Here is a 53481-nt window from a genome sequence, read left to right on the forward strand (position 1 = left end):
GGCCCGGCTCCCCGCGCGGGGAGCCGGGCCGCCGGCGTTCCGGCTGGAGGGCACGGGTCAGAGCGGGATGACCCGGGTCAGGCGGACGAGGTGGCTGTCGGTGTCGATGACGTACTCGACCAGGCCGCGGCCGTACGGGATCGGAAGCCGGCGCCAGTCACCGGCGGTGTCCCGCGCGGTGCTCTCCGGGAGCCAGGGGTTTTCGGCGATCGCGACGGTGAGCGCGACGATCGCGGAGAACAGCTCGGCGGAGAGCTTCGGGTCGGCCAAGGCGTCCTGAACGGCCTCGGACGGTTCGACCGGCCACAGGTCCTCCGGATCGACGTCACTCACCCGGCAGCTCTCCGCCCCGCTCCCGGCGCAACCGGACGATGTCGGCCATGGTGACGGTAGGCAGGGTGCCGGCGCGGGCGGCGGCGATGATGCGGTCCTGCTCGGGGTCGGCGTCCATCTCCGCCTCGCACCACCAGCGGTTCAGGACCTGCTCGACCCGATCGATCGGGGCCTGGCCGAGTTCGCGGTAGAAGGCCATGCGGCGGGCGCCGGTGAGAGCTTCGGCGATGCCGTCCGGAGTACGTGGGACGCGCGGCTGCGGCTCCGGGTGGTGTGCGGGTTGGACGCTCATCCGATCCTCCTGCTGCTCGACACCACCGTATCGGCTGTCGCCACCACCCTGCGCTCGTCCCGGATGGCCCGGCTCCCCGAGCGGGGAGCCGGGCCGTTGCGGGGTTCAGATGGGCAGGTTCCAGCCCGGGCCGGGGACCGGGCTGGACTCGGGGTACGGGCCCATGCGGGTGGTGCCCCACGGTGCGGTCGTCATCTGTACTGCGCCTCCTCATTGTCGAGTTGCACTGTCTCGCCCGGAAGGGAAGGGCAATGGTGGGCCCGTGCGCGCCGCCGGGCCGACGGCGCGCACGGGAGTTCAGCGGGATCGGTTGATCAGGATGACGGCCGCGACGACGACGTGCAGCCCGGCCGCGGCGGACACGCCGTAGGCGGCCCAGACCCGGGTGCGGTCGGCGAGTGTTGGCGATCCGGCGGGCTGAAACGGGGCCTGGGAGCTGCCGGTGGGGTGCTGGAACGTGGGTGAGGGTATCGAGGACTTGTGGCTGAAGGGGCGGGACGTGTGGACGGTCCCGGCAGTGGAGGTGGTGGATCGTGCCCAGGCGTGACTACGTGGATGACCCCGACGCTCCCGAGGCGAACTCGCTGGTCCCGGCCGCGTCTGTGGTCGTGGTCGACGATGTGGGCCGCGTGCTGCTCCAACGGCGCACCGACAACGGGATGTGGGCGCTGCCCGGCGGCACGATGGAGATCGGTGAGTCGCTCGCCGGTTGCAGTGTCCGCGAGACCCGTGAGGAGACCGGCATCGACATCGCGATCACCGGGATCGTCGGAACCTGCACCGACCCGGGCCATGTGTTCGCCTACGACGACGGCGAGGTCCGCCAGGAGTTCTCCATCTGCCTCCTCGGACGGCCGCTCGGTGGGGAGTTGCGGGTGTCCGATGAGTCCCACGAGGTGGCGTGGTTCACCCCGGCCGAGACGGACGGGCTGCCGATGGTGTCGAACATCCGCAGGCGGCTGGCCGACTGGCGCTCCGGAGAGATCCCCGTGGTGCGCTAGCCGCCTTTGACCGTGACGGCGACGGCCCCCATCCTGCTCGGATGGGGGCCGTCGGTGATGCTCAGACGGTCGCGGTTTGCGGGGTTTGGATGGGGAGCTTCTCCGCGGTCGCCTCTATCTCGCGTACGCGCAGGGCGAGGGGGATGCGGAGGGCGGCGATCCAGGTCAGGGATGCTCCCAGCATGTGGAGGCCGACCATGAGCTCGGGGGCGTCGGTGAAGTACTGGATGAAGCCGAGGACGCCCTGGAGCAGGAGCACGGCCAGCAGTTCCTTGGTGCGGGACTTGGCTGCCTGGGGGGCCTTGATCGCGGCGAAGACGAAGATCAGGGCGATGGTGAGCCCCACCGATACGAACGCGAGGTCGGCGTGGAACTGGGCCAGCCGGTCGTAGTCGATCGGGATGCGGGGGACGATCTTGTTGTCCTTGGGCGTGCCCGGGTGGTGGCCGGCGCCGGTGACCAGGGTGCCCGCCGCGACCAGCAGGCCGACGACCAGGACCAGGACGTACGAGAGCTGGTGGATGGGGCGGGCCACCAGCAGCTTCGCCGGGCCGTCGCCTTCCTTGCTGCGCTCCCACATCAGGAGGGCGACCCAGACCAACGCCATGGCGGCGATCATGTGCAGCGCCACCGTGTACGGGTTGAGGCCGGTCAGCACGGTGATGCCGCCGAGTACGGCGTTGCTCATCACCAGCCAGAACTGGGCCCAGCCGAGCTTGGTCATGCTGCGCCGCCAGGGGCGGTGGCAGCGGGCGGCGAGGATCGCCCAGCCGACTGCCGCGCTCAGCACGTAGGTGAGCATCCGGTTGGTGAACTCGATGACGCCGTGGAAGCCCATCTCGGCGGTGGGCGTCAGGCTCTCGGCGGTGCAGCGGGGCCAGGTCGTACAGCCGAGGCCGGAGGCGGTGAGTCGGACGGCGCCGCCGGTGACGACGATGACCACGCTCATCACCAGCGCGGCGAACGCGGCGCGCCGGACCATCGCGGCGGAGGGCTGCCAGCGCTCGGCGAGCAGGGAGAAGAGGTTAGGCACGCGCTCAATCGTAGGCGGCCTTACAGGCGATCTTGGCGCGGGGCGCGGGGTCCGGCACCGGGGGAGCAAAGGGGACTGTTCGGGCAAGGCGGTCATTGGTCTTGACCATTCACCCGTCCGGCCGAAAGAGTGCGGATTGGTCCATACCTTTTTCGGGCCGCTCCCACTCTTCCCGCACCAAGCGGAGATCCTGCACATGCGCATATCCACCTCCGCCGCCGCGCTCGCGGTCGGCGGTTCGCTCGCACTCGCGGGCTTGATCGCCCCGTCCGCCCACGCTGTGGCCGCCGACCAGGAGTGCCGCAACCTCGGCGTCGCCAACCTCTACGGCGAGTTCATCGAGGGCGACGACACCCACACCCCCGACGCCGAGGGCGCCGTCGCCGTCGGCGGCAACGCGAACTTCACCGGCGGCTTCTCGGTCGGCCAGGAGCTGACCGCCGCCGAGGTCGACGCCCTGCCCGGCAGGAACGCCCTCGTTGTGGCCGGCACGATCACCGGCCACAACACCCAGGTGATGAAGGGCAACGGCGTCTACGGCGACAAGGCCGAGGGCGCTGTCGTCCAGGCCCACGCCGGCACCATCGCCCAAGGCCCGTCGCCGATCGACTTCAAGGCCGAGTTCACCGGGCTGCGCTCCGCCGCCACCGCGCTGGCCGCCGTTCCGCAGACCGCGGGCGCCACCGTCCAGGCGGACGGCTCGAAGCTGACGTTCACCGGCGGCGACGCGAAGTACAACAGCTTCACCGTCGACGCCGGGAAGCTCCAGGGCGCCAAGGAGATCTACGTCAAGGTGCCGGCCGGCTCGGTGACCGTCGTCAACGTCACCGGCGGCTCGTACGACATGGCCGCGGCCCGGACGACCGGCTTCTTCCTCTGGGACGCGGGCACGTCGTCCTTCGTGCTGGACGACAAGCTGCAGAGCGCGTCGGGCGGGGCGATCCGGTCCAAGCTGCTCTGGAACTTCCCCAGCGCGACCAAGGTGGTCAAGAACAGCGCCGCCGCGTGGGCCGGTACGGTGCTCGCGCCGAACGCCGCCTTCGACCTCGGCAGCGGCGGCCCGGTCAACGGTTCGGTGATCGCGGCCTCGCTGACCGGCAAGGGCGGCGCCGAGACCCACCACTACCCGTTCACCGGCTGCCTCCCGGGCACCACCCCGACCACCCCGGCCACGCCGCCGGTCACCCCGCCGGTGACGCCGTCGACCACGCCGACGACTCCGACCACCTCGGGCTCGCCGAGCGACTCGGCGAGCCCGTCCGGCTCGCCGAGCGCCCCGGTGACCGGCAAGCCGAGCCCGTCCGGTTCGGTCGGCCCGTCGGCCTCCTCCTCGGCGGTCGTGCCGGGTGCCTCGGCCAGTCCGTCCGCCTCGGCGAACGAGGGCGGCAACCTGGCGCACACCGGCTCCGGCCCGGTGCTGCCGCTGGCGATCGGCGGCGCCGTGGTGCTCGCCGCCGGTGGCGGGATCGTGGTGGCGGCCCGGCGGAAGGCGGCCAAGAACGCCTGAAAGGCCTGAAAGGCCTGAGCGGTAGGACTGTTCGTCGACGTGTCGACAGGGCGCCCCCGGTGATTGAACCTGCTCACCGGGGGCGCCGTTCTGCTCTGAAGGTGACGAAGTTCATTCAAGTTTGCCGATTCCGCGTTCTGCGAGGTGGCAGCTGTGATGGGCTGGTCGTGCACATCCAGGAACGGACCGACAGACGAAATCCGGTCGCACGGCGGGGTGTGGCGAGGTGTGGAAGTGCCGGTAGAGTCCCCCGGACATGTCGTAGTGGGCCACCGCGAACCACTTCAACCCGCCTGCTGCGCAAGACCGTTCGGAGGGGAACAGGGTAATGGCGCGACAGCAGCGGCACATTCGGATGGGCGCGGCGGCACTCGCCGGTACGGCGGCGGCCGGAATTCTCCTGCCGCTGGCGCTGGCCACCAACGCCTCGGCGCACGTGCCGACTTGGTCGGTGACCTGCGACAAGGTCGTGATCGACCTGATCAACTACAGCGGCAAGCCTGACGTGAAGAACACCGTCAGCCTCACCATCGGCGACGAGAAGGTCCTGGACGCAAAGGACTTCCCCACGGAGTTCCACGGCAACTTCCCGGTGAAGGACCACGACGCCCCGGTCACGGCGCACCTGGTGGTCAAGACCACCGAGACCCCGGCCGAGAAGGGGTGGAACATCGACGAGACCAAGACCATCGCGCCGTGCCACACCCCCACCCCGACCCCGACCGAGACCCCCACCAAGACGCCGACGCCCACCCCGACGCCGACCAAGACCCAGACCCCGACGCCGAGCGCCACCCCGACCCCCTCGGTGACGCCCACCCCCAGCAGGACCCCCGCCGTCCCGGCGCCCAGCACCAGCGCCCCGGCGCTGGCCCAGACCGGTAGCAGCGATGCCACCCCGATGATCGCGGCGGCCGGCGGCGGCGTGCTGCTGGTCGGTGGCGCGCTCGTGCTGCTCGCCCGCAAGCGGCGCGGCGGCAGCCAGGGCTGACCCCCCGGGACCGGCTGAAACGCGCGACGCCCCCGACCGCAAGAGGTCGGGGGCGTCGCTGCGTTGTGGGGGGCGAGGTCATTCCCAGCGGAAGAACCGGGCGGCCGCGGCCAGCCCCAGGACGGCCCAGCCGGCCAGGATGCCGAGGTCCGACCAGGGCACCCCGGCGCCGTGCTGGAGCACCGAGCGCAGCCCGTCCGAGAGCGCCGAGATCGGCAGCAGCTCCAGCACGGACCGTACGGCGTCCGGGAACTTGGTGAGCGGCACGATCACCCCACCCGCGAGCAGCAGCAGGATGAACACCAGGTTGGCGGCGGCCAGGGTGGCCTCGGCCTTGAGGGTGCCGGCCATCAGCAGGCCGAGCCCGGAGAACGCGGCGGTGCCCAGGACCAGCAGGGCGGCGACGGCCAAGGCCCCCTGCGGTGTGGCGAGTCCGTGCGGGGACCAGCCGAGCGCCAGGGCGATCACCGACAGCAGGGCGACCTGGAGGGTCTCCGTCACCAGGACGCAGCCGGTCTTGGCGGTCAGCAGCGTCCAGCGCGGCAGCGGGCTGGCGCCGAGCCGCTTGAGCACGCCGTAGCGGCGCTCGAAGCCGGTGGCGATGGCCTGCCCGGTGAACGCGGTGGACATCACGGCCAGCGCGAGCAGGCCGGGTGCCAGGAAGTCGACCCGCTTGCCGGGGCCCTCGACGGCGACGACGTCGACGGCGGAGAACAGCACCAGCAGCACGGTCGGGATGACCACGGTGAGCAGCAGCTGCTCGCCGTTGCGCAGCAGCATCCTGGTCTCGAAGGCGGTCTGGGCGAGCAGCATCCGGCCGACGGGTGCGGCGCCGGGCTTCGGCGAGTACGTGCTCATGCGTCCACCTCGCTCCGCTCGGCGGGCGCTTCGCACCATTCGCACCCCTTGATGGTTCGCTCACTTCGTTCGCTCACGAGCGGAGCTCCCGTCCGGTCAGGTCGAGGAAGACGTCTTCGAGGCTGCGCCGCTGCACCGCGAGCCGTTCGGGCAGGACGCCGGAGGCCGCGCACCAGCCGGTGACGGTGGCCAGCAGCCGACTGGGGTCGAGCGGCGCCTCGACGCGGTAGCTGCCGGGGGCGGTCTCGGTGGCGGCGGCACCCGCGGGCAGTTCCTTGAGCAGCGGGCCGAGGTCGAGGCCGGGCGGGCCGTCGAAGCGCAGGGCGTCCTCGGCGCCGCCGCGGCACAGCTCCTCGGTGGTGCCGCCGGCGATGACCCTGCCGCGGTCGACGATGGCGACGTGGTCGGCGAGCTGTTCGGCCTCGTCCATGTGGTGGGTGGTGACCACCACGGTGACGCCGTCCCGGCGCAGGTCGCGGACCAGGTCCCAGGTGGCGCGGCGGGCCTGGGGGTCGAGGCCGGCGGTGGGCTCGTCCAGGAAGACCAGTTCGGGGCGGCCGACCACGGCCATCGCCAGGGCGAGCCGCTGCTGCTGGCCGCCGGAGAGCCGGCGGTAGGTGGTGCGGCCGCAGGAGCCGAGGCCGAGGCGTTCGACCAGGGCGTCCACGTCCAGCGGGTGGGCGTGCAGCTTGGCGGTGTGGCGCAGCATCTCGACGGCGCGCGCGCCCGCGTACACCCCGCCGGACTGGAGCATGACGCCGATGCGGGGCCGCAGGGCGGCGCTCTGGGCCACCGGGTCGAGGCCGAGGACGCGGACGGTGCCGGCGTCGGGGCGGCGGTAGCCCTCGCAGGTCTCGATGGTGGTGGTCTTGCCGGCGCCGTTGGGGCCGAGCACGGCGGTGATCGCGCCGCGTGCGATGGTGAGGTCGAGGCCGTCCACCGCGGCTTTGTCACCGTAGCGCTTGACCAGCCCGGCGACCTGGACCGCGGGTTCGGAATGCATACCGGCGAGTCTAAGAGGGCCGAACGCGCAGGCCGGACACCGGCCTTCGTGATCGTTTTCGCAGGTCAGGTAAGGCTTACCTGCGTGACAGATGCCACGGGTGAGGCCTGGATCACGGCTTGTCCTGCCGGAAGTAATTACGCAACACTGGTGTTGTGAAAAACATGCGCGAGCACACCCCGCAGCAGGAGGCCGAGTCGGCCCCCGGCTGTGACGTGCCCGTGACGGCGGCCGAGGTGCTGCTGGAGGGCCACCGGGCCACCCGGGACCGGGTCGCCCGGTCCATCCTGGACCACGGCCCCTCCTCCGCCGCCGACCTGGCGACCCGGCTCGGCCTCACCGCCGCCGCCGTCCGCCGCCACCTCGACGGCCTGGCCGCCACCGGTTTGGTCGAGTCCCGCGAACAGCGGGTCTACGGCAGCCGGGGCCGGGGCCGCCCGGCCAAGGTCTTCGCCCTCACCGACGCCGGTCGGGACGCCTTCTACCAGGCGTACGACCAGCTCGCCGCCGACGCGCTGCGCTGGATCTCCGACGCGGTGGGCGGCGGCAAGGCGGGCGAGGAGGCGGTCGCCGCCTTCGCCCGCGCCCGGTTCGGCAAGCAGGGCGAGAAGTACCGGGAGACACTGCGGGGGGCCGAGGCGCAGGAACGCCCGGAGGCCCTCGCCCAGGCGCTGAGCGCGGACGGGTACGCTGCCACGGTGCGGCGTGTCCCGTCGGCCGTGGCCAAGGCCCCGGCGGGCGCCCAGCTCTGCCAGCACCACTGCCCGGTCGCGCACATCGCCGAGCAGTTCCCGCAGCTCTGCGAGGCGGAGACCGAGGTCTTCTCCCAGCTCCTGGGCACCCATGTGCAACGGCTGGCCACCATCGCCCACGGCGACGGGGTCTGCACCACCTATGTGCCGGCACCCGGTGCCGCATCGTCGCCCGCCCAGCCCCCCGCGGGCCACGGTTCCGATGCAGTGCCGACTGCCAGTACATGAAAACTCCGCGTCCACCGAAGATTCAGCGTCCGCGCGTTAGGAAGCTCGCATGACTGACACCGTTTCGCACCCCGAGCTCGAAGGCCTGGGCAACTACGAGTACGGCTGGGCCGACCCGGACACCGCCGGTGCCACGGCCAAGCGCGGGCTCAGCGAGGACGTCGTCCGCGACATCTCGGCGAAGAAGAACGAGTCCGAGTGGATGCTGAACCTGCGGCTCAAGGGCCTGAAGCTGTTCGGCAAGAAGCCCATGCCGACCTGGGGCTCCGACCTCACCGGCATCGACTTCGACAACATCAAGTACTTCGTCCGCTCCACCGAGAAGCAGGCCGAGTCCTGGGAGGACCTGCCCGCGGACATCAAGGCCACCTACGACAAGCTGGGCATCCCGGAGGCGGAGAAGCAGCGCCTGGTCGCCGGTGTCGCCGCCCAGTACGAGTCCGAGGTCGTCTACCACCAGATCCGCGAGGACCTGGAGGAGCAGGGTGTCATCTTCCTGGACACCGACACCGCGCTGCGCGAGCACCCGGAGATCTTCAAGGAGTACTTCGGCACGGTCATCCCGGCCGGCGACAACAAGTTCGCCGCGCTGAACACGGCCGTGTGGTCCGGCGGCTCGTTCATCTACGTGCCGAAGGGCGTGCACGTCGACATCCCGCTGCAGGCCTACTTCCGGATCAACACCGAGAACATGGGCCAGTTCGAGCGGACGCTGATCATCGTCGACGAGGACGCCTACGTCCACTACGTCGAGGGCTGCACCGCGCCGATCTACTCCTCCGACTCGCTGCACTCGGCGGTCGTCGAGATCATCGTCAAGAAGGGCGGCCGCTGCCGCTACACGACCATCCAGAACTGGTCGAACAACGTCTACAACCTGGTCACCAAGCGCGCCGTGGCGTACGAGGGCGCGACCATGGAGTGGGTCGACGGCAACATCGGCTCCAAGGTCACCATGAAGTACCCGGCCGTCTACCTGATGGGCGAGCACGCCAAGGGCGAGACCCTGTCGATCGCCTTCGCGGGCGAGGGCCAGCACCAGGACGCCGGCGCCAAGATGGTGCACATGGCGCCGAACACCTCGTCCAACATCGTCTCCAAGTCGGTGGCGCGCGGTGGCGGCCGCACCTCCTACCGCGGTCTGATCGAGATCGGTGAGGGCTCCAAGGGCGCCAAGTCCAACGTGCTGTGCGACGCGCTGCTGGTCGACACCATCTCCCGCTCGGACACCTACCCGTACGTGGACGTCCGCGAGGACGACGTGTCCATGGGCCACGAGGCGACGGTCTCCAAGGTCAGCGAGGACCAGCTGTTCTACCTGATGAGCCGCGGCATGACCGAGTTCGAGGCCATGGCGATGATCGTCCGTGGCTTCGTCGAGCCGATCGCGCGCGAGCTGCCGATGGAGTACGCGCTGGAGCTCAACCGGCTGATCGAGCTGCAGATGGAGGGCTCGGTCGGCTGACCCCCGACCGCTGTCGCCGTCCACTGATTTCCGAGGAAGAGAGCACTACGAACAGCCATGGCTGACACGCCTTTGAATGTCGCTGGGAACACCACCGGGGCGACCACCGCCGGTTCGATCGAGGTCGGCACCGCCGGCGCGGGCGCGCAGCTCGCCGGCCCCGGCACCGGCCGGACCACCGTCCAGCAGCCGATCGACGCGCGCGTCGCGGTCAAGCCGTCCTTCGACGTGAACGACTTCCCGGTGCCCACCGGCCGCGAGGAGGACTGGCGGTTCACGCCGCTGCACCGCCTCGGCGGTCTGCACGACGGCACCGCCGCCGCCGGCGAGCGGGGCGAGGACAAGGTCGAGTTCACGCTGCCGGACGGTGTCACCACCGAGACCGTCGGCCGGGACGACGCCCGGGTGGGCAAGGCCGGCACGCCGGTCGACCGGGTTGCCGCGCAGGCGTTCAGCGCCTTCGAGCAGGCGCTCGTGGTCACCGTCCCCAAGGACGCGGTGCTGACCGAGCCGGTCAGGATCGACGTGCGCGCCGAGGGCGGGGTCCGCTTCGCCCACGTGGTGATCGACGTCAAGCCGTTCGCCGAGGCCGTCGTGGTGCTCAACCACGAGGGCACCGGCACCCGGGCCGCCAACGTCGAGCTGCTGGTCGGCGACGGTGCCAAGCTCACCTTCGTCTCCGTCCAGGACTGGGACCGGGACGCCGTCCACGCCGCCCAGCACAGCGCGCTGGTCGGCCGGGACGCCTCGTTCAAGTCCGTGGTCGTCACCTTCGGCGGCGACCTGGTCCGCCTGCACCCGCGGGTCAACTACGCGGCCCCCGGCGGCGAGGCCGAGCTGTTCGGCCTGTACTTCGCCGACGCCGGCCAGCACCTGGAGCACCGCCTGGTCATCGACCACGACACGCCGCACTGCCGGTCGAACGTGGCGTACAAGGGCGCGCTGCAGGGCCAGGACGCCCACGCGGTCTGGGTCGGCGACGTGCTGATCCGCGCCGCCGCGCTCGGCACCGACACCTACGAGCTCAACCGGAACCTGGTGCTCACCGACGGCGCCCGGGTCGACTCGATCCCGAACCTGGAGATCGAGACCGGCGAGATCGTCGGCGCCGGCCACGCCTCGGCGACCGGCCGCTTCGACGACGAGCAGCTGTTCTACCTGATGGCCCGCGGCATCCCCGCCGACGAGGCCCGCCGCCTGGTGGTCCGCGGCTTCTTCGCCGAGCTGCTCCAGCAGATCGGCGTGGCCGAGGTCCAGGAGCAGCTCCTGGAGAAGATCGACGCCGAGCTCGAAGCGGCGGTCTGATCCCGATGAGCTTCCTCCGTGCCTGCGCGCTGAGCGACCTTCAGGAGGACGTGCCCAAGCGCGTGGACCTCAACGGCGTGCCGGTCTCGGTCGTCCGCACCGACGAGGGGGTGTTCGCGATCAACGACACCTGCTCGCACGCGAACGTCTCGCTCTCGGAGGGCGAGGTCGAGGACTGCATGATCGAGTGCTGGCTGCACGGTTCCAGCTTCGATCTGCGCACCGGCAAGCCCTCCGGCCTGCCCGCCACCAAGCCGGTCGCTGTCTACCCCGTAAAGATCGAAGGGGACGATGTGCTCGTCTCCGTCAACCAGGAGTCCTGAGTACACATGGCAACCCTTGAAATCCGCGACCTGCACGTCTCCGTCGAGGCCGAGAACGGCCCGCGCGAGATCCTGAAGGGCGTCGACCTGACCGTGAAGCAGGGCGAGACCCACGCCATCATGGGTCCGAACGGCTCCGGCAAGTCCACCCTGGCCTACTCGCTGGCCGGCCACCCCAAGTACACCGTCACCGGCGGCACCGTGCTGCTGGACGGCGAGGACGTCCTGGAGATGTCCGTCGACGAGCGGGCCAAGGCCGGCGTCTTCCTGGCCATGCAGTACCCGGTCGAGGTCCCCGGCGTCTCGGTCTCCAACTTCCTGCGCACCGCCGCCACCGCCGTCCGCGGCGAGGCCCCCAAGCTGCGGCTGTGGGTCAAGGAGGTCAAGGAGGCGATGGCCGCCCTGCAGATGGACCCGGCGTTCGCCGAGCGCAACGTCAACGAGGGCTTCTCCGGCGGTGAGAAGAAGCGCCACGAGATCCTCCAGCTGGAGCTCCTCAAGCCGAAGATCGCGATCCTCGACGAGACCGACTCCGGCCTGGACGTCGACGCGCTGCGGATCGTCTCCGAGGGCATCAACCGGGTCCGCTCCACCGGCGAGGTCGGCACCCTGCTGGTGACCCACTACACCCGCATCCTGCGGTACATCAAGCCCGACCACGTCCACGTCTTCGCGGGCGGCCGCATCGTCGAGTCCGGCGGCGCCGAGCTGGCCGACAAGCTGGAGAACGAGGGCTACGAGGCGTATGTGAAGGGGGGCGCTTCCGAGTGACCCGTACCCCGCTGTCCGGCCTGCTGGACACCGACGCGATCCGCAAGGACTTCCCGGTCCTGCAGCGTCTGCTCCACGAGGACAAGCCGCTCGTCTACCTGGACAACGCGGCCACCTCGCAGAAGCCGCGCCAGGTGCTCGAGGCGCTGACCGGCTACTACGAGCGGCACAACGCCAACGTCCACCGCGGCGTGCACGTGCTCGCCGAGGAGGCCACGGCGCTGTACGAGGGCGCCCGCGACAAGGTCGCGGCCTTCGTCAACGCGCCGAGCCGCAACGAGGTGATCTTCACCAAGAACGCCTCCGAGTCGCTCAACCTCGTTGCCAACATGCTCGGTTGGGCCGACGAGCCGTACAAGGTCGACGCCGACTCCGAGATCGTGATCACGGAGATGGAGCACCACTCCAACATCGTCCCGTGGCAGCTGCTGTCGCAGCGCACCGGTGCGAAGCTCAAGTGGTTCGGGCTCACCGACGAGGGCCGGCTCGACCTGTCGGACATCGACGAGCTGATCACCGAGAAGACCAAGGTGGTCTCCTTCACCCTGGTCTCCAACCTGCTCGGCACGGTCAACCCGGTCGAGACGATCGTCCGCAAGGCCCAGTCGGTCGGCGCGCTGGTCGTCATCGACGCCTCGCAGGCCGCGCCGCACATGGTGCTCGACGTGCAGGCGCTGGAGGCCGACTTCGTCGCCTTCACCGGCCACAAGATGCTGGCCCCGACCGGCATCGGCGTGCTCTGGGGCCGCCAGGAGCTGCTGGAGGACCTCCCGCCGTTCCTCGGCGGCGGCGAGATGATCGAGACCGTCACCATGGGCTCGTCCACCTACGCCCCGGCACCGCACAAGTTCGAGGCCGGCACCCCGCCGATCGCCCAGGCGGTCGGGCTCGGCGCGGCCATCGACTACCTGTCGGCGATCGGCATGGACAAGATCGCCGCGCACGAGCACGCGATCACCGAGTACGCGGTGGAGCGCCTGCTGGAGGTCCCCGACCTGCGGATCATCGGTCCGCGCACGGCCGTGGACCGCGGCGCCGCGATCTCCTTCACCCTCGGCGACATCCACCCGCACGACGTGGGCCAGGTGCTGGACGAGCAGGGCATCGCCGTGCGCGTCGGACACCACTGCGCGCGTCCGGTCTGCCTCCGGTACGGAATTCCGGCGACCACGCGGGCGTCGTTCTACCTGTACTCGACGCCGGGCGAGGTCGACGCGCTGATCGACGGCCTGCACCACGTCCGGAACTTCTTCGGCTGACGGGACAGGGCAGGACGATCATGAAGCTCGACTCGATGTACCAGGACATCATCCTGGACCACTACCGCAACCCGAAGGGCAAGGGGCTGCGGGACGGCGACGCCGAGGTGCACCACGTCAACCCGACGTGCGGCGACGAGATCACCCTGCGGGTGAAGCTCGACGGTGCCAAGGTGACCGACGTCTCGTACGAGTCCCAGGGCTGTTCGATCAGCCAGGCCAGTGCCTCGGTGCTGAACGAGCTGGTCGTCGGCAAGACCGTCGGCGAGGCCCAGGCCGTCCAGGAGGCCTTCCTGGAGCTGATGCAGAGCAAGGGCCAGGGCGAGGGCGACGAGGAGGTGCTGGAGGACGCGGTCGCGTTCGCCGGCGTCTCCAAGTACCCGGCCCGGGTCAAGTGCGCCCTGCTCAGCTGGATGGCCTGGAAGGACGCCACCGCCCAGGCGCTCGCCCAGCACCCCGCTGTGAACGACTGATCCTGCAGAGGAGGAATGACCATGACCGACGAAACCCCCTCCGCTGCGGAGGACCAGCCGAACGGCGTCGTCATCGTCGGCACCACCGCCGGCACCGTGTCCGTCGAGGACCTGACCGAGGCCCTGATGGACGTCGTCGACCCCGAACTGGGCATCGACGTCGTCAACCTGGGCCTGATCTACGGCATCCACATCGACGAGTCCGACGTGGCCACCATCGACATGACGCTCACCTCGGCGGCCTGCCCGCTGACCGACGTCATCGAGGACCAGGCCAAGACCGCCACCGACGGCCTCGTCCAGGACCTGCGCATCAACTGGGTCTGGATGCCGCCGTGGGGCCCGGACAAGATCACCGACGACGGCCGCGACCAGCTGCGGGCGCTCGGCTTCAACGTCTGAGGCCGTTCACCGATCGTCAACCCGCTGCCGCGCAAACCTCTCCTTCGGGGGAAAGGTTTGTGCGGCAGTGGTATATCTGCGGCTGGGCGGCCAGGCTGGTGCCGCGACCGTGAAGGGAGCGACGTGATGGCTGTGGAAGCAACTGGGCACTGGACGTTGCCCGACTCGCCGTACGCCATGTGGGTCCGGGGGGAGCTCGACGAGTACTTGCGGATTCCGGACGATGGCACTCGGGTCGAGGTGATCGGAGGAGAGTTCGTCGTGTCACCGGCGCCGGTGTACGCCCACGCAGGAATCCCCTCGGACATCCAGGAATCCTTTCTGGCCGCCCGACTCGCTGATCCGGGGTACCCGTGGCGGGCTGTTCAGGCGATCAACTTGGACCTGGTCGAGATCGGGGACGGCTACATCCCTGACATGGTGGTCGTGAGCACGGAGACGCATGCGGAGAAGCGGGCGGAGGACTCTCTGCATCTGCATCCACACGATCTCGAACTGGTGGTCGAGGTCACATCCTCGTCCAACGCACGCCACGACCGCCGTCCGATGTTCGGTCGGCAGGTCAAGCCCACCAAGTGGAGTGGGTACGCGCGGACCGGTGTGCCGTACTACCTGCTGGTGGACCGCGATCATCGTCAGCTCGGCGTCACACTGTTCGGCGAGCCGAACCGCGGCGAGGGGACGTACGAGGTTCTGGGTGAGTGGAAGTTCGGCGAGTCCGTCCGACTGCCGGAGCCGTTCGACGTCGAGATCAGCACCGACGCCTGGAAGGCCTGGAACGCGTAGGCGCCGAGCGCCGCTCAGGGGGTGAACAGCCGCCCTTGACCTGCTCAACGAGGGGACGGCGAGCGGGTGTTCACCCGGCGGCGGGTGAAGCGGGGTGGGCAGATGCTGAGTCGCGTCGGGTGATGCGCGGGTGTTCAGCCGGCGCCGGTGCGGCGGCATTCCCGGGCGTCACGGTGGGGTGACGGGGGGCGGGGCAGGCTGGGCGCAGGTTCTTCGAGGAGGTGCTGACGATGAGCACTCGACGGATCCTGCGGGCCGGGGCGAGTACGGCCGTGGCCGCGGTTCTGGCACTCGGCGGCGGCGCGCTGGGGGCGTTTCCGGCGCACGCCCAGGACTTCGGGCCCGACACCTGCCGCCAGGGCTTCGTCTGGCGGGACGCCAGGCCGGGGGACCACGTGTGCGTCACCCCGGACGTGCGGTCGCAGGCGGCGTTCGACAACAGCCAGGTGCCTTTCCGGACCCAACCGGACGGCTTCTGCGTGCAGGGCTTCGTCTGGCGCGAGGCCTGGGTCGGCGACACCGTGTGCGTGACGCCGCAGACCCGCTCGCAGACGCGCTTCGACAACGGGCAGGCCGACGACCGGCGGTTGGCGGTGCGGATCTGGGCCGACGACAAGAACGGCCAACTGCACCTCGACGGTGACCACTTCAACGTCGGTGGCGCGGTGCGGGTGCAGATCGTGCTGAACTCCACCGGCACCGTGGAGTGGTCGCGGACCGTGACAGCGGTGCGGAACGCCGGGTTCGCGGGCGGCAGTTTCGGCCTGCCCACCGGCCATCCGTTCGACTGCGGGACGAAGAACGCCACCGTGCGGGCGATCGACCTCGTCTCCGGCAGGGTCACAGGGTCGATCCCGGTCGGGTACTGCGTCAACTTCGACTGAGTTCGGCTGAGGTCGACAGGGTGCGGCGTGCGGGGCAGCATGGAGGAGGAGCTTGTCCGTACACGAAGAGCGGGTGGTTCGATGGCCTGCGGCGATCGGCGCCCACCGGTCCGCGGTGCGGGCGTGCGACTGGGCCTGCTCGGCGGCTTCGTCCTCTCGGCGGGCGGCGTGCCGGTGGTCGTGTCCGCGGGGGCGGAGCGACTGCTCGCGTTCGTCGCGCTGTGCTGCAACGGGAACGTGCCGCGCGGGCTGGTCGCCGGGACGCTGTGGCCGGACGCGACGGAGCGCTGTGCGCTGGCGAGCCTGCGTTCGGCGCTGGTTCGCCTGCCGGCGGCGGGCCGGGCGGCGCTGGAGATCGGCCCGGCCGAGCTGAGGCCGGCCGACGGCGTCGGCGTGGACCTGCGCGAGGCCCGGTCGCTGGCCCGCCGGATCCTGGCACCCGGTACGGCGCCGGGCCGGGACGCCTTCGGGCTGGCCGCGGTGGAGGACCTCTCGGTGGACCTGCTCCCGGGCTGGTACGAGGACTGGGCGCTGCTGGAGGCGGACAACTGGAGGCGCCTGCGGGTGCACGCCCTGGAGGCCCTGGCCTGCGGGTTCGTCGGGACCGGCCGCTTCCCGGAAGCGGTGGCCGCGGCCGGCGCCGCCGTCCGGGCCGACCCGCTGCGCGAGAGCAGCCAGGCGTGCCTCATCCGCGCCCACCTCGCCGAGGGCAACCCCGGCGACGCCCTCCAGGACGTCGAACGCTACGAACGCCGCCTGCGCACCGAACTCGGCCTCCCCGCCCCGTCCCGCCTGTGGCGCATGGTCGCCCGGGCCCGCTAGCCGCACGGCACGGGGCTGGGAACGCCGGACGCCGCCGTCCCGGAGGAATCGGGACGGCGGCGTCCGGCGTCGAGCGGTGTCGGTCAGTGCGCCTTGGGCTTGCGGGCGACGGCGAGGGCCAGGGCGGTGCAGAGGAGGGCGGCGACGGTGGCGAAGCCGCTGATGGCGGGGAGCAGGCCGTAGCTCTTGACCAGGGCGCCGACGGCGATGATCGGGGCGGAGCTGCCGAGGTAGACGATGACCCAGAGGGCGCTCATCTCGGAGCCGCGGCGCTCCGGGTCCATCGCGGCGACGGCGGTGGTGAACAGGGAGCGGAAGGCGACGCCCTGGCAGGCGCCGCCGAGGACGCTGCCGATGAACAGCAGGGCGGGGGTGCCGGTGTACCCGGCGGCGACGACGAGGCCCAGGCCGGCGGCCAGGCCGGTCATGCCGAGGGCGATGACCGTACGGTCGGAGGTCGGCGGGACGAGCAGCTGGGCGATCGCGGAGGAGCCGAGCAGCAGGGCGGCCACGATCGCGCCGGTCAGGTGCGAGGGGGTGTGCAGCAGCTTGGCGGAGAAGGCGGGGGCCAGGCTGAGGTAGACGCCGAAGACCGCGTAGGAGATGAAGCCGGCCGAGGCGGCGAGCAGGAACTCGCGGCGCCCGGTGCGGGGCAGCCGCAGGCGCTGGGGGCGCAGGTGGGCCGGGGTGGTGATGCGCGGCGGCGACGCGGGCGGGCGGTTGCGGCCGGGCATCCGGGGGTGGACCACGGCCAGCGGCACGCAGAGCGCGAGCAGGGCGACGGCGTGCAGCAGGAAAGGCGTCAGCAGCGGGTCGGAGCCGCCGGACAGCAGGGCGCCGACGATCGGGCCGAGGGCGACGCCGCCCGCGGAGCAGGCCAGGGTGAGCTTGGCGGCGAGGGTCGGGTGGTCGGGCAGCAGGTCGCCGAGGGCGGCTCCGGCGGCGCCGGTGGACAGGCCGACGGCGATGCCCTGGACGGCCCGGCCGAGGGCGAGCTGCCAGAAGCTGCCGGAGGTGGCGAACACCACGTCGCCGGCGGCGGCCAGGACCACTGCGGGCAGGATCAGGGCGCGTCGGCCGAGGTGGTCGGACCAGTGGCCGACCACGGCCAGCACCGGGACCAGCGCGAAGACGTAGATCGTGAAGAGGACCGTGGTGTCGAGCGGGCCGAGGCCGAGACGCTGCTGGATCATCGGGTAGATCGGCGTCGCCAGGTTGGCACCGATCAGCATCAGCAGCAGGGCGGCGGCGACCAGGCCGACGCGTATGCCGCGCAGCGCGTTCCAGCGGCTGATCGCGGCGAGCTGGAGCTGGGCGCGGGGCGCGAGCTCCAGGGGGAGCAGGGCCTCCGACAGTCGGCGTCCGTCGAGCTGCGCGGTGCGCAGCGCGGAGCCGGCGGGGGAGAGGTCCGCCATGGCAGGGGTCTCCTGTGGCCGGGCGCCACCGGGGTCGGCGGGGTGTGCCGGCGCGCCCGTCCTGAGGCGCTGTGGTGGTGGCCGCGGTGCGGGGCTCCCTGGTGGAGCGGGTGAGCTGAGAGAAGGGGGCTTCGTTGCCCGATGGCCCGCGCGGGGTTGTGCGCGGTGCCAATGCGAAGGATAAGGGGTGGGCGTACGGAAGCGGCGCGCGCCCCTGTGCGCGCCCCGTGAGGCCGGGCATCGGGGGTGCCCGGCCTATACGCTGAGGTGGTAGATCGACACGCGGGGCTGTTCGAGCTGACCGCTGGCTGAGGGAGAGCACACGACGATGGCCGGACGACGTCGGAAGAACGCGGGGGCTTCGGCCGGAGAGGGCGCGGCCGAGGCGGTCCTGCCCGCGGACCTGGAGCTCCAGGACCTCTACGGGGCGTTCGCCGCACACGGTCTGGACGACGAGGACCTGGACGACGCGGCGGTCCTGGTACCGCCGGTGAAGCTGCCGTCCGAGTCGGAGCTGGCCGAGCAGGCGAAGGCCGTGCCGATGTTCGGCTACGCGCTGGCGCTGGCCCGCTGGGCGGCCCCGCACCGGGTGGTGGACGAGTTCGGCGACCTGGTCGAGGAGGACCGGGCGCCGGTCGCCCGGCTGCTCGGGCTGGCCCCGGCCGAGGGCGAGGTGCCCGAGGAGGCCGAGGTCGAGGCGCTGCGGGCCTGGTCGCTGGCCTGCGACCTGGACCTGGTGGAGCTGGGCATGACCAAGGAGGGCGAGCACGTCGCCGTGCCGGGCCCGGACCTGGAGCCCGCCGAGCAGGGGGACGCGGAGACCGTCCTGGAGCTGTGGCTGACGGCCGCCGGGATCGTCCGGGAGCTGGCGGTGGAGGCGGACTCGCTGCCGGAGGAGGAAGCGGGCGAGGAGGGGGAGGAGCGGGCCGCCGGGGCGGACGAGGAGGACGAGGACGCCCTGAGCGAGGTCGAGGAGGCCCGGGACGCCGCCGCCGAGCTGCTCGACGAGGCGCTGCAGGTGCTGTACGAGACCACCGCCTTCGCCGAGCCGGGCAACGAGACCGTCCCGCTGGGCGTGCTGGCCGCGCTGCTGGTGGTGCCGGAGGGCGAGGAGCCGAGCGAGGAACTGCTCGGCGACATCACCGATGTGATGGTCGCCCTGGACCCGATGCTGGGCGACCTCGCCGAGCTGGGCCTGCTGGAGTACCGGCCGATCGACCCGGAGCTGTTCGACGAGGAGGAGGGCGAGGAGCCCGCCGTCGTCGGCGACGAGCCGCTGGACGAGGAGGAGTCGGCCCGCTTCGGGCTGGTCCGGCTCACCCCGCTCGGCCAGTACGGCATCCGGCAGTGGCTGCTGGAGGACGGCTACGACGCGCCGCTGGTCGGCGAGCTGGCCCAGGGGGACGCGGCCGAGCTGCTGCGCGGGGTGTGCGAGTCGGCCAACGTGCTGCCGGAGGAGGAGCTGCGGGTCTGGGTGGCCGGCCGCGATCCGGAGCCGGCGGCGCGCGAGCTGCTGGCGGCGGCGCGCGGCGACGACGCGTACGGGCCGCTGCGCCGGATGCTGTGCGTCTCGGCGCTCGACCTGCTGGGGGCGGGCGCCGAGCCGGCCGTCCGGGAGGTGCTGGACGACCCGGAGCTGGGCGGCGCGGCCCGGGCCTGGCTGTCGGCGCTGGGTGCGTCGGACGTGCCGGTGCCGGACCGGACGATGGCGCTGTGGACGGTGGTCGACACCTTCGCCGCCCAGCTGCTGGACAGCGGCGGCGACGCGGCGCTGCTGCGCGAGCTGATCGCGGACCTGCCGGTGAAGGGCGATCCGGCGTCGTGGTTCGGCGAGCTGTGGCGGGTCGACCACCCGTACACGGCGGACGTCCTGGAGGCGATCGGCGAGCTGCACACGGACCGGGCGCTCGCCAAGGAGGCGCGCAAGGCGGCCTTCAAGGCGCGGTCGAAGGGCTGAGGGCCGGGCCCGGGGCGCTAGGGGAGGTCCAGCGAGCCGTCCTCGGTGAAGGGGAAGAACGGGTTGTGGGCCAGCTCCCACAGGTGCCCGTCCGGGTCCTCGAAGTAGCCGGAGTAGCCGCCCCAGCTGGTCGGGACCGGCGGCTTGACCACCACGGCGCCGGCCTCGACGGCGGTGAGCAGCGCGGCGTCCACCAGCGCGGGGGACTCCAGGTTCACCGCGAGGGTGACGCCGCGGAAGGAGGGCTCGCCGGTCGCGGGTACGCCCGCGTCGGCGGCCAGCTCCTCGGAGGGGAAGAGGCCCAGCACCGAGTCGGCGGTGCGGAACCAGACGATCTCGGGGCTGGAGGCGGAGGAGCGCTTCCAGCCGAGGTCCTGGTAGAAGCGGGCGCTGCGGTCGAGGTCGGAGACGCCGAGGGTGACGATGCTGATCCGGGCGGGGAAGGCGGGCTGGGCTGCGTCGTTCTGTGCTGTCATGCCGCCAGCGTAGGGAGGGCGGCTGACATCCTGGCCGATGGACACGGCCACCGCCCCCGGACGGCAGTGGAGCTGATGACCCGGCAGCTCCGGGCACGTAAGGTGGCGTCAGCGGTGCGGGCGCGAGGACTCGGGGGTGCGGCGGAGGATGGTGCGGGAGAGCGGCGGAAGGCCCCGGAAGGAGAGCGTCGAGCCGTCGGTGCCGGAGCGGCCGGGCAGGCAGGATCGTTTCGCCGACCAGGAGGAGTTCTCCCGCCGGACCCTCGCCGCGGTGGACTTCCCGGTGTACGGAGTGGCCGGGCCGGCGGGCCGGGGCGAGGCGCTCGCGGCCTTCGAGACCTGCGGCGGCGAGCTGCGCTGGGTCGAGGTGCAGTGCGGTGACTGGACGACCGCGGCCGGACCGTACGTGACCGTGCGCACCTACCGGCCGGGGGCCGACGTCTGTGAGGTGCTGCCCGAGCTGGAGGACGTGGTCGAGGACGAACGGGACCGCGTCTACGAGCAGTTGGGCATCGACGAGGGCGACGGGCCGGGCCGGGTGCGGGCGCTGCGTGAGTGGATCACCGTGGACGGCGTGCCCTGTGCGGTGGAGGTGCACGAGGACTGGCCGGTGCCCGGCGGGCCGACCGGCGCCCCGGCCGGCGGGAGCGGCGGGGCCGCAGTGGCCGGGCCGGTGTGGGCCGGGCGGCTGCGGGTCGACGGGCAGGCCGTCACGGTGTGCGGGCGCGGGCTGCCCCCCGGCGGGGTGGAGCTCGCCGGTATCGGGGACTTCGAGTGCTACCTGCGCGGACGCACCGAGCTGCTGCGCGACCTGGCCTCCCGGCGGGCCCGCTACGTGCCGGTCGAGGAGCGTGAACTGCCGCCCGCCATCGGGCTGGAGGCGCACCGGGAGCTGATCGCCCAGAGCATCGCGGAGGCCGCCGCGATCGAGGCGCAGGTGCGGGTCGGGCGGACGCCGAGGCTGCCGCGCGGGCTGCGCGGGGACGTCTGCGCGGTGCGCTGGGAGGCGGCGGTGCGCCAGCAGATGCGGCTCGCCACGGAGACCCGGGAGGAGGCCGCGGCGGCGGTGACCTCGATGGTCAACCACCTCAACCGGCTCTCCCAGCAGACCCATTGGCTGGTCGGCACGCCGGAGGGGGAGGCGGCGGTCGAGGAGGTGATCCGGTACACGGTGTTCGCCAGCGAGGTGGCGAGCCGGTCGGCGCAGCGGGCCTGGGAGCAGCTGTGGCGGGAGCGCCCGGGGAGCGCCGGGGCGGGCGGCTGGGAGGAGCACCGGCTGGTGGAGCAGCTGTGGCTGGCGGCCTGGGAGCAGTGGCGGGCCACGCGGGGCGGGTCCTAGGGTCCGGATTCGGACTCCCGGCGTCTCGGTCCGCAGGCGGGAGCCTGAAGACAGGCCCTATTCGTCCGCGGGCAGCCGCAGTTGCAGCATCGCCAGCAGCCGCTGCTGCGGCTGGGCGAGGTCGACGCCGGTCAACTGCTCGGCGCGGCGGACCCGGTAGCGCAGGGTGTTGGGGTGGATGTGCAGGGCGTCGGCGGCGACCCGGACCTCGCCGAGCGCGTCCAGCCAGGCGAGCACCGACTCGGCGAGTCGGGTGCCGTGCCGGCGGTCGTACTCGGTCAGCGCGGTGAGCCGCGGGTCGCGCAGGCCGGTGCGGTCCTGGAGCAGTGCCAGCACCTCGCTGACCAGCACCTCGGCCTGGACGTCGATCAGCGCCGCGACGTCGAGGTCCACCCCGCCGCGGCCCATCGCGTCCAGGATGCGGTCGGCCTGGGCCCGGGAGTCCGGCACCTGGGACAGGCCCTCGACAGTCGAGCCGATCGCGGCGCGCAGCGGGACGCCGAGGTGCTCCCGGGCGGCGGCGACCACCTCGGCGGCCCAGCCGCGCACGGTGGTCATCGGCAGGCCGGGCGGCAGTTCGGGCAGCAGCACGTAGACCCGGGACTCGATCGGGGCGAGCAGGGCGGCGCGGTGCCGGGCGGCGGTGTGCACCGAGATCAGGCCGGTGACGTCGGAGCGGTGCAGCGCCTCGGTGGTGTGGGCGCCGTAGGCGAGCACGGTGGCCGGGCGGCGCAGGTCCAGGCCGAGGTGGGTGGCCAGTGACTGGGGGCCGGTGGAGCCCTCCAGCAGTCCGGTCAGCAGGGTCTGGGTGAGTCGGACGTCGGCGGACAACTCGCGGCGGCGGCGCACCAGTTGGGCGGCCGCGACGCGGGCGGCGCCGACCAGGGCCTGCTCGGCGTGCGCGGCCAGCGGCTGGGCGCCCTCCTGCACCCAGATGGTGCCGAGCGGCTGCGCCCCGGCCCGGATGCCGACCGCCAGCCGGCGGCGCAGGCCCAGTTCGGGGTGGGGCTCGACCGCGATCGGGGTGTCCGAGCTGCGCAGGTGCTGGAAGATGCCCCACTCGCGGAGCTTGGACAGGTACGGCTCCGGGCCCTGCCAGCCGAGGATGGAGAGCCGGCGCAGGTCGTCGACCTCGTCGGAGTCGGAGGAGCGGGAGTAGGCGAGGACCCGGCTGGAGGTGTCCTCGATCGAGACGATGCCGTTGGTGAGCACGGCGACGGTCTGGGCGAGGGAGAAGAGGTCGCCCGCGTTGGGTTCGGGGGCACCGGGGGCGCCGGAGGCGTCCGGGGCGTCGGGGCCGGCGATGATCGCCCGGGCGAGCGAGTCGAGGTGTTCCCAGCGGGTCTCCCGGCGCACCGAGAGCAGGGCGACGCCCGCCTCGGTGGCGGCCTCGCGCAGGGCGTCGGCCTGGCCGGGGGCGTCCAGCTTGACCGCGACGGCGGCGGCGCGGGCCCGGCCGGCCGCGCGCAGGGCGGGCAGGGCGGCGCGGCCGCGGGCGCCGATGGCGAGGACGAGTTCGCCGGGGGAGGCGGTCGGCGGGTCCTCCGGGTCGAGGATGGCGACGTCGCGCACGGGGACGTCCAACCCCAGTGGGGCGGCCTGGAGTTCGACCAGGGGCTCGCCGAGCGACATCAGCAACTGGCGGAGCGGAAGGCCGGGGGTGGTCACTCCGGGCCTCCTTCATCCGCTCGGACAACGGTGTGTGGTTGATTTTAGCCGGACGGACAGAGTTGAGGTCCGCCACTCGTAAATAGTTGACTCTGACTATTCAGAGATGGATAGTCGGTACTGACCAAGAGATGAGGATGTCTCGTGGCGAAGCGACGCAAGGTGTCGAACCCGCTGGCTCTCGCGGTCCTGGCCGAACTCCTGGCCGGGCCGATGCATCCGTACGAGATGGGTCGTCGGCTCAAGGAACACGCCAAGGACCGCAACATCAAGTACAACCGCAGCTCGCTGTACATGGTCGTGGAGCAGCTGCGGAAGGCCGGGTTCGTCGCCGAGCAGGAGACCGTCCGCGACACCCAGCGGCCCGAGCGCACCGTCTACGCCCTCACCGGAGAGGGGAAGGCGGAGCTCTACGACTGGATGCGCGAACTCGTCGCCGAACCGCAGCACGAGTACCCCGCGTTCGGGGTCTCGCTGTCGCTGCTCATGGTGCTCCCGCCGGCCGAGTCCGTGGAGCTCCTGGAGCGGCGCCGGGCCGCCCTGACCGCCGAGGTGGCCGAGATCCGGGCGACGCTGCGCAAGGCCACCGAGGAGGGCGTCGGCTGGCTCTTCCTGATCGAGGAGGAGTACCGGGTCGGCGGCCTGGAGACCGAGATCGCCTTCGTCGAGCGCCTCATCACCCAGCTCCAGGAGCCGGACTTCGTCCGGACCTGGCAGGAGTACTTCGGGAGGCTGCAATGAACGCACCGCGTACGTCGAAGAAGGCCCTGGTCATCGGCGGCGGCATCGCCGGACCGGTGACGGCGCTCGCCCTGCGCGAGGCCGGCATCGAGGCGGAGGTCTTCGAGGCCTACGAGACCTCCGCCGAAGGCATCGGCGGAACCTTCATGATCGCCCCCAACGGGCTCGGTGCGCTGGCCGTCGTCGGGCTGGGGGCCGAGGTCGGCGTGATCGGCCAGCCGGTCGGGCCGATGGTGATCGAGGACGGCAGGGGCGGCGTGCTGGCCGAGTTCGCCGGCCTCGCCGACCTGCCCCGCGGCCGGCTGATGCGGCGCGCCGAGCTGTACCAGGTGCTGCAACGGCGGCTGCACGAGGTGGGCCTCGAAGTCCGGTACGGCAAGCGGCTGGTGGGCGTCGAGGAGGGCGCCGACGGCATCACCGCGCACTTCGCCGACGGCACCAGCGCCACCGGCGACCTGCTGATCGGCGCCGACGGCACCGGCTCCACCGTCCGCACCCTGATCGACCCGGCCGCGCCCGCCGCCGAGTACACCGGGCTGCTCGGCGTCGGCGGCTACAGCCCCTACCGGCTCCCCGGCCGGGCCGGCCGCGGCGAGACCGTGCACTTCGCCAACGGCGCCCGCGCCTTCTTCGGCTACTGGGGCCTCGCCGACGGCAGCGGCACGGCCTGGTTCAGCAACATCCCGCAGCCCGAGCAGCTGACCGCCGAGCAGGCCCGGACGGTGAGCCCGGAGGACTGGCTGCGCCGCTGCCGCGAACTGCACGCCGACGACCTGCCCGCCCGCGAGGTGCTGCGGGTCGCCGACGCCGGGACGGTCGAGACCTTCCCCCGGCTGGAGATCATGCCGTCCGTCCCGCACTGGTACCGCGGCCGGATGGTGCTGGTCGGCGACTCCGTGCACGCGCCGTCCAACAGCTCCGGCCAGGGCGTCTCGCTGGCCGTCGAGAGCGCCGTCGAACTCGCCCGCTGCCTGCGCGACCTGCCCGACCACAGCGAGGCCTTCGCCGCGTACGAGGCGCTGCGCCGGCCCCGGGTGGAGAAGATCGCCGCCGACGCCGAACGCACCAACAGCCAGAAGTCCGCCGGGCCGGTCGGGCGGCTGCTGTTCCGGCTGGTCGCGCCGATCATGATGCGGACCTTCATGAGCCCGGAGAAGATGCTCCGGCCGGTGCACGGATACCGGATCGACTGGGAGCGGCGGGTGGTGCCGGTGGGTCGGGCGGGGCAGGCGGGCCGGACCGGCCGGGCTGCCTGACGGGCCGCCGTGACCACCGCGTGACCGCTTTCGTCGGGCCGGACAACGCCGTACGGGGGACTTTAGCCGCCCGGCCAATCAAGTGGCCGGGCGGCCAGGATTAGCGTTCGTGCTGTGGCCTGGGCGCGACCCGCGCAGGCCTTCCCCCGCACTGAACGAAGGAGAGCGTGCGCTTCATGGATGCTGTGACCCAGGTCCCCGCGCCGGTGAACGAGCCGGTCCACAGCTACGCCCCCGGGAGCCCCGAACGGGCTCGTCTGGAGGCCAAGCTGAAGGAGCTGGGCGGCCAGGAGCCGGTCCAGCTGACCATGACGATCAACGGTGAGCGCCGGATGGGCGGCGGCACCGAGATCCACGTCGTCCAGCCGCACAACCACGCGGCTCGGCTCGGCACCCTGCGCAACGCCACCCAGGCCGACGCGCAGGAGGCCATCGACACTGCCCTGGCCGCTGCCCCGGCCTGGCAGGCGCTCTCCTTCGACTCCCGCGCCGCGATCTTCCTCAAGGCCGCCGACCTGCTGGCCGGCCCCTGGCGCGAGACCCTGGCCGCCGCCACCATGCTCGGCCAGTCCAAGACCGCCCAGCAGGCCGAGATCGACACCCCCTGCGAGCTGGTCGACTTCCTGCGCTTCAACGTGCACTTCGCCCGCCAGATCATGGCCGAGCAGCCGATCTCCTCGGACGGTGTGTGGAACCGCAGCGACCACCGCCCGCTGGAGGGCTTCGTCTACGCGATCACCCCGTTCAACTTCACCGCGATCGCCGGCAACCTGCCGACCGCGCCCGCGCTGATGGGCAACGTGGTGCTGTGGAAGCCGTCCCCCACCCAGCAGTACTCCGCGCACCTGCTGATGCAGCTGCTGGAGGAGGCCGGGCTGCCCAAGGGCGTCATCAACATGGTGACCGGCGACGGCCTGGACGTCTCCGCCGTCGCGCTCAAGCACCCCGCGCTGGCCGGCATCCACTTCACCGGCTCCACCGCCACCTTCCAGCACCTGTGGCGCGAGGTCGGCAACAACATCGCCGGCTACCGCACCTACCCGCGGATCGTCGGCGAGACCGGCGGCAAGGACTTCCTGGTCGCCCACCCGTCCGCCGACCCGGCCGTGCTGAAGACCGCGATGACCCGCGGCGCCTTCGAGTTCCAGGGCCAGAAGTGCTCGGCGCTCTCCCGCGCCTACGTCCCCGCCTCGATCTGGGCCGGCCTCAAGGACGAGTTCGCCGCCGAGGTCGACGGCCTCACCATGGGCGACGTCACCGACCTGTCCAACTTCATGTCGGCCGTCATCGACGAGCGGGCCTTCGCCAAGAACAAGGCCGCCCTCGACCGCGCCCACGCCGACGACTCCGTCGAGGTCCTGGCCGGCGGCACCTACGACGACTCGGTCGGCTACTTCGTCCGCCCGACCGTCCTGGTCTGCCAGGACCCGGCCTCCGAGTACTTCCGCGAGGAGTACTTCGGCCCGATCCTCGCCGTCTACGTCTACGAGGACGAGAAGTACGAGGAGATGCTGGCCCAGATGGAGTCCGTCTCGGCCTACGGCCTGACCGGCGCCATCATCGCCCAGGACCGCGCCGCGGCCCAGGACGCGATGCACAAGCTGCGCTTCGCCGCCGGCAACTTCTACATCAACGACAAGCCGACCGGCGCCGTCGTCGGCCAGCAGCCCTTCGGCGGCGGCCGGGCCTCCGGGACCAACGACAAGGCCGGCGCCAAGCAGAACCTGGCGCGCTGGACCTCGACCCGCTCGGTCAAGGAGACCTTCGTCCCGCCGACGGACTACCGCTACCCGCACATGGGCTGACCAGCCCTCCCGACCGCTCTGCGCCAGTAGCCAACGGTCACCCGCGACGCCCGGCCCCGCAGCCGGGCGCCGCCCCGCCGGGGCGGCGGCTCACCCCCGTACCGCCGCCCCGGCCCTCTTTCTGCCACCCTTGGAAACACCAGCTCCAGGAGTCACGATGCTCCGTTCCGCCCTTCTCGCGGCCTCCCGGTCCCCCCAGGTCCGCACCGTGGTCGAGAAGTTCCCGCCGACCCACGCGATAGTCGAGCGCTTCGTCGCCGGCGACGTCCTCGACGACGCCGTCACCGCGACCGACGACCTGGTCGCCACCGGCCGCAAGGTCACCCTCGACCACCTCGGCGAGGACACGAAGGACGCCGCCCAGGCCGCCGGCACCGCCGAGGCCTACGAGCACCTGCTCAAGGCCCTCAAGGAGACCGGCCTCGCGGCCGGCGCCGAGGTGTCCGTCAAGCTGTCGGCCGTCGGCCAGTTCCTGCCGGTGGACGGCGAGAAGATCGCGCTGGAGAACGCCCGCCGCATCTGCGAGGCCGCCGCCGACGCCGGCACCACGGTGACCCTCGACATGGAGGACCACACCACCACCGACTCCACCCTCGCCATCGCGCGCGAGCTGCGGGCGGACTTCCCCTGGCTGGGCGTCGTCCTCCAGGCCTACCTGCGCCGCACCGAGGCCGACTGCCGTGAGTTCTCCGGCGCCGGCTCGCGCGTGCGGCTGTGCAAGGGCGCCTACAAGGAGCCCGAGTCGGTCGCCTTCCAGGGCAAGCACGAGGTCGACCTCGCGTACGTCCGCGCGCTCAAGATCCTGATGGCCGGCGAGGGCTACCCGATGATCGCCTCGCACGACCCCAACATGATCAAGATCGCCGGCCAGCTGGCCCAGTGGAACAACCGCGACCGGGACTCCTTCGAGTACCAGATGCTGTTCGGTATCCGCCCCGAGGAGCAGCTGCGCCTCGCGGAGGAGGGCAACACCATGCGGGTCTACCTCCCGTACGGCCAGGAGTGGTACGGCTACTTCATGCGCCGCCTCGCCGAGCGCCCGGCCAACCTCGCCTTCTTCCTGCGCGCCATGGCCACCCGTAGCTGACCGCGCGCCCGGAACACGCAGCGGCCCGCACCCCTGACGGGGGGTGCGGGCCGCTGTGCGTTTCTAGGCCCGGTGGAAGTGCTTGGTGTCCAGTTCGAAGTCGAAGGGCTCGGGGATGGTGAGGGGCTCGCCGAACGCGGCCAGGTGGACCTCGGTGTACTCCTCGCGGTGCGGCTTGGAGAAGAGGCTGACCTGAGACTTCTCGCGGTCCACGAGGAGGTAGAGAGGGATGCCGGCGCGCGCATAGCAGTGCCGCTTGGTGATCCGGTCCTGGTCGGGCTTGCTCGACGTCACCTCCGCGACCATCGCGACGCCGTCCGGGTCCATCCAGGGTGGGGCGTCCCAGAAGATGTCGAGCTCTCTCGGGGCAAAGGTCAGGTCCGGGATGACGTAGTTCTTGGGGCAGAGGCCTCCCCTGGCCAGTCGAAGACCCTTGTTGCCGGAACCCTGCATTCGGACAGTTGACTTGGCCTTCACTTCGTCGATCAGCAGGTCGAAGTAGTACTCGTGCCTGCCGTCCGGCGGTGGTGCCACGATGATCTCTCCCTCGATGAGCTCAGCTCGGAAGCCTTCGGGGGAGTGCAGGCTCAGGAAGCTCTCCAGCAGGATGTCGGCCTGCGATGGGGAGTTCGTGATCGGTTGCTCATGCGCCACAGCACTCATGATGCCCCTCCTTCGGATGGGCGTCACGCTATTCGCCCGTCGGTCGGGTGATGCAGCGCGCGGCGGACTTTCACTCGATGGTGTGAGTTTGGGGTCCGGCATAGCATGACGGTGCTGGTCAACTGGGCTTTTCATGGGAGGAGTTGGGGATGCAGAAGGAGTTCGAGGGGCTGTCGACGCCGTTGGTGGCGGATGCCTGTGTGCGGCTCGGGGTGGGGGTGCGGGCGGCGCCGGCGGGGGTGGGGGCGGTGGTGGCCGGGGCGCGGGTCGCGGGGCGGGTGCTGCCGGTGCGGCACTACGGGAGCGTGGACGTGTTCCTGGAGGCGTACGGGGCGGCGCTGGACGGGGACGTGCTGGTCGTCGACAACGGCGGGCGGACCGACGAGGCCTGCATCGGGGACCTCGCGGTGCTGGAGGCGCGGGCCGCCGGGGTGGCCGGGATCGTGGTGTGGGGGCTGCACCGGGACACGCCCGAGCTGGTGGGGATCGGGCTGCCGGTGTTCAGCTACGGCGCGCTGCCGGTGGGGCCGTTGCGGCTGGACGGGCGGGAGCCGGAAGCGCTGGAGTCGGCACGGTTCGGGCCGCACCTGGTGGGCGTCGGGGACGTGGTGTTCGCGGACCCGGACGGGGTGCTGTTCGTGCCCGCCGACCGGGCCGGGGAGGTGCTGCGGACGGCCGCGGCGATCGCCGCCACCGAGCGGGCGCAGGCGGAGCGGATCGTCGCCGGGGACACCCTGCGGAAGCAGACCCGCTTCGAGGAGTTCCTGGAGCGGCGCGCCGCCGACCCGTCGTACAGCTTCCGGCGGCACCTGCGGCGGGTCGGCGGCGCGATCGAGGAGTGAGCCGCCTACAGCGGGCGGTGCATGACGTGCAGGCCGACGTAGCCGTCGACCGGGTGGTGGAAGGCCTCGGGGACGGTGCCGACGATCTCGAAGCCCAGCGACTCGTAGAGCTTGACGGCGTGGTGGTTGCTGGCGACCACGGCGTTGAACTGCATGGCGCGGAAGCCCGCCCGGCGGGCCCAGTCGAGGGTGTACTCGACCAGGGCCCGCCCGATGCCCTTGCCCTGCTGCGCCGGGGCGACCAGGTAGCTGGCGCTGGCCACGTGCCCGCCGTTGCCGGGGCGGTTGCGGTTCATGGTGGCGGTGCCGAGGACCGTGCCGTCCTCGTCGACGGCGACCACCGTGCGGTCGGGGGCCGTCTTCATCCACCACTCCCGGCCCAGCTCGGAGGGCATGTCCAGGGGGTAGGGGAAGGTCTCGCCGGCGGCGACGACGGCCTGGAAGAAGGGCCAGATCGCCGGCCAGTCCTCGGGGGTGGCTTCGCGGATGATCATCCGACCAGGATGATCCCGAACGGGCGGTCCGGCCAGTGGTTTTCCCGCCCGCCGCGTCGGGTGGGGGTCAGTTGCCGAGGAGGGCGGACCCGACCCGGTCGGCGGCGAAGGCCTGGCCCCTGGCGTTCGGGTGGACCAGCGCGTACCTGAGGGGCACGACGCTGGTCAGCACGCCGTCCAGCCAGTGGTCGGCGTCGCAGACGCTGTGGCCGGCGGAGCCGGGATAGAGGTCCACGTAGGTGTCCTGCTGCGCCGAGGACACCTGCTCGATGACCAGGTTGAGCGGCTCCAGGACGCCGGTGCGGGCCCAGGCGAGGTCGCCCGTGGTGAAGGTGGCGAACTGCAGCGGGTTGCCGTACTGGCAGCGGGCGGCGTCCTCGGGGACCAGGTGCGGGTAGCCGACGGTGACGACCTTCGCAGAGGGGGCCTTCGCCCGGAGGGCGGCGAGCATGGTGCCGTAGTCGGTGCGCAGCCGGTTGAGCCGGCCGGGCAGTTGGGCGGCGTACTTGTCCTTGCAGGGCGTGCCCTGGCCGAGGTGGGTGGCGCCGAGTTCGATGCAGTCCTTGAGGATCTGGCCGAAGCCGAGGTCGTTGCCGCCGATGCCCACGGTGATCACGTCGGTGTCCGGGGTGACGGTGTCGATCTGCGGCGGGACGGGCGGGTAGGGGGCGTCGGGGTCGGTGCCGAGCGGCGGGAGCGGACGGCCGAGCGGGCTCTGCTTGTCCGCGTAGACGTCCGGGCTGGTGGCGCCGCTGCAACTGACGTTGTGGAGGTCGACCAGGGAACCGAGGTCGCGGCGGAGGAGCTCGGGGTAGGAGCCGGTGGTGCGGGCGCAGCCGTCCTGGGGCGCGGTCAGGTCGCCGGTGGCCTCGATGACGCCCGCGGTGTAGGAGTCGCCGAGGGCGGCCCACTTCAGCGCGGCGGCGCGGGTGGCGGGCTTGGCCGCGGCCTGGGCGGCGGTGGGGGTGATCAGGCCGAGGGCGAGGGTCGCGGCGGTGCCGGCGACGGCGAGGCGGGACGGGACACGGGGCACGGTCTCTCCTCCACGGGTGCACGGGTGTTGCGGGTGCAGGACTGCGGGGGAGGGCGCGAGTCACCCCCCGGAGAGTCAATCGAGTCGATCCGTGGGCGACTTGATGCCTCGGGAGGGTGAATTCGCGGGCGTGGCTTTGACGTTCGGGGTCAGGCGTTCGGAATCAGCTGTTCGGGATCGGACGTTCGGGATCGGACGTTCGGAATCAGCTGTTCGGGATCAGAGGAGGGCGGCGGAGGGCTCGATCATCGCCCGGGCGGTCTTGCCGTCGACGAACTCGCCGAGCGCCGTCATCTCCCACTCGCCGGTGGGGCGGCGGACCAGCTTGCACATCACCACGCCGGTGCGCGGCTCGGACTGGGTGAGGTCGAAGCGGACCAGTTCCTCCTCGGTGCGGACGTCCACCAGGCGGCAGTAGGCGTTCCGCAGCTCGGTGAACTTCTGGCCGGAGAAGGAGTTGACCACGAACACCAGCGCGTGGACCTCGGCCGGCAGGCCGTCCAGGTGGACGGTGATCGCCTCGTCGTCGCCGCCGTCGCCGCCGACCAGGTTGTCACCGGAGTGGGCGATCGCGCCGTTGAAGATGGTCAGCTTCATGAACCAGGCCGTCTCCAGGCGCTGGTGCTTGGCGTCGAAGGCCAGACAGGAGGCGTCCAGGTCGATGTCGCGGCCGCGGGCGGCGGACTCCCAGCCGAGGGCCATCCGGACGGAGGAGAGGAAGGGGCGGCCGTTCTTCACCAGGGAGACGGAGCTGCCCTTGACCAGGCTGACCCGGCCCTTGTCCAGGGTGACCTTGGGGCGGTCGGCGGGGGCGGGGAGCGGTGCCGGGGGCTCCGGGGGCGCGACGGGCATGGACGGGACGGTGGCCAGGGCGATCCGGGGGTCGAGCGCGGGGACCGGCGGGACCGGGGGCACGGGCGGCACGGGCGGGACCGGCGGTACGGGAGGCAGCGGCGGGGTGGCCGGGGAGTGCATCTGGACGGTCGGCGCGCTCGACTGCGCGGCCGGGGGCGGGGTCGGGGAGTCGTCGACCGTGACGCCGAAGTCGGTGGCGATGCCCGCCAGGCCGTCGGCGTAGCCCTGGCCGACCGCGCGCACCTTCCAGGCCCCGTTGCGCCGGTAGACCTCGACCACGATGAGCGCGGTCTCCAGACCCAGCCGGGGCGGGGTGAAGGTGGCCAGCACGGCGCCCGTGTCGGCGTCCCGGACGGTGGCGGTGGGCTCGATCCCGGCGAAAGTCGCGGACTGGTCGGCCGGGCTGGCGGTGACCACGACCTTGCTGATGTCGGCGGGGACGCTCAGGGTGTCGACGGTGATCGCGTCCGGTGTGCCGGCGGAGGCCGGGCGGAGGCTGACGCCCGGGCCGTGCGGGGCGTTGAAGAAGACGAAGTCGGCGTCCGAGCGGACCTTGCCGGCGTCGGTCAGCAGCAGACCGGAGACGTCCAGCGCCTTGGGCGCGGTGACCTCGACGGTCACCCGCGCGGCGGTCAGCGGTGCGTTGCCGCCTTGGGTCAGGACGGTGGACAAGGACTCCTCCTCGGGTGCGGAACGACGGCCTGGGCCGGGGCCGGTGGGGCCGCCGGGCCGGGTGCTGCTCACAGTAACGAACGGGGGTACGGGGATGAGCCCGGGGAGCCGGTCGATCGTCGGACGATCGGACCGGCAGAGGGGAGGTCAGCGGGTGCGGGGCGCCGACGGCCGGACGGCCTGAGGTGCGACGTGCCGGGCGGGTCGCGGTGCCGACTGATGGTCAGGCTGCTGGACCGCTTGCGGGGCCGACTGCTGGGCGGCCCGCAGTACCGACTGATGGTCAGGCTGCTGGACCGCCTGCGGGGCCGACTGCGCCGCCGACGGGCCGAAGCCGCCGAGTGCGGCGACCGCCCGGGGGCGGTCGATGCCGAAGGCGGCGGCGTTCCAGCTCTCCTGCGGGCCCGGCTTGCGTACCGGGCCGTGCGGCTCGGCCGGGCGGGCGCCGCGCACCACGAAGCCGTAGCGGCCGGGCTCGACGTCGGTGCCGGGCGGGGTGGTGAAGCGGTAGACCAGGGCGCCGCGTTCCTGCTGGGTGGTCACCACGGCGCCGGGCAGGTCGGTCCAGGCGGCGCCGGCGCCGGGGGCCAACTCGCCCGGGGCGAGCCGGAATTCGGCCTGCAGCGCGGTGACCGGTTCGGTCACGGTGAGGTCGAGCGCGTGCCGGAGGCCGTCCCGGCCGACGGTGCTGGTCAGGCCGGCGCCGGCCAGGGCCTGGTCGGCCTCCGGCTCGGCGGAGTCGGCGGAGTCAACGGCATCGGTGGAGTTGGTGCCGTCGGTGTTGCCGAAGGCGCCGGGGCGGACCGGCACGGCCGGCTGGAGTGCGGGCGGGTGGAGCGTGGGCGGGTGCGGGGACTGCCCCGCATCGGCCGTCCCCGCGTCCGGCTGGCCGGTGCCCGGCTGTCCCGTGCCCGGCTGCCCGGTGCCGGGCGCGGCCGGGTCGGCGGACGCGGGCGGCTGGGCGGAGGGGGAGGTCCCGGTCGCCGGGGTGCCGGTGGCGGGGTGCGGGTCGTGCCCGGCGGAGGCCTGACCACCCGTCGACGGCGTGACCGGGGCGGCCGTCCCGGCGCGCAGGCCGGACGGCGGCGTGGCCGCGGCGTTGGCCGGAGCGGGCGGGTGCGAGGAGGCGTGCCCCGAGGGCTTCGGCTCGTGCGGACGGCCGGAGGGTGGGGGAGTGTCCGTGGTCCGCTCGGAGGCGGCCTCGGCCTGATCGGTCCCGCTCGGGCTGGGCGGCGGGCTGGTGCCGACCCGGGCGACGCCGGCCCGACGGCCGATGCCCTGCTGCTCGTTCAGCAGGAGGGTGGTGGCGATGCTGATGCCGACCACGGTGGACATCGCCATCGCGGCGCCGGAGAAGCGCAGGGTGGGCAGCCGGAGCCGGCCGCCGAACGGGCGCGGCCGACCGTGTCGGCCCTGTCGTGCGGGTTCGTGCTGCACGTCCCGCGTGGTGTTCCCACGCACAGCCACCGGACCCCTCCCTCCCCGAAGCCGCCGTCGCGTCGCCGCATTCTCCCACGCAGTGCCACCGGGCCCGGATCCGGCCGCCCCGGACCGGTCCCGCCGCGGGCCCGCGTCGGGAGGGGGAGAGCGTACCAGCGGGTGGCCGGACGGCGGACAGAATCCCTCCATTTTCCGGACACCCGTTCGATGAGCGGAAGTTGACGGTCCGTCTGATATTCCTGGTAAGGGGCGGTCGGCCCGGAGGGGGGTTATTGCAACCCCCTTGCAACCCTTGCCCGCCCGGCCGCGGGTGGCGCAGGCTGATGGCATCCCGCGCCGTTCCCGGAGAGACCGTCATGCCGCCCGACCCGCTGTCCGCAGCCTCCAGTGCCCCCCTCGCCGCCACCCCCACGGGCGGCGATGGGGGCGGCTCCACCGCCGCTCCGGCAGCGGTGGAGGAGGTGCTGACGCTGCGGATCTCGCTGGGCGACGAAGTGGTCGGCGAGGTGCGCACCCGGTTCCGCTTCGAGGCCGCACGTCCCTACGAGGTGCTGCTGACCTTCCACCTGGGGCGTCCGGACGAGGCGGACTGGGTGTTCTCCCGCGACCTGCTGCGCGACGGACTGCAGACGCTGAGCGGCCAGGGCGACGTCAAGCTGTGGCCGGCCTACTGCCCCTGCCACGGCTCGACGCTGCACCTGGCGCTCGAATCCCCGCACGGCAGCGCCCTGCTGGAGGCCTCCAAGCCCCGGGTGCAGGCCTGGCTGGACCGCACCTACGCGCTGGTCTCGGTCGAGGCCGAGCGCGACTGCGGGCCCACCGACGCCCAGTTGGCCGCGCTGCTCGCGGGCGGCTGAGGGCCGGAACCGCCGGTCGCGGCCGGGCCGCCTCCGGCCGTTATGCCGAGGTCGCCGCCCCCGCGACCGGGCCGCCCGGGACCGGTGGGCCCCCGCCGTGGCGCGGTGACGGCACGGGAGCCGCCGCACCGGGCAGCCGGACCAGGCCCGCCGCCAGGTCCGTCCGCAGCCGCCGTACCGCGGGCGCGGTGGAGGCGGGCAGCAGGTCGAACGGATCCGCCGGCCCCTCCACCGTGACCACCACCGAGTCGGCGAAGCGGTACGGCCGGTGGGCCAGCAGGCCGCCCAGGTAGCGGCGCAGCCGGGACAGCTCGGCGCGGACCGTGACCGTCCGCCCCGCGTCGCCGAACAGCGCCTCGGCCAGCTGGGCCGCGGTGCTGCCCTCGCGGGCGGTGGCGAGCAGCAGCAGCAGTTCGGCGTGGCGCGGGCTGACCGGGTGCGACCAGCTGTCGGCCGCGCCTCGGACGGACAGTTCGGGGCGGTCCGGTCGGCGCAGGTCGAGCTGGAGCCGGGCGCCCTCGGCCCGTTCGGCGCTCACCGTGCCGGAGCCGTCCGCCTCGGGCGGGCGGACGGGCCGCACCAGCCAGCCGTCCGCGAGCGGTTCCAGCACGCATTCGCCCAGGCCCGGCACCCAGTGCACGGCAGCCGGTGCCCAGCCCTCGCTGGGGATGCGCAGCCGGCCGCGTGGCGGCAGCCCGGCCGAGGCGGCGGTCCAGCCGGCCGCGTCCACCACCAGGGCCGGTCCGCCGACCCGGGCGAGCAGCGGGGCGGCCAGGGTGCGCAGCTGGTTCAGCGCCTCCAGGCGGTGGGCGCGCAGCTCGGTCTCGGCGAGCCGGGCGGCGGTGGCGGTGAGCTGGAGCAGGTACGGGCGGACGTTGTGGGCCGGGCCGCTGAGGTTGACGGCGCCGACCAGGCGGCCGGTGGCCGGGTCGTGCACGGGCGCGGCCACGCAGGTCCAGGTGTGGTGGCTGCGCAGGTAGTGCTCGGCGGAGTGGACGTGCATCGGGCGCTGGGCGCGCAGCGCGACGCCGATGCCGTTGGTGCCGACCGTCTCCTCGATCCAGCGGGCGCCGGTGACGAAGCCGATCCGGTCGGCGCTGCGGCGCAGGCCCCGCTCGCCCTCCTGCCAGAGCACGTGGCCCTCGGCGTCGGCGATGGCGAGGATCAGCGGCGCCTGGCCGACCGGTTCGAGCAGGGTGTCGCGCAGCACCGGCATGACGTTGTCGAGGCCGCTGGACCGGCGGCGCTGCTCCAGTTCGGCGGGGCCGAGCAGCACGGAGGCGGCGCCGGCGTCCGGGTCGAGGCCGAGGCGGCGCAGCCGGGCCCAGGAGTCGCCGATCTCGGGGCGGGGTTCGAGCCGGCCCGGCGTGCCGGGTGCGCCGGGCTCGGGGAGGGCGAGTTCGCGGGCGGCGGCGTCGGCGAGGGTGCGCTCGTGGACCTTGGCCAGCTCCGCCGCGGTCGGCGGGGTGCGGCGCTCTGGTCGTCGGGACTGCCGTCCGGTCTGCCGCACTCGCGTTGCTCCTCGCCGCCGTTCGAGGCCGCGCCGTGGTCGACGCGCTGACGAAAGCGTACGGGGGCGATGGGCGTGTGGGGATGGGGTCTGCCAAGTCCGGATACCGGTCGGTACGGAAACCGCTCCGAGGTGGTGCGGGGCTTCGTGCCGGGACCGATCGGAGGCCTTGCGGTGACCGACCGGGGGCCTTGCCGTGCCCCTTGCCGGGGACCGCCCAGGGCCCCTTGCCGGGACTGGCCGAGGGCCCTGCCGGGCTTCGGGTGCGGGCGGCTAGCGCTCCGTGCCGGGTTCGTGCTGGGCGGCCTCGACCGTGTGGTGGAGGTCGGCGGTGGCCTCCAGGGTGGCGCCCGTGGTCAGGGCCAGGCAGGCGGCCAGGGCCAGGGCGACGGCCCGCAGCCGGGTGGCCGGGGCGGTCGAGGGGCGGGGTTGGAGGAGGGCGGCGACCCGGCGCGGGACCGGGCCGGAGTGGGCGGCGGCGACCAGCCGGGGGCGGGCCGGCCAGGGCGAGCGGCTCGCGGCGAGGGCGGCCCGGCCGACCGCGCGGGCGGTCACGGCGCGGTCGCCGACCCGGGCGGCGGCCACCTCATCGGCCCAGCGCTCCAGGTGGTACCCGAGGGGCGCGCGCAGCCGGCGGAGCGCCGGGTGGAGGTCGGCTGCGTGCTCGGCGAGGGCGAGGAAGACGTGGTGCCGGCCGGTCAGGTGGGCGCGTTCGTGGGCGAGCAGGGCGGAGCGCTCGGGCCCGTCGAGGGCGCGCAGCATCCCGGAGGTGACCACGATCCGGCCGGGCTCGCCCTCTCGGCCAGGGCGGCCCAGGCGGCCGGGAAGGGCGAAGGCGTCGGCGCGCTCGTCGTCCAGCACGGTGAGCGGGTGGTCGGCGGGGTGCCGGAGGCGGGCCAGGGCCTGCCGGACGGAGTCCTGCGGCCCCCGCGCGGCGCGCGCCGGGCGCATCGAGGCGCGCCGGGGGCGCATGTCCGGATGCTGGTCGCCGTCCGTCCCGGGGCCGTCCGTCCCGATGTCATCCGTCCCGGTGTCGTCCGTCCTGGCGCCGCAGGGAAGGCCCGGGGTGGGCAGCGCGGCCCGGGCGGTGCGCAGTTCCAGGCGTCGGCGGCGGGCCGTCCGCACCGCCAGCGCGGCGAGCGCGGCGAGGGCGAGGCCGGCCACCGCGGCCGCGAGCGGGGCGCTGGGCGCGGCGGCGGTGAGCCAGGGCAGCGAGAGGTGGCCGAGGGCGGCGACCGGGGGCAGCTGGAGCAGTCCGGCGGCGGCGAGCAGTCCGAGCGAGCAGAGGGTGCCGCCGGCCAGGACGGTGGCGGTACCGGCCAGCAGCCAGGCGGCGGCCCGGGGCGCCAGCGCCTCGGCGAGCCGGCGGGCCAGCGGGACGGCCAGGAAAGGCAGCAGCAGCGGCGCCCAGACGGCGATCATCACGGTGCGCCCGCCGATCCCGGCCTGCCCGCCGATCCGGTGCCGCCGGTTCGGGTGCCGGCGACGGTGCTGTGGCCGTGGCTGTGGCCGTTGCCATGGCCACCGCTGCCGTCGCCGTCGCCGAGCAGGTCGCGCAGCAGCTGCTCGTCCTCGGCGGAGAGGTCGGAGACGAAGCGGGCGAGCACGGTGGAGCGGTCCGCCTCACGGCCGAGCTCGGTGTGCATCCGGCGGGCGGCGAGGCCCGCGGTGTCCTGGACGGTCGGGGTGTAGGCGTAGGCGCGGCCGGCCCGGGTGCGCTCGACCGTCCCCTTGTCGTGCAGCCGGGCCAGGATCGTCGCGATGGTGGTGCGGGCGAGGTCCCCGCCGAGCGCCGTCTGGACGTCCTGCGGGGTCATCGGCTGCCGGGCCGACCACAGGGCGGCCAGCACCTCGGACTCCAGCTCCCCGGCGGGCCGGCGGGCGGACGGTACGTCGGACATGGCGGCGCTTCCTCCAGTTATCGTCTACAGTCTTGTAGACCGTCTACGTCACTGTAGACGGTACGGGCGGGTTCCGCGGCGAAACCGCGATGAACCGCCCCCCAACGTACGGGAGGTCCGCCAGCCTTGCTCCAGTTCCTTGCCGATCCCGCCGTTCACCTCGCGGTGGGCGACCACCTCGCCGTGAACCCGCTGGACGCCTCCTCGCTGCTCGCCGCCTTCGGCGCGTTCGGCATCGCCGTGGTGCTGTTCGCCGAGACCGGCCTGCTGGTGGGCTTCTTCCTGCCCGGCGACTCGCTGCTGTTCACCGCGGGCCTGCTCTGCGTGCCCGGCGCCACCAAGGGCCCGCAGCTGCACCTGTGGCAGGTGCTGCCCGCCGCCCTGGTCGGCGCGCTGGCGGGAGCCCAGGTCGGCTACCTGATCGGCCGGCGCGGCGGCCGGGCGCTGCTGAGCCGCACCAAGCGCAAGAGCCTGCTGGAGGGCGTGGCGCGGGCCGAGGAGCTGCTGGCCAAGTACGGGCACGGCAAGGCGATCGTGCTGGCCCGATTCATCCCGGTGGTCCGTACGGTGCTGAACCCGCTGTGCGGCGTACTCGAAGTGCCGGTCCGCTCGTTCACCTTCTGGCAGGTGGCGGGTGGCGTGGTCTGGACCGTCGGCGTGGTGCTGGCCGGGTACGGGCTCGGCTCCTCGATTCCCGGGATCGACCAGTATCTGCTGCCGATCATCGGTCTGGTAGTAGTTGTCTCCGTGCTCCCCATTGTTCTCGAACTGTTCCGCGCCCGTAAGGCGCGCCGTCACGGAGGTGACGTGTGATGTCCTCTCGGGCTCTCGCCGTGTACGACGGCAGTGGCATCGACGGCGGTCTGTACACCCAGGTGAACAAGTGGGCGCAGTCGGCCCCGCACTGGCTGGACGACGTGATCAAGGTCTGGTCCGCGATCGGCCTCGGGCTGTTCGCGCTGTTCATGCTGTACGCCTGGTGGCGGGCGCGCGGCGCCGACTCCGCCGTGATGGCCAAGGTGCTCGCCTCCCCGGTGATCGTGGTCGTCGCCTACGGCATCAACTCGGTGCTCAAGGGCATGGTCGAGGAACTCCGGCCGTGCGCGCAGATCAAGGGCAGCCTCTCGCTGGAGACCTGCCCGGCCGCCGGCGACTGGTCCTTCCCCAGCAACCACTCGGTGATCGCCTTCGCCGCCGCGATCTCGCTCTGGTTCGTCAGCCGCCGGCTCGGCGTCGTCGCCACCGTCTTCGCGGCCCTGATGGCCGCCTCCCGGGTCTGGGTCGGCGTGCACTACCCGCACGACGTGGCGGTCGGCGCCCTCACCGGCACCCTGGTCGCCCTGGTGCTCGCGCCGCTGGCCGGACGCTGCGGGCCGCTGGTGGACAAGATGCGGTCGGGCGCGCTGCGCCCGCTGCTGGGCCCCGGCGCGATGCCGGTGGTGAACCGCGGGTACGCCTCGCACCGGGCGGGGCAGTACTGATTTCGTAATCCGCACCGCCCTTGTCCGGTTTCGGACGGCGGGTGGAGCATGTGAGCCGGGCGTGCGGCCCCCGACCGGGGGCGGCCGCCCGGCTCAGTCGTGCTCGGGGCGCGAAGGCACCGGGCGTGCCAGCGGAGGGAGTGCCGAATGCCGTACCGACTCGACATCACGCAGGGGGACTGGCCGGGCGACCTGCTGCACAAGGGCGTCGAAGGGCTGCTCGCCGAGGCCATGGTGCTCACCCTCGCCACCGCCGGCCATGAACACGGGCCGCACGCCAACCTCGCCTTCTTCGCCTACGACGAGGACCTCGTCCTGTACTTCGTCAGCGAGCGCTCCACCCGGCACAGCCACCACCTCGCCGAGGAGGCCCGCGCCGCCGCCACCGTCTTCCTGCCGCCGCCCGTCTTCGGCGAGCAGCTGCGCGGGCTCCAGCTGACAGGCAGCGCGGGCGAGGCCTGGGGGCGTCAGGCGGAGGCCGCGCTGGCTGCCTACCAGGGGCGCTACCCGGCCTTCGCGCAGGACGAGGACGTCCGGCGGCAGTACCTCACCGGGGGCGGGGCGGCGGCGCTGTACCGCTTCCAGGTCGAGGAGCTCACAGCGGTCGACGAGCCCAACTTCGGGCGGCGCAACTACCTGCGGGCGCGGGTGCTGCGGGGGTGAGCACCTAGCGCTGCCCGATGACCATGCCCCGCGGGGGGAACGGCACCCGGCGCGGGCGGCCGTTGCGGACCACCGCCACCCCGAGGCCGGCGGTGGCGGCCATCAGGAGGGCGTTGAGGCCGAGGGCCAGGGCCGCCGGCACGGGGAAGTCGACGTCGCCCGCGAGACGCGCCTCCGCGACGCCCCGGGGGTCGTAGCGGACGGTGACCAGATCGCCGACCGCGTGCGAGCGCAGGCCCGCGAACACCGTGCCCTGCGGGATCGGCGCGCCTTGCCCGTCCACGACGTCGTACGAGGAGCGCGGCTGCTTGCCCCCCGGGAAGTCGCGCATGGACGTCACCCGGGCCGTGGCGGTCACCCCGGAGGTGTGCAGGATCAGCGCGTCCCGGGCGGAGAGTACGGCCCCGAACGCCATGAGCCACAGCACGGCGCCGACAGCCGCCAGCCAGCAGCCCGCCGCCGCCCCGAGCAGCCGGACCACGCCCACGATCCAGGCCGCCCCGATCGCCAGCCCGAGCAGCGTCGCCGTGCCGAACCCGACGTACGTGCTCACCGCCACCAGCCCGAACGTCCCGGCCGGCACGGCCGCCACCAGCGCGGTCGTCAGCGCGATGGTCCCGCGTCTGCTGCTCGGTCCGGGCACGGCTTCCCCCGCTTCTCGGTGTGACGGGGTGGAAGCGTACGCCTGGATCCCGGTGGGCTTCGGGGCGGGTGTCAGGTGGTCGTGCAGAGGCGAACGGCTTCGGTGAACACCGTGAGCAGTGACCGCCGGGACGCGACTGGGTGTCCTTGCGTGACCAGGAAGTCGGGCCTGCCGACGTCCTGGTCATCGTCGGCCGGTCCGGAGTGTTGGCGGCTCCGGCCGAGCCGGAGCCGCCGACGGCACTGCCGCTCAGGCTGTGTCCAGGGCGTCCAGCGTGGCCAGGTCGAGGCTGACGACCGGGGCGTGGGAGAGATGGTCCGACAGCTTGCCCAGGGGGACGGCGGCGCCGCTGAGGTCGATCATCTCCTCGACGTAGAAGCCGCCGCCGCGCTCGAACATGAGAAGCAGCGGCTCGTAAGGGGTCGGTAGATCAGGGACGGTGAGGCTCGTCCCGTGGCAGAACGTGGGCCAGTGCACGGCTCCCCGGCAGGTTTCCTCCAGGGTGCGTCGGCCGATCGTGTTGTCGATGAAGTTGTCGAGGTCGGTCGTGATGTCGGGAGCGGCGCGGACGGTCGGGTCGATCTGCCGACCGATGTCGAAGAAGGGCCAGAGGTTCTCGGCGCCGAAGGCGTCCGCCCACAAGGCGGCGCGGCGCAGGTATTCGCGCATCAGCTGGACCCGGGACCGGGCATGACCGTATGCAAGGTCCCAATCACCCCACGGGGCGCCCTGCAGGCGCTCAAGGATGACGCGTGACGGATTCTCTGTCAGGCTTGATCGTGCCCGCCTGGGCGTCCAGCCAGTTCTGGGCGATGTCGTCTCGGGGCGTGAAGAGGCCCTTCTTCGTTTCGAGCGGGCCGGTCGCGACCTCGTGCTGCGAACGAAAGAGGTGGGCTTTGACCTGGCGCAGGACGTTCTCGTCGACACCGGTGGTTTTGGCGATCTTCGGCAGGTCGACCTTGTTGTCGGTCGCGCGGATCTGCTCGTACGCCTTACCAGCGAACTCCGAGGGTTGTGAAACCCATCCCGCGCCGCCCCAGCCCTCGGCCTCGGGAGGGGGTGTCTTGGTCCTGCTGCGGGGACCGGCCGCGCCGCCGACGGCGCCGAGGACGAGGTCGAGGGGCATGATCGGGCCGGTCGTGAAGGCGACGTCGTAGCCGTAGCTGAGGCCGGCGCCGGTGATCATGCGACCGGGGACGGTGTCGGCGGCGCCCGCGACCCTGGCGAGGGCGACGGAGGCGTTCTCGGTGCCCTCGGCCGCGGTCGAGACGACGCGGGCGCCGGCGCCGAGGCCGCCGCCGGCAGCGCCCATGATTTCGCCGGTCTTGGCGGAGTCGACGGCCTCGGTGAGGCTGTAGCCGCCGTCGCCGAAGAACTCGACGCGGATGGGCTGGGCGACGGCGAGGTCGACGGTGATGGCCTCGACGGCGCCGAATGCGGCGCCGACCAGCACGGTGGCGGCGATGGTGGCGACGGCCTCGGAGACGGCAACGCCCACGGAGGCGGCGGTGGCGACGATGCCCGCGCTGGTCGCGACGGCGATGTCCGCGGAGATGCTGAAGGCGACGAAGGCTAGGGCGGTGCCGACGACCAGGGTGCCGCCGACGATGGCGGCCTCCTCCTCCAGCTTCTTGATCGCCTTGTCGACCTCGTGGGCGAAGTCGCGCAGCGCCTTGGCCAGGCCGCGGCAGGCGTCGGCGGTCTCGGGCAGCCAGCCCTTGCCCTTGCCGGCGCTGTCCTTGCCGCCGTAGTACCGGCCCCAGAACGTGCCGAAGGCGTCGATGGCGGGGCCGTGGTTGTTGGCGACGATGGCGGCGGCGGCCTGGTTGGTGGGGACGGTGACGTTGTCGATGGCGGTGGCCATCGCGTCCCAGGCGTCGGCGACCTTGCGGAGCTTGTCCGGGTCGGCGTCGGGCCACCACATGCCGGTGACCTTCTGGACGGCCTTGGCGACTGTGGACTCACCCATGGGCCGGACCTCCTTCAAGGGTGCGGCGGGTCACGGCAGCAGGGTCGGTGCGGCGTCCTTCAGTTCCCCCGGCCGGATCTTGAACTCCGGTCCGCCGGCTTTCGCTGCGTCATCACTCACGGCGTCATCCCCCGTACTGTCCGTTCATCAAAAAGCGCGAATGGCAGGACGCCGGGACAGCCGACGGGGTTTCAGGCAGGCGGTGTGACGTGGGTCATGACCTGCGGTAGGTGAGGCCGGCCCAGAGCACGGTGGTGGAGGAGGCGAGCAGGACGGCGGCGGCCCAGAAGAGGTCGGTGCCGAGGTCGACCTCCTCGGGGAGTTTGGGGCGGGCGGTGCCGTCGGGGGCGGTGCGGACGGTGACCTGGTCGCCGATCCGCAGGGCCTGGGTGCGCTGGTTGAGGGTGCCGCCGGGGACGGGGGCGCCGTCGGCGGTCACCAGGCGGTAGTCCCAGGAGGGGTCGCGGTTGCCGGGGGTGCGCTCGACGTCGACGACGCGGGCGGTCACCGTGCGCCCGGCGCCGAGCACCATGTCGTCACGGACGTTGTGCGCCGCCGGGGCCGCGATGAGGAGCGCGAGCGGGGCGATCAGGGCCGTGAGGCAGCCGCGGGTCCCGTCGGTCAGGCGGCCGAGTCCCGCGGCCAGGGCGGCGGTGCCGAGCGCCAGGACGGCCAGCCCGGCCGGCCGGCCGTACGAGCCGTAGGCGGCGGCGGTGCCGGCGATGGAGAGCGGTGCGGCGAGGGCGAGGGCGACGGTCAGCGGGGCTGTGGGGGGCCGGGCCGTGGCGGTCATCCGAAGGCCTTGCGGACGTTGTCCCACCGCTCGGGCGGCAGGTCGTCGAGGCTCGCGTCGCGGGGCGGGTGGAAGGAGATGCCGCGGAAGGCGGCGGCCAGCAGGGGGAGCCACTCGGACCAGTACGCGACGTCCTCGGTGGTGAAGACGGCGGCGACCACGTGCGGGCTCCACGGGTGGGGGACGAGCAGTTCGAGCTGGCGCACCGTGCTGACGGTGGACCGGGCCACGCCCCACACCACGCCGGGGACGGGGACGGTCAGTTCGCGCGCGGCGAGGGCGGCCCGGCCGGCGGGCAGGTCGACCACGCCGACGTCGGTGTCCGGCCAGGCCTCGGCCAACTCCGCTGCGGCGCGGTCGGGGTAGCTGCCGCGCGGGCCGAGTTCCTGCGGGCGGACGAAGACGGCGAGCATGCCGTGGACGGGTTCGCCGTCCTCGGCGCGGACCAGGCAGCCGGAGAGGTGGACGGCGCCTGCGCGCAACTGGGCCTGGAGGGCGGTCTCGGCGGCGATGACGGCGCTGAGCCGCTGCTCGGGCCGGGTGCGGGGGAAGGCCGCGTCCAGGGCCGCCGCGGTGCGGGCCGTCCGGTCGTCGAGGTCCTCGGCCAGGTCGAGGGCGGTGAAGCCCCCGGGCAGGGTCAGCCAGAGCGGGGGGATCTCGGTGGTCTCAACGGCCATACCCGGCCGCCCATCCGCCCATGGCGAGCAGGTTGCCCATGGCGGAGACGGTGCCGAGGACGGCGTTGCCCCTGCCGCCGCCCGCGGCGAGGCCGGCCGAGCCGATCAGGTTGTTGGCGCCGGTGGTGCCGTCGACCGCGCTGGTGAGGCCGTCGCCCGGGTCGTCCCGGGTGAGGGCGTACGCGGTGGGGGCGGTGAGCCCGGCGGTGGCGGCGGCCTGGACGCCGTCGGAGAGGTCCATCGCGGTCGCCTTCGGGAGCCCGTACCTGACGGCCTGCTTCTCGATCGTCGCGGTGAAGACGGGGTTGGCCGGGTCGACGGCGCGGGCGGCGCTGCGGACCTCGGTCGCGCCGGCGCCCACCGTCCCGCGCAGGCCCGCGCCGGCGGCGAGCGCCTCGCGGCCGGCGCTGACGCCCTTGGCGGCGACGCCGATGCCGGGGATCGCGCCGAGCAGGTCGCCGCCCAGGGCCAGCCAGTTGCCGGTGTTCTTCTGCGGTGGGAACAGCTTTCCCTCGGCGGCGAACCCGGCCCCGTGCGCGGTCGCCGCGGCGAGGCTCAGCAGGACGGCCGGCAGGGCGAAGGCCGGGAAGAAGACCGCCGCGACGCCGCAGACGCCGGCGGCGACGGTGAGCAGGTCGGCGCCGTGGTTCTTCAGCCAGGTGCCGACCTTGCCGAGCCAACCCGGCTCGGGTGGGGCCTTGCTGTCGGCGGCCTTGCGGATGGCGGCGGCGGTCCTGCGGGCGTCGGACTCGTGGCCGGCGGCGAGTTCACGGGCCTGGGTCCGGAGTCCGGTGAGGGCGGTGGTGGCGCTGCTGAGGAGTCCGGCGGCGTCGTCGAGGTGCTTCTTGGCGGCGTGGTAGCGCTGTTCGGCAGCGGTGCGGGAGGCGTCGTCGGGGAAGCTGCGGCCGGCGAGCCGGAGGTCGGGGGCGGCGGCCGCGGTGCGGTGGGCCTGTTCGGCCCGCTCCTCGCACTGCCGGGCGGCGACCGCGGAGCGGGCCAACTCGGCGGCCTTGGGCCGGTGTTCGGTGAGCGCGGTGTACCAGACGTCGAGCGCCCGGTAGGCGGCGGTGACGGAGTCGGCGGCGTCCTGGAGGTAGCCGGGGAGCTTGCCGAACCGGGCGGTGAAGGCCTCGGCGGCCTCGCCGGTCCACTGGCCCTGGTGGTGGGAGAGCCGGTCGAGCGTGGTGTGGACGCCGGTCAGGTGCTGGGCGACCCGGCGCAGGCCGGCGCTGAGGGCGGCGACGGCGGCGGGGTCGCCGGGGGCGGGGTCGAAGCCGAGGCCGGACCAGTCGGGCCCGGTGCCGGTCACGGCCGCCCCGGCGCGGGGGCGAGGGCCTTGGTGGCGTTCCGCTCGGTGCCCGCGTAGGACTGCTGCACCTTCTCCAGGCCCTCGTCGAGGACCTTGACGCACTCGCGGACCTTCTTCAGGCCGAACTCCCACTTCTCCTGGAAGTGTTGGCCGGCGTCCTCCAGGAAGTCGAAGCCGAGCCCCGCCCGGCCGGCCTCCTTGAGCGCCTTCAGGCCCTGGTCGAGTTCGTCGCCGCAGCCCTTGAGGTCCTTGGCCAGTTCGGCGAGGAATTCGGGACTGACCGTGAAATCGGCCACTTTCTCCCCCGATGCGTCGGTTGTCGGACCGCCGAGCATAACGCCGGTTGGTACGTGGGCGATCCGCGTCGGCGGGCACCGTCCGGATGCGTACGGGGCCTTGACGGGGGAGGAAGGGCCGCTGGGCTCGTCGGTTCGACGACGGGCTGGCGGGTCAGCGGCGCCAGAAGCCGCGCTTCTTCGGGGCGGTGAGCTGGACGACCGCCGTGACGAAGTGGTCGGCGACGGGGGTGGGGCCCTGGCCGTGGTTGAGGTGGTTCTGGGTGGTCCACTCGCCGAGGACGGTGCCGGGGGTGCCGTCGAAGGGGTTGACGGCGTGTTCGAGGGTGAGGTACCGGATGGCCTTGGCGCCCTTGGGGAGGACGGCGGCGGCGAAGTAGGCCTCGGGGCTGACGGTCGGGGTGGGCAGGGTGACCAGGAGCAGGCGGTGGCCGTCGACTTCGAGGTGGCGGGAGTCGAGGCCGTCGCTGGGCAGCCGGTCCTCGGGCGGGAGGGTTTCGCCGAGGGTGTCCCAGAGTTGGACGAGGGCGGGCAGCAGGCTCTTGCCGCTGGGCGAGGGGCTGGTCACCTGGGGGCCGAATTCCAGCAGCTGGCGGGCGAGTTCGCGGTGCGCGAAGCGGTAGTGGTGGGGCCTGGGATCGGTCATGGGAACACGGTAGCGAACGGGCCGGGCCGGGGTGCCGGAAAACCCGGCGCCCCGACCCGGCCCGGGAAACAGGCGAAGTGACGGAGAGTCAGTGACGGAAGGTGGCGGAAAGTCAGTGACCGCCCTTGAGGTTGAGCACGACCACCCCGACGATGATCAGCGCGATCCCGAGGATCTGCAGCTTCCCCAGCGACTCGCCGAAGGCGACCACGCCGATCCCGGCGACCGCCGCCGTCCCGGCGCCCGACCAGACGGCGTAGGCGACCGAGACCGGTATGTGCTTGAGTGCGCGGCCGAGCAGGTAGAAGGACAGCGCGTAGCCGACCCCCACCCCGAGGCTGGGCCAGAGGCGGGTGAACCCCTCGGTGAGTTTGAGGCAGCTGGTGGCGCAGACCTCGCTCAGGATGGCGAGGGTGAGCAGAACGTAAGGCATGTCGCGGTCAGACGGCCGGGGCGGCGCTGAGCTTCCCCAGCAGTGCGAGGTCGGCCCGTTCCAGGCTGTCCAGCAGGGTGATCCGCCCGCCGTCGGGCATCGGGACGGCGGTGGAGGGCACGGCGAGCACCGCGCAGCCGGCCGCGGCGGCGGAGGCGACCCCGGTGGGGGTGTCCTCGACGGCGACGCAGGTGGCCGGGTCGAGGCCGAGCCGCTCGGCGGCGGCCAGGTACGGGTCCGGCGCGGGCTTGGTGCGGGGGGTGTCCTCGGCGGCCATGGTGACGGCGAACCAGTCGCGGCCGATGGAGGACAGCACGAGGTCGACCACCAGGCGCGGGGAGGCGGATACCAGCGCGGTGGGCACCCGGGCCTCGCGCAGAGCGGCGAGCAGGTCGAGCGCGCCGGGGCGCGGAACCGTTTCGGCGGCGACCTTGGCGGCGAAGGACTCGCCCAGCACGGCGGCGAGCTCGGCCTCGGGGCGGCTGGTGCCGCTGACCCGGTGCAGGTGGGCGGCGGTGTGCTCGACGGCCTGGCCGAGCACCTCGGGGGCGTCCCGGTCGGTGAGCGGGTGGCCCAGCTCCTCGGCGAGTTCGGCGGCGGCCTTCCACCACAGCTGCTCGGTGTCGACCAGGGTGCCGTCCATGTCGAAGAGGACGGCGGCGGGCAGGGGCGCGGCAGCGGACGGGACGGTGTCGGACGGGACGGCTTCAGGCATGGCGGTACCTTCGGTGGTTCTTCAGCGGGTGCAGAGGCGGTACTGAGGATCCCAGACGGGCTGCTCAGGCGGTGCGGCGGTCCACCAGGACGGGGCGCTCCGGCAGCGTGAGCTCGGCGCGCGAGCCGGCCGGCAGGGCGGCGGCGGCCTCGGTGGGCAGGTCGGCCTTGACCTCGGTGCCGTCGTCCAGGCGGACGGTGAGCCGGGTCACGGCGCCCAGGAAGGACGCGGTGACCACCTGGGCCGGGCCGGTCGCGGACGGGGTGAGGATGACGTTCTCCGGGCGGACCAGCACCTGCAGCTCGCCGTCGGCCGGCGCCGTGCCGTCCACCGCGTGCCGGCGGCCGAGCACCTCGACGCCCTCCGCGGTGCGGGTGCACGGGATGCGGCTCATGGTGCCGACGAACTCGGCGACGAAGGCGGTGGCCGGCCGGCCGTACAGCTCGGACGGGGTGGCGCACTGCTCCAGCTGGCCGGCCCGCAGCACGGCGACCCGGTCGGCCATGGACAGCGCCTCCTCCTGGTCGTGGGTGACGAACAGGGTGGTGATGCCCAGCTCCTGCTGGAGGCGGCGGATCTCCTCGCGCAGCTGGAGGCGGACCTTGGCGTCCAGCGCGGACAGCGGCTCGTCCAGCAGCAGCACCCGCGGCTGGAGGGCGAGCGCGCGGGCGAGCGCGATGCGCTGCTGCTGGCCGCCGGACATCTGGTGCGGGTAGTGCTCGGCCCGGTGCGGCAGGCCGACCAGCTCCAGCAGCTCCTGGGCGCGCTTGCGGCGCTCGGCCTTGCCGGTGCCGCGCATCCGCAGCCCGAAGGCGACGTTGTCCAGCGCGGTCAGGTGCGGGAAGAGGCTGTACGACTGGAACACCATGCCCGCGTCGCGCTTGTGGGCGGGGATCGAGGTGATGTCCTGCCCGTCGACCAGCACCTCGCCGGAGTCGTGCTGCTCGAAGCCGGCCAGGATGCGCAGCGCGGTGGTCTTGCCGCAGCCGGACGGGCCGAGCAGGGCGAGCAGCTCGCCGGGCCGGACGGTCAGGTCCAGGCCGTCGAGGGCGGTGGTGGCGCCGAACGCGCGGCGCAGCGAGCGGAACTCGACGGTGGCGCCGCCGGCGGCGGTCGCGGCCCGGGAGGCGGTGGCGGTGGCCGTGGTCATGGCTGGTAACTCCTGGAGAACGGGGGGTGGTTCAGGACCGGGCGGCCTTGCGGCCGCGGCCGACGGCGGACATCAGCAGCAGGACGAGCCAGACGATCAGCAGGCTGAGCATCGACACCGCGACGGACATCTGGCCGTCGCTCTTGCCGTTGGAGTTGATCCACACCGAGAAGGGGGTGAAGCCGAGGATGGAGGCGGTGGTGAACTCGCCGAGCACCAGGGCGACGGTGAGGACGGCGGCGTTCAGCAGCGCGCTGCGCAGGTTCGGCAGGACGACGGTGAACACCGCGCGCAGCCAGCCGGCACCGCAGTTGCGGGCGGCCTCGACCAGGGTGGCCACGTCCACGCCGCGCAGTCCGGCATCGATGGCCCGGTAGGCGAACGGCAGGGCCATCAGCACGTAGGCGATGACCAGGACGATCGGGAAGCCCGGGTCCTGGATGGCCACGATGGTCTGGAAGAACGGGGTGTCGTGGAGGTAGTCCGGGCCCCAGCGCAGCACGCCGATGATGCCGGTGGTGAGCGCGACGACCGGGACGACCAGCGGCATCGAGCACATGATCTCGATCACCGGGCGCAGCTTCGGCGCGCCGAGCCGGGCGGCGAGCACCGCCGGGACGAGCAGGAGCAGCAGCACCACCACGGTGACGGCGGCCAGTTCCAGGCTGAGCACCAGGCTGTCGGTGAAGCCGGGGGCGTTCAGCAGCTCGGTGTAGGCGCGGAAGCTGGTGCCGTTCTTGTGGTCGTCGACGCTGAAGACCACCGACGAGACCAGCGGGACGGCGAAGTAGATCCCGCAGAGCAGCAGGACCAGGCCGCGGCCGAAACGGATGCGATTGATCAGGCGAGCCACTTGGCACTCCGGCGCTGAAGGGGCAGGTACACGGCCATCACCAGGCAGGCGACCACGATCATGTCGAGGCCGAGCGCGAGGGCGAGGTTGCCCTGGCCGACCAGGACGTTGCCGGACAGCGCGTCGCCGATCTGCATCGAGATCAGCGGCACCGAACTGCCCACCATGGCCTCGGCGGTGGCGTACGCGGCGAAGGAGGCGCCGAACAGCAGCACGAAGCCGCCGAGCAGCGAGGGCAGCAGGACGGGCAGCGCCACGTGCCGCCAGTACTGCACGCCGGTGGCGCCGTTGTTGTACGCGGCCTCGCGCCACTGGGTCTTGAGGCCCTCCAGGGCCGGGGTGATGGTGATGACCATCAGCGGCACCAGGAAGTACAGGTAGACCACGGACAGGCCGGAGAAGGTGTAGAGGTTCCAGCCGTGCTTGGTCAGGCCGAACTTCTTGGTGACCTCGCCGGCGTTGCCGAGGGTGGCGACGAACATGAAGGCCAGCGGCACGCCGCCGAAGTTGGCGAGCACGCCGGAGGCGGACATCACGGCCTCGCGGAAGGCGCGGAACCGGGAGGTCGCCACGGCCTGGGCCAGCGGCAGGCCGACCACGGCGGCGATCAGCGCGGTCAGCAGGGAGAGCTTGACGCTGCCCCACAGGGCCGTCCAGTAGGCGCCCTGGAGCGAGCCGGTGAGGTTGTCGAGGGTGAAGGTGCCGCCGCCGTCGGGGGCGTCCGTGGAGGTGGTGAACGCGCCGATGGCGATCGCGACGGCGGGCAGGCCGAAGCCGATCGCGAAGAAGAGGATCAGGGGGAGGGCGGCGAGCCAGGCGCGGCTGCCGCCGGCCCGGCGCTTGGCCGGGCGGGGGGCCGCGGTGTGCACCGTGGTGGTGCGGGCGGCCGTGCTGGGGGAGGCGGGGCCGGGGGCGCCCCCGCCGCTCTGGGCGGCGGAGGCGTTCGGCGGCACCGGGGTGGGAGCCGTTGTCATCTCAGGTCAGCCCGCGATCGCCTTGGCCCAGTTCTCGGTCACGACCTTCTTGGCCGCCGTGGTCTGGTCGTCGGTCGGGAAGGTGGTGAAGGGCTTCTCGGCGACGGGCAGCTTGGCGGCGGTGGCCGTGTCCAGGGTGCCGGCGGTCTTCATGGCGTCGAACAGGGCCGGGGTGGCGTAGCCGCCCAGGAAGCCGTTCTGGCCCTCCGTGCTGTAGAGGTACTCCTCCCACAGGCGGGCGGCGGCCGGGTGCGGCGCGTCCTTGTTGATGGCCTGGTTGTAGAAGTTGGCGTAGATGCCGTCGGACGGGATGCTGACCTGCCAGTCGATGCCCTTGTCCTTGAACTTCTCGGCGTAGCCGGCGTTCAGGTAGGACCAGTCGATGGTGATCGGGGTCTCGCCCTTCTCGATGGTCGCCGGGGTGACCTCGACCGGGTTGAAGTTGCCCGCCTGCTTCAGCTTGCCGAAGAAGTCGATGCCGGGCTGGATGTTGTCCAGCGAACCGCCGTTGGCCAGGGCGGCGGCCATGACGGCGCTGTAGGCGGCGTTCGCCTTGGTCGGGTTGCCGTTGAGCGCGACCATGCCCTTGTACTCGGGCTTCAGCAGGTCGGCGAAGGTCTTCGGGCAGACGGAGACCTTCTTGGCGTCGCAGGCGATCGAGATGTAGCCGCCGTAGTCGTTGTAGCGCAGACCGTCGGGGTCCTTCATGGTGTCCGGGATCTTGGCGAAGTCGGCGACCTTGTACGGGGCGAACAGGCCCTGCTTGGCGCCGGAGGTGGCGAACGCGGCGCCCAGGTCGACGACGTCGGGGGCGCGGTCCTGGCCCTTGCGGGAGGTGATCGCGTTGATCTCGTCCTGGCTGGAGCCGTCCGGGTTCTCGTCCTCGATCTCGATGCCGTACTTCGCCTTGAAGCCGTCCATCAGCTTGCCGTAGTTCGCCCATTCGCGCGGCAGCGTGATGGCGTGCAGCTTGCCCTCCTTCTTGGCAGCGGCGACCAGGCCGTCCATGCCGCCGAAGTCGGCGAGGGAGGTGGCGGTCTTGGAGCTCTTGCCGCCCGCGAGGTCGTTGCTGCCGGCCTTGGCGGACGACGAGCCGGCGGAACCGCAGGCGGTGAGGGACAGCGCGGCGGCGGTCAGGACGGCCGCGAAGGCGGCGGAGCGGGCACGGTGCACGGACACGGGTCAGTCTCCTGATCGGGTGTACTGCGAAAGGGGTGCTGCAGGGGAGGGGGTGTCGGATCTGATCGGGGGATCGATCGTGCGAGTGGCCGTGGCGCGGATCCGTCCGGCGTGGGTCACGGGTCCTGGTCTGGCTCGTCCGGTATCCGTTCGGAACCGTCCGAGTTGACTAGCCAACTTCGCTGACGGAGGTAAGTAACCCGGAGTTCGGTGACGGGAAGGTGAACGGACGGCCCAGAACCGGGGTCGGCTGCGGGAACGGTGGAATCCGGCCATCGGAGCGTGATCCGTTCGGTGCGATGCTCGAACGGCGCAGCGGGATAAGGTCGGGCTGTCCGTGCCGGTACGGCTGCGCTGGACACCGCCCCTGGAGGGACAATTGACTGACGTGGCAGTGGAGCCCGGGCGCCCCGTCGAGCGTGCGGCCGGAGCCCTGTACCGCAAGGTGGCCGCCGATCTGCGCGAGGCCATCACCACCGGCGCGTACGGCGAGGCCGGCCGGCTGCCCGCCGAGGGCGCGCTGGCCGAGCAGTACGGCGTCTCCCGCGGCACCGTCCGCCAGGCGCTCGCCGTGCTGCGCTCCGACGGACTGGTCACCTCCCGCCGCGGCACCCGGCGGGTGGTGCTGGGCGGCGCCCGGGTGCAGAGCTTCAGCGAACTGCTGAGCTTCACGCACTGGGCGTACTCGATGGGCGAGGAGCCCGGCGGCATCCTGGACTCCCTGGTGCGCCGCCCGGCCGACGCCGCCGAGCGCGAGCAGTTGCGGCTGGAGCCCGGAGCCGAGGTGTACGTGACCGTCCGGCTGCGGACCCTGTCCGGCACGCCGGTGATGGTCGAGCGCACCATCTACCCGCCGCGGGTCGGCGAGATCGTCGCCGAGCTGCCGCCGGACGTGGTCTCGCACACCGAGGTGCTGCGCGAGCACGGCATCCTGTTCACCGACGCCGACCACACCATCGACATCGTCGCGGCCAACGCGGAGGACGCCCGGCTGCTCGGCTGCCGCCGGGGCGGTCCGCTGCTGCGCGAGCGGCGGCGCACCACCGACCCGACCGGCACGCCGGTGGAGTGGTCCCAGGACCGCTACCTGCCCGGGACGGTGGCCTTCAGCGTGCACAACTCGCTGGCCACGTCGGCGCTTTCGCGGCACGCCCGGGAGCTGGACTGAGCTTGGGCTCCCGGGCGTGCCGTCCGGCTGAGC

56 protein-coding genes are annotated in these 53481 nt (G+C 72.8%); 26 read left to right on the top strand and 30 right to left on the bottom strand.

Translation table 11 applies throughout. The annotated features are described in order from the left end of the window. Positions 1–57: 57 nt before the first annotated feature. On the bottom strand, positions 58–333 hold the full coding sequence (locus ABTY61_RS21625; RefSeq protein WP_350506648.1) for a hypothetical protein: 276 nt from the start codon (positions 331–333) through the stop codon (positions 58–60). Continuing rightward, the gene (locus ABTY61_RS21630; RefSeq protein ID WP_350506649.1) at positions 326–625 is read right to left on the bottom strand and encodes a hypothetical protein; all 300 of its coding nucleotides are present in this window, start codon (positions 623–625) and stop codon (positions 326–328) included. Before ABTY61_RS21630 ends, ABTY61_RS21625 begins: the two co-directional genes overlap by 8 nt. A gap of 533 nt (positions 626–1158) precedes the next feature. On the opposite strand from ABTY61_RS21630, the gene ABTY61_RS21635 reads away from it, so the two are divergent. Then, positions 1159–1626 carry an NUDIX domain-containing protein gene (locus ABTY61_RS21635; RefSeq protein WP_350506650.1) on the top strand — a complete coding sequence of 156 codons (468 nt, stop codon included), beginning with the start codon at positions 1159–1161 and terminating at the stop codon, positions 1624–1626. 61 nt (positions 1627–1687) lie between these two features. Here ABTY61_RS21635 and ABTY61_RS21640 read toward each other — a convergent pair whose 3' ends face one another. Further along, on the bottom strand, positions 1688–2659 hold the full coding sequence (locus tag ABTY61_RS21640; RefSeq protein WP_502895391.1) for a COX15/CtaA family protein: 972 nt from the start codon (positions 2657–2659) through the stop codon (positions 1688–1690). 196 nt (positions 2660–2855) lie between these two features. Between ABTY61_RS21640 and ABTY61_RS21645 the strand changes: the two genes are divergently transcribed. Next, positions 2856–4166, top strand: a complete 1311-nt coding sequence (locus ABTY61_RS21645) for a choice-of-anchor A family protein (RefSeq protein WP_350506651.1) — start codon at positions 2856–2858, stop codon at positions 4164–4166. Between the two features lie 328 nt (positions 4167–4494). After that, positions 4495–5157, top strand: coding sequence for an LAETG motif-containing sortase-dependent surface protein (locus ABTY61_RS21650; RefSeq protein ID WP_350506652.1), 663 nt, complete (start codon positions 4495–4497; stop codon positions 5155–5157). A 78-nt stretch (positions 5158–5235) separates the two neighbouring features. Here ABTY61_RS21650 and ABTY61_RS21655 read toward each other — a convergent pair whose 3' ends face one another. Continuing rightward, positions 5236–6015 carry an ABC transporter permease gene (locus ABTY61_RS21655; RefSeq protein ID WP_350506653.1) on the bottom strand — a complete coding sequence of 260 codons (780 nt, stop codon included), beginning with the start codon at positions 6013–6015 and terminating at the stop codon, positions 5236–5238. Between the two features lie 73 nt (positions 6016–6088). Then, entirely contained in the window at positions 6089–7018 is a 930-nt protein-coding gene (locus ABTY61_RS21660; protein WP_350506654.1) for an ABC transporter ATP-binding protein, read from the bottom strand. Positions 7019–7173: 155 nt separating this feature from the next. Between ABTY61_RS21660 and ABTY61_RS21665 the strand changes: the two genes are divergently transcribed. The 11 genes from ABTY61_RS21665 (at position 7174) to ABTY61_RS21715 (ending at position 16488) form a co-directional block, all read left to right on the top strand. After that, positions 7174–7998, top strand: coding sequence for a helix-turn-helix transcriptional regulator (locus ABTY61_RS21665; protein ID WP_502895392.1), 825 nt, complete (start codon positions 7174–7176; stop codon positions 7996–7998). Positions 7999–8047: 49 nt separating this feature from the next. Next, positions 8048–9463, top strand: a complete 1416-nt coding sequence (gene sufB / locus ABTY61_RS21670) for a Fe-S cluster assembly protein SufB (RefSeq protein WP_350506656.1) — start codon at positions 8048–8050, stop codon at positions 9461–9463. A 57-nt stretch (positions 9464–9520) separates the two neighbouring features. After that, positions 9521–10768, top strand: a complete 1248-nt coding sequence (sufD, locus tag ABTY61_RS21675) for a Fe-S cluster assembly protein SufD (RefSeq protein ID WP_350506657.1) — start codon at positions 9521–9523, stop codon at positions 10766–10768. Between the two features lie 5 nt (positions 10769–10773). Beyond that, positions 10774–11091 (top strand): bifunctional 3-phenylpropionate/cinnamic acid dioxygenase ferredoxin subunit, encoded by a 318-nt coding sequence (locus ABTY61_RS21680; protein ID WP_350506658.1) that lies wholly within the window; start codon positions 10774–10776, stop codon positions 11089–11091. A gap of 6 nt (positions 11092–11097) precedes the next feature. Continuing rightward, positions 11098–11862 (top strand): Fe-S cluster assembly ATPase SufC, encoded by a 765-nt coding sequence (gene sufC / locus ABTY61_RS21685; RefSeq protein WP_350506659.1) that lies wholly within the window; start codon positions 11098–11100, stop codon positions 11860–11862. Next, on the top strand, positions 11859–13121 hold the full coding sequence (locus ABTY61_RS21690) for a cysteine desulfurase (RefSeq protein ID WP_350506660.1): 1263 nt from the start codon (positions 11859–11861) through the stop codon (positions 13119–13121). The genes sufC and ABTY61_RS21690 overlap by 4 nt, the downstream gene beginning before the upstream one ends. Positions 13122–13141: 20 nt before the next feature. Next, positions 13142–13594: a Fe-S cluster assembly sulfur transfer protein SufU gene (sufU, locus tag ABTY61_RS21695; protein ID WP_350506661.1), complete on the top strand. Its 453-nt coding sequence runs from the start codon at positions 13142–13144 to the stop codon at positions 13592–13594. Between the two features lie 21 nt (positions 13595–13615). Continuing rightward, positions 13616–13996 carry a metal-sulfur cluster assembly factor gene (locus ABTY61_RS21700; protein WP_350506662.1) on the top strand — a complete coding sequence of 127 codons (381 nt, stop codon included), beginning with the start codon at positions 13616–13618 and terminating at the stop codon, positions 13994–13996. Positions 13997–14122: 126 nt separating this feature from the next. After that, positions 14123–14782, top strand: coding sequence for a Uma2 family endonuclease (locus tag ABTY61_RS21705; protein ID WP_350506663.1), 660 nt, complete (start codon positions 14123–14125; stop codon positions 14780–14782). A gap of 230 nt (positions 14783–15012) precedes the next feature. Beyond that, positions 15013–15666 carry a hypothetical protein gene (locus tag ABTY61_RS21710; protein ID WP_350506664.1) on the top strand — a complete coding sequence of 218 codons (654 nt, stop codon included), beginning with the start codon at positions 15013–15015 and terminating at the stop codon, positions 15664–15666. A gap of 123 nt (positions 15667–15789) precedes the next feature. Next, complete coding sequence (locus ABTY61_RS21715; RefSeq protein WP_350506665.1) at positions 15790–16488, top strand: AfsR/SARP family transcriptional regulator; 699 nt, start codon at positions 15790–15792, stop codon at positions 16486–16488. 83 nt (positions 16489–16571) lie between these two features. Here the strand turns inward: ABTY61_RS21715 and ABTY61_RS21720 are convergent, their stop codons facing one another. Continuing rightward, positions 16572–17903 carry an MFS transporter gene (locus ABTY61_RS21720; RefSeq protein WP_350506666.1) on the bottom strand — a complete coding sequence of 444 codons (1332 nt, stop codon included), beginning with the start codon at positions 17901–17903 and terminating at the stop codon, positions 16572–16574. A 328-nt stretch (positions 17904–18231) separates the two neighbouring features. Here ABTY61_RS21720 and ABTY61_RS21725 point away from each other — a divergent pair, with 328 nt between their 5' ends. After that, positions 18232–19860, top strand: coding sequence for a hypothetical protein (locus ABTY61_RS21725; protein ID WP_350506667.1), 1629 nt, complete (start codon positions 18232–18234; stop codon positions 19858–19860). Between the two features lie 17 nt (positions 19861–19877). Here the strand turns inward: ABTY61_RS21725 and ABTY61_RS21730 are convergent, their stop codons facing one another. Continuing rightward, positions 19878–20336 (bottom strand): VOC family protein, encoded by a 459-nt coding sequence (locus tag ABTY61_RS21730; protein ID WP_350506668.1) that lies wholly within the window; start codon positions 20334–20336, stop codon positions 19878–19880. A 136-nt stretch (positions 20337–20472) separates the two neighbouring features. On the opposite strand from ABTY61_RS21730, the gene ABTY61_RS21735 reads away from it, so the two are divergent. Then, positions 20473–21675 (top strand): hypothetical protein, encoded by a 1203-nt coding sequence (locus ABTY61_RS21735; RefSeq protein ID WP_350506669.1) that lies wholly within the window; start codon positions 20473–20475, stop codon positions 21673–21675. Positions 21676–21732: 57 nt separating this feature from the next. Here the strand turns inward: ABTY61_RS21735 and ABTY61_RS21740 are convergent, their stop codons facing one another. Then, the gene (locus ABTY61_RS21740; RefSeq protein ID WP_350506670.1) at positions 21733–23343 is read right to left on the bottom strand and encodes a PucR family transcriptional regulator; all 1611 of its coding nucleotides are present in this window, start codon (positions 23341–23343) and stop codon (positions 21733–21735) included. Positions 23344–23487: 144 nt separating this feature from the next. On the opposite strand from ABTY61_RS21740, the gene ABTY61_RS21745 reads away from it, so the two are divergent. From ABTY61_RS21745 to ABTY61_RS21760, 4 genes are all read left to right on the top strand, one after another. Next, positions 23488–24084 carry a PadR family transcriptional regulator gene (locus tag ABTY61_RS21745; RefSeq protein ID WP_350506671.1) on the top strand — a complete coding sequence of 199 codons (597 nt, stop codon included), beginning with the start codon at positions 23488–23490 and terminating at the stop codon, positions 24082–24084. Continuing rightward, positions 24081–25340, top strand: a complete 1260-nt coding sequence (locus ABTY61_RS21750; protein WP_350506672.1) for an FAD-dependent oxidoreductase — start codon at positions 24081–24083, stop codon at positions 25338–25340. The genes ABTY61_RS21745 and ABTY61_RS21750 overlap by 4 nt, the downstream gene beginning before the upstream one ends. Positions 25341–25516: 176 nt before the next feature. Beyond that, positions 25517–27145, top strand: a complete 1629-nt coding sequence (gene pruA / locus ABTY61_RS21755; protein ID WP_350506673.1) for an L-glutamate gamma-semialdehyde dehydrogenase — start codon at positions 25517–25519, stop codon at positions 27143–27145. A gap of 157 nt (positions 27146–27302) precedes the next feature. Then, on the top strand, positions 27303–28232 hold the full coding sequence (locus ABTY61_RS21760; RefSeq protein ID WP_350506674.1) for a proline dehydrogenase family protein: 930 nt from the start codon (positions 27303–27305) through the stop codon (positions 28230–28232). 63 nt (positions 28233–28295) lie between these two features. Here the strand turns inward: ABTY61_RS21760 and ABTY61_RS21765 are convergent, their stop codons facing one another. Next, positions 28296–28895 (bottom strand): Uma2 family endonuclease, encoded by a 600-nt coding sequence (locus ABTY61_RS21765; protein WP_350506675.1) that lies wholly within the window; start codon positions 28893–28895, stop codon positions 28296–28298. Between the two features lie 149 nt (positions 28896–29044). Between ABTY61_RS21765 and ABTY61_RS21770 the strand changes: the two genes are divergently transcribed. After that, entirely contained in the window at positions 29045–29737 is a 693-nt protein-coding gene (locus ABTY61_RS21770; protein ID WP_350506676.1) for an RraA family protein, read from the top strand. A gap of 5 nt (positions 29738–29742) precedes the next feature. Here the strand turns inward: ABTY61_RS21770 and ABTY61_RS21775 are convergent, their stop codons facing one another. From ABTY61_RS21775 to ABTY61_RS21790, 4 genes are all read right to left on the bottom strand, one after another. Then, a complete protein-coding gene (locus tag ABTY61_RS21775; RefSeq protein WP_350506677.1) occupies positions 29743–30231 on the bottom strand; it encodes a GNAT family N-acetyltransferase in 489 nt (162 codons plus the stop codon). Between the two features lie 67 nt (positions 30232–30298). Further along, the gene (locus tag ABTY61_RS21780) at positions 30299–31264 is read right to left on the bottom strand and encodes an SGNH/GDSL hydrolase family protein (RefSeq protein WP_350506678.1); all 966 of its coding nucleotides are present in this window, start codon (positions 31262–31264) and stop codon (positions 30299–30301) included. Between the two features lie 219 nt (positions 31265–31483). Next, positions 31484–32779 (bottom strand): TerD family protein, encoded by a 1296-nt coding sequence (locus ABTY61_RS21785; protein WP_350506804.1) that lies wholly within the window; start codon positions 32777–32779, stop codon positions 31484–31486. Positions 32780–32938: 159 nt separating this feature from the next. Further along, the gene (locus tag ABTY61_RS21790) at positions 32939–34258 is read right to left on the bottom strand and encodes a hypothetical protein (protein WP_350506679.1); all 1320 of its coding nucleotides are present in this window, start codon (positions 34256–34258) and stop codon (positions 32939–32941) included. A 329-nt stretch (positions 34259–34587) separates the two neighbouring features. Here ABTY61_RS21790 and ABTY61_RS21795 point away from each other — a divergent pair, with 329 nt between their 5' ends. Further along, on the top strand, positions 34588–35088 hold the full coding sequence (locus tag ABTY61_RS21795) for an SsgA family sporulation/cell division regulator (protein ID WP_350506680.1): 501 nt from the start codon (positions 34588–34590) through the stop codon (positions 35086–35088). Positions 35089–35128: 40 nt separating this feature from the next. On the opposite strand, the gene ABTY61_RS21800 is transcribed toward ABTY61_RS21795, so the two are convergent. The 3 genes from ABTY61_RS21800 to ABTY61_RS21810 form a co-directional block, all read right to left on the bottom strand. Further along, on the bottom strand, positions 35129–36598 hold the full coding sequence (locus tag ABTY61_RS21800) for a GAF domain-containing protein (protein WP_350506681.1): 1470 nt from the start codon (positions 36596–36598) through the stop codon (positions 35129–35131). A gap of 273 nt (positions 36599–36871) precedes the next feature. Further along, positions 36872–38020 (bottom strand): M56 family metallopeptidase, encoded by a 1149-nt coding sequence (locus tag ABTY61_RS21805; RefSeq protein WP_350506682.1) that lies wholly within the window; start codon positions 38018–38020, stop codon positions 36872–36874. Next, positions 38020–38499 carry a BlaI/MecI/CopY family transcriptional regulator gene (locus ABTY61_RS21810; protein ID WP_350506683.1) on the bottom strand — a complete coding sequence of 160 codons (480 nt, stop codon included), beginning with the start codon at positions 38497–38499 and terminating at the stop codon, positions 38020–38022. The genes ABTY61_RS21805 and ABTY61_RS21810 overlap by 1 nt, the downstream gene beginning before the upstream one ends. Before the next feature lie 126 nt (positions 38500–38625). Between ABTY61_RS21810 and ABTY61_RS21815 the strand changes: the two genes are divergently transcribed. From ABTY61_RS21815 to ABTY61_RS21825, 3 genes are all read left to right on the top strand, one after another. Next, positions 38626–39312, top strand: coding sequence for a DedA family protein (locus tag ABTY61_RS21815; protein WP_350506684.1), 687 nt, complete (start codon positions 38626–38628; stop codon positions 39310–39312). After that, positions 39312–39980, top strand: a complete 669-nt coding sequence (locus ABTY61_RS21820) for a phosphatase PAP2 family protein (protein ID WP_350506685.1) — start codon at positions 39312–39314, stop codon at positions 39978–39980. The genes ABTY61_RS21815 and ABTY61_RS21820 overlap by 1 nt, the downstream gene beginning before the upstream one ends. 147 nt (positions 39981–40127) lie before the next feature. After that, on the top strand, positions 40128–40643 hold the full coding sequence (locus ABTY61_RS21825) for a pyridoxamine 5'-phosphate oxidase family protein (protein WP_350506686.1): 516 nt from the start codon (positions 40128–40130) through the stop codon (positions 40641–40643). A gap of 4 nt (positions 40644–40647) precedes the next feature. On the opposite strand, the gene ABTY61_RS21830 is transcribed toward ABTY61_RS21825, so the two are convergent. From ABTY61_RS21830 to ABTY61_RS21895, 14 genes are all read right to left on the bottom strand, one after another. Further along, positions 40648–41286, bottom strand: coding sequence for a hypothetical protein (locus ABTY61_RS21830; RefSeq protein WP_350506687.1), 639 nt, complete (start codon positions 41284–41286; stop codon positions 40648–40650). A gap of 249 nt (positions 41287–41535) precedes the next feature. Then, positions 41536–41955 (bottom strand): hypothetical protein, encoded by a 420-nt coding sequence (locus tag ABTY61_RS21835; RefSeq protein ID WP_350506688.1) that lies wholly within the window; start codon positions 41953–41955, stop codon positions 41536–41538. A gap of 70 nt (positions 41956–42025) precedes the next feature. Next, on the bottom strand, positions 42026–43255 hold the full coding sequence (locus tag ABTY61_RS21840) for a WXG100-like domain-containing protein (RefSeq protein WP_350506689.1): 1230 nt from the start codon (positions 43253–43255) through the stop codon (positions 42026–42028). A 214-nt stretch (positions 43256–43469) separates the two neighbouring features. Continuing rightward, positions 43470–44048, bottom strand: coding sequence for a hypothetical protein (locus ABTY61_RS21845; RefSeq protein ID WP_350506690.1), 579 nt, complete (start codon positions 44046–44048; stop codon positions 43470–43472). Continuing rightward, a complete protein-coding gene (locus tag ABTY61_RS21850; RefSeq protein ID WP_350506691.1) occupies positions 44045–44725 on the bottom strand; it encodes a hypothetical protein in 681 nt (226 codons plus the stop codon). Before ABTY61_RS21850 ends, ABTY61_RS21845 begins: the two co-directional genes overlap by 4 nt. Beyond that, positions 44715–46034 (bottom strand): putative T7SS-secreted protein, encoded by a 1320-nt coding sequence (locus tag ABTY61_RS21855; protein ID WP_350506692.1) that lies wholly within the window; start codon positions 46032–46034, stop codon positions 44715–44717. Before ABTY61_RS21855 ends, ABTY61_RS21850 begins: the two co-directional genes overlap by 11 nt. Further along, the gene (locus ABTY61_RS21860; RefSeq protein WP_350506693.1) at positions 46031–46330 is read right to left on the bottom strand and encodes a WXG100 family type VII secretion target; all 300 of its coding nucleotides are present in this window, start codon (positions 46328–46330) and stop codon (positions 46031–46033) included. Before ABTY61_RS21860 ends, ABTY61_RS21855 begins: the two co-directional genes overlap by 4 nt. Before the next feature lie 154 nt (positions 46331–46484). Further along, entirely contained in the window at positions 46485–46976 is a 492-nt protein-coding gene (locus tag ABTY61_RS21865) for a hypothetical protein (protein WP_350506694.1), read from the bottom strand. Positions 46977–47088: 112 nt separating this feature from the next. Then, positions 47089–47409, bottom strand: coding sequence for a DMT family transporter (locus ABTY61_RS21870; protein ID WP_350506695.1), 321 nt, complete (start codon positions 47407–47409; stop codon positions 47089–47091). 7 nt (positions 47410–47416) lie between these two features. Further along, positions 47417–48124: an HAD family hydrolase gene (locus ABTY61_RS21875; RefSeq protein ID WP_350506696.1), complete on the bottom strand. Its 708-nt coding sequence runs from the start codon at positions 48122–48124 to the stop codon at positions 47417–47419. Between the two features lie 64 nt (positions 48125–48188). Next, a complete protein-coding gene (locus ABTY61_RS21880; RefSeq protein WP_350506697.1) occupies positions 48189–49274 on the bottom strand; it encodes an ABC transporter ATP-binding protein in 1086 nt (361 codons plus the stop codon). Between the two features lie 31 nt (positions 49275–49305). After that, positions 49306–50115, bottom strand: a complete 810-nt coding sequence (locus ABTY61_RS21885; RefSeq protein ID WP_502895397.1) for an ABC transporter permease — start codon at positions 50113–50115, stop codon at positions 49306–49308. After that, complete coding sequence (locus ABTY61_RS21890; RefSeq protein WP_350506699.1) at positions 50115–51101, bottom strand: ABC transporter permease; 987 nt, start codon at positions 51099–51101, stop codon at positions 50115–50117. The genes ABTY61_RS21885 and ABTY61_RS21890 overlap by 1 nt, the downstream gene beginning before the upstream one ends. A 6-nt stretch (positions 51102–51107) precedes the next feature. Beyond that, a complete protein-coding gene (locus ABTY61_RS21895; protein ID WP_350506700.1) occupies positions 51108–52280 on the bottom strand; it encodes an ABC transporter substrate-binding protein in 1173 nt (390 codons plus the stop codon). Positions 52281–52668: 388 nt separating this feature from the next. On the opposite strand from ABTY61_RS21895, the gene ABTY61_RS21900 reads away from it, so the two are divergent. Further along, positions 52669–53448 carry a GntR family transcriptional regulator gene (locus tag ABTY61_RS21900; protein WP_350506701.1) on the top strand — a complete coding sequence of 260 codons (780 nt, stop codon included), beginning with the start codon at positions 52669–52671 and terminating at the stop codon, positions 53446–53448. Positions 53449–53481 lie beyond the last annotated feature (33 nt).

This window comes from Kitasatospora sp. NPDC096128 (assembly GCF_040303105.1).
GTDB lineage: Bacteria > Actinomycetota > Actinomycetes > Streptomycetales > Streptomycetaceae > Kitasatospora.

What these genes read in the sequence shown, in the direction of transcription:
- ABTY61_RS21630 (WP_350506649.1), bottom strand. Translation starts at nt 625, where the DNA reads ATGAGCGTCCAACCCGCACACCACCCGGAGCCGCAGCCGCGCGTCCCA.
- ABTY61_RS21645 (WP_350506651.1), top strand. Translation starts at nt 2,856, where the DNA reads ATGCGCATATCCACCTCCGCCGCCGCGCTCGCGGTCGGCGGTTCGCTC.
- ABTY61_RS21650 (WP_350506652.1), top strand. Translation starts at nt 4,495, where the DNA reads ATGGCGCGACAGCAGCGGCACATTCGGATGGGCGCGGCGGCACTCGCC.
- ABTY61_RS21655 (WP_350506653.1), bottom strand. Translation starts at nt 6,015, where the DNA reads ATGAGCACGTACTCGCCGAAGCCCGGCGCCGCACCCGTCGGCCGGATG.
- ABTY61_RS21660 (WP_350506654.1), bottom strand. Translation starts at nt 7,018, where the DNA reads ATGCATTCCGAACCCGCGGTCCAGGTCGCCGGGCTGGTCAAGCGCTAC.
- sufB (WP_350506656.1), top strand. Translation starts at nt 8,048, where the DNA reads ATGACTGACACCGTTTCGCACCCCGAGCTCGAAGGCCTGGGCAACTAC.
- sufD (WP_350506657.1), top strand. Translation starts at nt 9,521, where the DNA reads ATGGCTGACACGCCTTTGAATGTCGCTGGGAACACCACCGGGGCGACC.
- ABTY61_RS21680 (WP_350506658.1), top strand. Translation starts at nt 10,774, where the DNA reads ATGAGCTTCCTCCGTGCCTGCGCGCTGAGCGACCTTCAGGAGGACGTG.
- sufC (WP_350506659.1), top strand. Translation starts at nt 11,098, where the DNA reads ATGGCAACCCTTGAAATCCGCGACCTGCACGTCTCCGTCGAGGCCGAG.
- sufU (WP_350506661.1), top strand. Translation starts at nt 13,142, where the DNA reads ATGAAGCTCGACTCGATGTACCAGGACATCATCCTGGACCACTACCGC.
- ABTY61_RS21700 (WP_350506662.1), top strand. Translation starts at nt 13,616, where the DNA reads ATGACCGACGAAACCCCCTCCGCTGCGGAGGACCAGCCGAACGGCGTC.
- ABTY61_RS21705 (WP_350506663.1), top strand. Translation starts at nt 14,123, where the DNA reads ATGGCTGTGGAAGCAACTGGGCACTGGACGTTGCCCGACTCGCCGTAC.
- ABTY61_RS21710 (WP_350506664.1), top strand. Translation starts at nt 15,013, where the DNA reads ATGAGCACTCGACGGATCCTGCGGGCCGGGGCGAGTACGGCCGTGGCC.
- ABTY61_RS21720 (WP_350506666.1), bottom strand. Translation starts at nt 17,903, where the DNA reads ATGGCGGACCTCTCCCCCGCCGGCTCCGCGCTGCGCACCGCGCAGCTC.
- ABTY61_RS21725 (WP_350506667.1), top strand. Translation starts at nt 18,232, where the DNA reads ATGGCCGGACGACGTCGGAAGAACGCGGGGGCTTCGGCCGGAGAGGGC.
- ABTY61_RS21730 (WP_350506668.1), bottom strand. Translation starts at nt 20,336, where the DNA reads ATGACAGCACAGAACGACGCAGCCCAGCCCGCCTTCCCCGCCCGGATC.
- ABTY61_RS21750 (WP_350506672.1), top strand. Translation starts at nt 24,081, where the DNA reads ATGAACGCACCGCGTACGTCGAAGAAGGCCCTGGTCATCGGCGGCGGC.
- pruA (WP_350506673.1), top strand. Translation starts at nt 25,517, where the DNA reads ATGGATGCTGTGACCCAGGTCCCCGCGCCGGTGAACGAGCCGGTCCAC.
- ABTY61_RS21760 (WP_350506674.1), top strand. Translation starts at nt 27,303, where the DNA reads ATGCTCCGTTCCGCCCTTCTCGCGGCCTCCCGGTCCCCCCAGGTCCGC.
- ABTY61_RS21765 (WP_350506675.1), bottom strand. Translation starts at nt 28,895, where the DNA reads ATGAGTGCTGTGGCGCATGAGCAACCGATCACGAACTCCCCATCGCAG.
- ABTY61_RS21770 (WP_350506676.1), top strand. Translation starts at nt 29,045, where the DNA reads ATGCAGAAGGAGTTCGAGGGGCTGTCGACGCCGTTGGTGGCGGATGCC.
- ABTY61_RS21775 (WP_350506677.1), bottom strand. Translation starts at nt 30,231, where the DNA reads ATGATCATCCGCGAAGCCACCCCCGAGGACTGGCCGGCGATCTGGCCC.
- ABTY61_RS21795 (WP_350506680.1), top strand. Translation starts at nt 34,588, where the DNA reads ATGCCGCCCGACCCGCTGTCCGCAGCCTCCAGTGCCCCCCTCGCCGCC.
- ABTY61_RS21805 (WP_350506682.1), bottom strand. Translation starts at nt 38,020, where the DNA reads ATGATCGCCGTCTGGGCGCCGCTGCTGCTGCCTTTCCTGGCCGTCCCG.
- ABTY61_RS21810 (WP_350506683.1), bottom strand. Translation starts at nt 38,499, where the DNA reads ATGTCCGACGTACCGTCCGCCCGCCGGCCCGCCGGGGAGCTGGAGTCC.
- ABTY61_RS21820 (WP_350506685.1), top strand. Translation starts at nt 39,312, where the DNA reads ATGTCCTCTCGGGCTCTCGCCGTGTACGACGGCAGTGGCATCGACGGC.
- ABTY61_RS21825 (WP_350506686.1), top strand. Translation starts at nt 40,128, where the DNA reads ATGCCGTACCGACTCGACATCACGCAGGGGGACTGGCCGGGCGACCTG.
- ABTY61_RS21835 (WP_350506688.1), bottom strand. Translation starts at nt 41,955, where the DNA reads ATGCGCGAATACCTGCGCCGCGCCGCCTTGTGGGCGGACGCCTTCGGC.
- ABTY61_RS21840 (WP_350506689.1), bottom strand. Translation starts at nt 43,255, where the DNA reads ATGGGTGAGTCCACAGTCGCCAAGGCCGTCCAGAAGGTCACCGGCATG.
- ABTY61_RS21845 (WP_350506690.1), bottom strand. Translation starts at nt 44,048, where the DNA reads ATGACCGCCACGGCCCGGCCCCCCACAGCCCCGCTGACCGTCGCCCTC.
- ABTY61_RS21850 (WP_350506691.1), bottom strand. Translation starts at nt 44,725, where the DNA reads ATGGCCGTTGAGACCACCGAGATCCCCCCGCTCTGGCTGACCCTGCCC.
- ABTY61_RS21865 (WP_350506694.1), bottom strand. Translation starts at nt 46,976, where the DNA reads ATGACCGATCCCAGGCCCCACCACTACCGCTTCGCGCACCGCGAACTC.
- ABTY61_RS21870 (WP_350506695.1), bottom strand. Translation starts at nt 47,409, where the DNA reads ATGCCTTACGTTCTGCTCACCCTCGCCATCCTGAGCGAGGTCTGCGCC.
- ABTY61_RS21875 (WP_350506696.1), bottom strand. Translation starts at nt 48,124, where the DNA reads ATGCCTGAAGCCGTCCCGTCCGACACCGTCCCGTCCGCTGCCGCGCCC.
- ABTY61_RS21880 (WP_350506697.1), bottom strand. Translation starts at nt 49,274, where the DNA reads ATGACCACGGCCACCGCCACCGCCTCCCGGGCCGCGACCGCCGCCGGC.
- ABTY61_RS21890 (WP_350506699.1), bottom strand. Translation starts at nt 51,101, where the DNA reads ATGACAACGGCTCCCACCCCGGTGCCGCCGAACGCCTCCGCCGCCCAG.